This is a genomic window from Janthinobacterium sp. GW822-FHT07H11 (assembly GCF_058798615.1).
On sequence record NZ_CM179507.1, the window covers coordinates 514,651 to 572,321 of the forward strand.

Annotated in this window: 46 protein-coding genes and 1 tRNA gene (2 of these 47 only partly in view); 34 read left to right on the plus strand and 13 right to left on the minus strand. The window is 62.6% G+C overall.

Going from position 1 to position 57,671, the window contains the following annotated elements; all coding sequences use genetic code 11:
* From minD to metE, 3 genes are all read right to left on the minus strand, one after another.
* A protein-coding gene (gene minD / locus AC3RCJ_RS02280; RefSeq protein WP_010393629.1) for a septum site-determining protein MinD crosses the window boundary here: on the minus strand, window positions 1-438 show its 5' portion. It extends 378 nt beyond the left edge of the window; the window shows 438 of its 816 coding nt (coding positions 1-438); it begins with the start codon at window positions 436-438; the stop codon falls past the left edge of the window.
* A gap of 38 nt (window positions 439-476) precedes the next feature.
* The gene (minC, locus tag AC3RCJ_RS02285; protein WP_492957752.1) at window positions 477-1,226 is read right to left on the minus strand and encodes a septum site-determining protein MinC; all 750 of its coding nucleotides are present in this window, start codon (window positions 1,224-1,226) and stop codon (window positions 477-479) included.
* A gap of 228 nt (window positions 1,227-1,454) precedes the next feature.
* Window positions 1,455-3,782 (minus strand): 5-methyltetrahydropteroyltriglutamate--homocysteine S-methyltransferase, encoded by a 2,328-nt coding sequence (metE, locus tag AC3RCJ_RS02290; protein WP_492957754.1) that lies wholly within the window; start codon window positions 3,780-3,782, stop codon window positions 1,455-1,457.
* Between the two features lie 118 nt (window positions 3,783-3,900).
* On the opposite strand from metE, the gene AC3RCJ_RS02295 reads away from it, so the two are divergent.
* The 5 genes from AC3RCJ_RS02295 (at window position 3,901) to AC3RCJ_RS02315 (ending at window position 9,308) form a co-directional block, all read left to right on the plus strand.
* Window positions 3,901-4,809 (plus strand): LysR family transcriptional regulator, encoded by a 909-nt coding sequence (locus tag AC3RCJ_RS02295; RefSeq protein WP_492957756.1) that lies wholly within the window; start codon window positions 3,901-3,903, stop codon window positions 4,807-4,809.
* A gap of 128 nt (window positions 4,810-4,937) precedes the next feature.
* Window positions 4,938-5,417: a phasin family protein gene (locus AC3RCJ_RS02300; RefSeq protein ID WP_492957758.1), complete on the plus strand. Its 480-nt coding sequence runs from the start codon at window positions 4,938-4,940 to the stop codon at window positions 5,415-5,417.
* Between the two features lie 203 nt (window positions 5,418-5,620).
* On the plus strand, window positions 5,621-6,799 hold the full coding sequence (locus AC3RCJ_RS02305; protein WP_099401162.1) for an acetyl-CoA C-acetyltransferase: 1,179 nt from the start codon (window positions 5,621-5,623) through the stop codon (window positions 6,797-6,799).
* Window positions 6,800-7,010: 211 nt separating this feature from the next.
* On the plus strand, window positions 7,011-7,751 hold the full coding sequence (gene phbB / locus AC3RCJ_RS02310) for an acetoacetyl-CoA reductase (protein ID WP_086137253.1): 741 nt from the start codon (window positions 7,011-7,013) through the stop codon (window positions 7,749-7,751).
* A gap of 120 nt (window positions 7,752-7,871) precedes the next feature.
* On the plus strand, window positions 7,872-9,308 hold the full coding sequence (locus tag AC3RCJ_RS02315; protein ID WP_492957760.1) for a hypothetical protein: 1,437 nt from the start codon (window positions 7,872-7,874) through the stop codon (window positions 9,306-9,308).
* Here AC3RCJ_RS02315 and AC3RCJ_RS02320 read toward each other — a convergent pair.
* Window positions 9,245-9,865, minus strand: coding sequence for a LysE family translocator (locus tag AC3RCJ_RS02320; RefSeq protein ID WP_492957762.1), 621 nt, complete (start codon window positions 9,863-9,865; stop codon window positions 9,245-9,247). The genes AC3RCJ_RS02315 and AC3RCJ_RS02320 overlap by 64 nt on opposite strands.
* Before the next feature lie 165 nt (window positions 9,866-10,030).
* On the opposite strand from AC3RCJ_RS02320, the gene AC3RCJ_RS02325 reads away from it, so the two are divergent.
* From AC3RCJ_RS02325 to AC3RCJ_RS02340, 4 genes are all read left to right on the plus strand, one after another.
* Window positions 10,031-10,513, plus strand: coding sequence for an Lrp/AsnC family transcriptional regulator (locus tag AC3RCJ_RS02325; protein WP_492957764.1), 483 nt, complete (start codon window positions 10,031-10,033; stop codon window positions 10,511-10,513).
* 78 nt (window positions 10,514-10,591) lie between these two features.
* Window positions 10,592-11,548, plus strand: a complete 957-nt coding sequence (pip, locus tag AC3RCJ_RS02330) for a prolyl aminopeptidase (protein ID WP_492957766.1) — start codon at window positions 10,592-10,594, stop codon at window positions 11,546-11,548.
* Between the two features lie 112 nt (window positions 11,549-11,660).
* On the plus strand, window positions 11,661-12,101 hold the full coding sequence (locus AC3RCJ_RS02335; RefSeq protein ID WP_492957768.1) for a DUF2721 domain-containing protein: 441 nt from the start codon (window positions 11,661-11,663) through the stop codon (window positions 12,099-12,101).
* 43 nt (window positions 12,102-12,144) lie between these two features.
* On the plus strand, window positions 12,145-12,600 hold the full coding sequence (locus AC3RCJ_RS02340) for a hypothetical protein (RefSeq protein WP_492957770.1): 456 nt from the start codon (window positions 12,145-12,147) through the stop codon (window positions 12,598-12,600).
* Between the two features lie 16 nt (window positions 12,601-12,616).
* On the opposite strand, the gene AC3RCJ_RS02345 is transcribed toward AC3RCJ_RS02340, so the two are convergent.
* On the minus strand, window positions 12,617-13,204 hold the full coding sequence (locus AC3RCJ_RS02345) for an SRPBCC family protein (RefSeq protein ID WP_492957772.1): 588 nt from the start codon (window positions 13,202-13,204) through the stop codon (window positions 12,617-12,619).
* Window positions 13,205-13,364: 160 nt separating this feature from the next.
* Here AC3RCJ_RS02345 and AC3RCJ_RS02350 point away from each other — a divergent pair, with 160 nt between their 5' ends.
* Window positions 13,365-15,410 (plus strand): 2,4-dienoyl-CoA reductase FMN-binding domain-containing protein, encoded by a 2,046-nt coding sequence (locus AC3RCJ_RS02350; RefSeq protein WP_492957774.1) that lies wholly within the window; start codon window positions 13,365-13,367, stop codon window positions 15,408-15,410.
* 63 nt (window positions 15,411-15,473) lie between these two features.
* On the opposite strand, the gene AC3RCJ_RS02355 is transcribed toward AC3RCJ_RS02350, so the two are convergent.
* The 3 genes from AC3RCJ_RS02355 to AC3RCJ_RS02365 form a co-directional block, all read right to left on the minus strand.
* Window positions 15,474-17,186: a cation:proton antiporter domain-containing protein gene (locus AC3RCJ_RS02355; RefSeq protein WP_492957776.1), complete on the minus strand. Its 1,713-nt coding sequence runs from the start codon at window positions 17,184-17,186 to the stop codon at window positions 15,474-15,476.
* Window positions 17,187-17,521: 335 nt separating this feature from the next.
* Window positions 17,522-18,643 carry a beta-ketoacyl-ACP synthase III gene (locus AC3RCJ_RS02360; protein WP_492957778.1) on the minus strand — a complete coding sequence of 374 codons (1,122 nt, stop codon included), beginning with the start codon at window positions 18,641-18,643 and terminating at the stop codon, window positions 17,522-17,524.
* A gap of 208 nt (window positions 18,644-18,851) precedes the next feature.
* Window positions 18,852-20,303: a S41 family peptidase gene (locus AC3RCJ_RS02365; protein ID WP_492957780.1), complete on the minus strand. Its 1,452-nt coding sequence runs from the start codon at window positions 20,301-20,303 to the stop codon at window positions 18,852-18,854.
* A gap of 363 nt (window positions 20,304-20,666) precedes the next feature.
* On the opposite strand from AC3RCJ_RS02365, the gene AC3RCJ_RS02370 reads away from it, so the two are divergent.
* The 3 genes from AC3RCJ_RS02370 to AC3RCJ_RS02380 all read left to right on the plus strand — a co-directional run bounded on the left by AC3RCJ_RS02370 (window position 20,667) and on the right by AC3RCJ_RS02380 (window position 25,551).
* Window positions 20,667-20,888, plus strand: coding sequence for a hypothetical protein (locus tag AC3RCJ_RS02370; protein WP_492957782.1), 222 nt, complete (start codon window positions 20,667-20,669; stop codon window positions 20,886-20,888).
* Between the two features lie 205 nt (window positions 20,889-21,093).
* Complete coding sequence (locus tag AC3RCJ_RS02375; protein ID WP_492957784.1) at window positions 21,094-23,184, plus strand: M13 family metallopeptidase; 2,091 nt, start codon at window positions 21,094-21,096, stop codon at window positions 23,182-23,184.
* Between the two features lie 291 nt (window positions 23,185-23,475).
* On the plus strand, window positions 23,476-25,551 hold the full coding sequence (locus AC3RCJ_RS02380; protein WP_492957786.1) for a M13 family metallopeptidase: 2,076 nt from the start codon (window positions 23,476-23,478) through the stop codon (window positions 25,549-25,551).
* A gap of 135 nt (window positions 25,552-25,686) precedes the next feature.
* Here AC3RCJ_RS02380 and AC3RCJ_RS02385 read toward each other — a convergent pair whose 3' ends face one another.
* Entirely contained in the window at window positions 25,687-26,250 is a 564-nt protein-coding gene (locus AC3RCJ_RS02385) for a c-type cytochrome (protein WP_492957788.1), read from the minus strand.
* Between the two features lie 199 nt (window positions 26,251-26,449).
* On the opposite strand from AC3RCJ_RS02385, the gene AC3RCJ_RS02390 reads away from it, so the two are divergent.
* The 21 genes from AC3RCJ_RS02390 (at window position 26,450) to AC3RCJ_RS02490 (ending at window position 53,177) form a co-directional block, all read left to right on the plus strand.
* A tRNA-Arg gene (locus AC3RCJ_RS02390) sits at window positions 26,450-26,525 on the plus strand.
* 195 nt (window positions 26,526-26,720) lie between these two features.
* On the plus strand, window positions 26,721-27,185 hold the full coding sequence (locus AC3RCJ_RS02395; RefSeq protein ID WP_492957790.1) for a helix-turn-helix domain-containing protein: 465 nt from the start codon (window positions 26,721-26,723) through the stop codon (window positions 27,183-27,185).
* Complete coding sequence (locus AC3RCJ_RS02400; protein ID WP_492957792.1) at window positions 27,185-27,763, plus strand: PIN domain-containing protein; 579 nt, start codon at window positions 27,185-27,187, stop codon at window positions 27,761-27,763. The genes AC3RCJ_RS02395 and AC3RCJ_RS02400 overlap by 1 nt, the downstream gene beginning before the upstream one ends.
* 293 nt (window positions 27,764-28,056) lie before the next feature.
* Window positions 28,057-30,714 carry a TonB-dependent receptor gene (locus tag AC3RCJ_RS02405; protein WP_492957794.1) on the plus strand — a complete coding sequence of 886 codons (2,658 nt, stop codon included), beginning with the start codon at window positions 28,057-28,059 and terminating at the stop codon, window positions 30,712-30,714.
* 139 nt (window positions 30,715-30,853) lie between these two features.
* Window positions 30,854-32,206 carry an MFS transporter gene (locus AC3RCJ_RS02410; RefSeq protein ID WP_492957796.1) on the plus strand — a complete coding sequence of 451 codons (1,353 nt, stop codon included), beginning with the start codon at window positions 30,854-30,856 and terminating at the stop codon, window positions 32,204-32,206.
* Between the two features lie 24 nt (window positions 32,207-32,230).
* Window positions 32,231-33,178, plus strand: a complete 948-nt coding sequence (locus tag AC3RCJ_RS02415) for a glycoside hydrolase family 43 protein (RefSeq protein WP_492957798.1) — start codon at window positions 32,231-32,233, stop codon at window positions 33,176-33,178.
* 17 nt (window positions 33,179-33,195) lie between these two features.
* A complete protein-coding gene (locus AC3RCJ_RS02420) occupies window positions 33,196-34,278 on the plus strand; it encodes an aldose epimerase family protein (protein ID WP_492957800.1) in 1,083 nt (360 codons plus the stop codon).
* Window positions 34,279-34,474: 196 nt separating this feature from the next.
* On the plus strand, window positions 34,475-36,217 hold the full coding sequence (locus tag AC3RCJ_RS02425) for an IlvD/Edd family dehydratase (protein ID WP_492957802.1): 1,743 nt from the start codon (window positions 34,475-34,477) through the stop codon (window positions 36,215-36,217).
* A 12-nt stretch (window positions 36,218-36,229) separates the two neighbouring features.
* Window positions 36,230-37,222, plus strand: a complete 993-nt coding sequence (araD1, locus tag AC3RCJ_RS02430) for an AraD1 family protein (protein WP_492957804.1) — start codon at window positions 36,230-36,232, stop codon at window positions 37,220-37,222.
* A complete protein-coding gene (locus AC3RCJ_RS02435; protein ID WP_492957806.1) occupies window positions 37,219-38,796 on the plus strand; it encodes an aldehyde dehydrogenase (NADP(+)) in 1,578 nt (525 codons plus the stop codon). The genes araD1 and AC3RCJ_RS02435 overlap by 4 nt, the downstream gene beginning before the upstream one ends.
* An 85-nt stretch (window positions 38,797-38,881) precedes the next feature.
* On the plus strand, window positions 38,882-39,649 hold the full coding sequence (locus AC3RCJ_RS02440; RefSeq protein ID WP_492957808.1) for an SDR family NAD(P)-dependent oxidoreductase: 768 nt from the start codon (window positions 38,882-38,884) through the stop codon (window positions 39,647-39,649).
* A gap of 160 nt (window positions 39,650-39,809) precedes the next feature.
* Complete coding sequence (locus AC3RCJ_RS02445) at window positions 39,810-41,360, plus strand: alpha-N-arabinofuranosidase (protein ID WP_492957810.1); 1,551 nt, start codon at window positions 39,810-39,812, stop codon at window positions 41,358-41,360.
* A 94-nt stretch (window positions 41,361-41,454) separates the two neighbouring features.
* Window positions 41,455-42,990, plus strand: a complete 1,536-nt coding sequence (locus tag AC3RCJ_RS02450; RefSeq protein WP_492957812.1) for a glycoside hydrolase family 43 protein — start codon at window positions 41,455-41,457, stop codon at window positions 42,988-42,990.
* A 16-nt stretch (window positions 42,991-43,006) separates the two neighbouring features.
* Entirely contained in the window at window positions 43,007-44,041 is a 1,035-nt protein-coding gene (locus AC3RCJ_RS02455) for an arabinan endo-1,5-alpha-L-arabinosidase (RefSeq protein ID WP_492957814.1), read from the plus strand.
* Between the two features lie 10 nt (window positions 44,042-44,051).
* Window positions 44,052-46,418: a beta-L-arabinofuranosidase domain-containing protein gene (locus AC3RCJ_RS02460; protein WP_492957816.1), complete on the plus strand. Its 2,367-nt coding sequence runs from the start codon at window positions 44,052-44,054 to the stop codon at window positions 46,416-46,418.
* A 166-nt stretch (window positions 46,419-46,584) separates the two neighbouring features.
* Window positions 46,585-47,559 carry an ABC transporter substrate-binding protein gene (locus tag AC3RCJ_RS02465; protein ID WP_492957818.1) on the plus strand — a complete coding sequence of 325 codons (975 nt, stop codon included), beginning with the start codon at window positions 46,585-46,587 and terminating at the stop codon, window positions 47,557-47,559.
* Window positions 47,560-47,568: 9 nt separating this feature from the next.
* A complete protein-coding gene (locus AC3RCJ_RS02470) occupies window positions 47,569-49,110 on the plus strand; it encodes a sugar ABC transporter ATP-binding protein (RefSeq protein ID WP_492957820.1) in 1,542 nt (513 codons plus the stop codon).
* On the plus strand, window positions 49,107-50,192 hold the full coding sequence (locus tag AC3RCJ_RS02475) for an ABC transporter permease (RefSeq protein WP_492957822.1): 1,086 nt from the start codon (window positions 49,107-49,109) through the stop codon (window positions 50,190-50,192). The genes AC3RCJ_RS02470 and AC3RCJ_RS02475 overlap by 4 nt, the downstream gene beginning before the upstream one ends.
* Window positions 50,189-51,163, plus strand: a complete 975-nt coding sequence (gene yjfF, locus AC3RCJ_RS02480; RefSeq protein WP_492957824.1) for a galactofuranose ABC transporter, permease protein YjfF — start codon at window positions 50,189-50,191, stop codon at window positions 51,161-51,163. The genes AC3RCJ_RS02475 and yjfF overlap by 4 nt, the downstream gene beginning before the upstream one ends.
* Window positions 51,164-51,167: 4 nt before the next feature.
* Window positions 51,168-52,142 carry a glycoside hydrolase family 43 protein gene (locus AC3RCJ_RS02485; protein WP_492957826.1) on the plus strand — a complete coding sequence of 325 codons (975 nt, stop codon included), beginning with the start codon at window positions 51,168-51,170 and terminating at the stop codon, window positions 52,140-52,142.
* A gap of 93 nt (window positions 52,143-52,235) precedes the next feature.
* Window positions 52,236-53,177 (plus strand): LysR family transcriptional regulator, encoded by a 942-nt coding sequence (locus AC3RCJ_RS02490; RefSeq protein WP_035823672.1) that lies wholly within the window; start codon window positions 52,236-52,238, stop codon window positions 53,175-53,177.
* A gap of 118 nt (window positions 53,178-53,295) precedes the next feature.
* Here the strand turns inward: AC3RCJ_RS02490 and AC3RCJ_RS02495 are convergent, their stop codons facing one another.
* From AC3RCJ_RS02495 to AC3RCJ_RS02510, 4 genes are all read right to left on the minus strand, one after another.
* The gene (locus AC3RCJ_RS02495; protein ID WP_492957828.1) at window positions 53,296-54,561 is read right to left on the minus strand and encodes a DUF6445 family protein; all 1,266 of its coding nucleotides are present in this window, start codon (window positions 54,559-54,561) and stop codon (window positions 53,296-53,298) included.
* A 46-nt stretch (window positions 54,562-54,607) separates the two neighbouring features.
* Complete coding sequence (locus tag AC3RCJ_RS02500) at window positions 54,608-55,339, minus strand: hypothetical protein (protein WP_492957830.1); 732 nt, start codon at window positions 55,337-55,339, stop codon at window positions 54,608-54,610.
* 49 nt (window positions 55,340-55,388) lie between these two features.
* The gene (locus tag AC3RCJ_RS02505; protein WP_492957832.1) at window positions 55,389-56,210 is read right to left on the minus strand and encodes a hypothetical protein; all 822 of its coding nucleotides are present in this window, start codon (window positions 56,208-56,210) and stop codon (window positions 55,389-55,391) included.
* 84 nt (window positions 56,211-56,294) lie between these two features.
* Window positions 56,295-57,671 carry the 3' portion of a caspase family protein gene (locus tag AC3RCJ_RS02510; RefSeq protein ID WP_492957834.1) on the minus strand. Its footprint extends 33 nt past the window's final position, so 1,377 of the gene's 1,410 nt are visible here — the last part of the coding sequence; the start codon falls outside the window, past its right edge; the stop codon is at window positions 56,295-56,297.

Sequence of the window (57,671 nt, forward strand, 5' to 3'; positions counted from 1 at the left end):
TTCCGGATTGGTGACGATGATGGCTTCGTCGGCGAACGTCAGCGCCATCAGCGCGCCGTGCTCGATGCCGGCCGGCGAATCGCAGATGATGAATTCGAAACCCATGTTGATCAGGTCGTTCAACACGCGTTCCACGCCTTCTTCCGACAGGGCATCCTTGTCGCGCGTTTGCGACGCGGGCAGGATGAACAGGTTGTCGCAATGCTTGTCCTTGATCAAGGCCTGGTTCAGGGTGGCCTCTTTATTGATCACATTGATCAGGTCGTAGACGACGCGGCGCTCGCAGCCCATGATCAGGTCGAGGTTGCGCAAGCCCACGTCGAAGTCGAGCACGGCTGTCTTGTGGCCGCGCATGGCCAGGCCAGTGGAGAAACTGGCGCTAGAGGTCGTCTTGCCGACACCGCCCTTGCCGGACGTCACAACAATAATTCTTGCCACAAATAATCCTTTTCAGATATCTCTTTGAATTGTGCAGCTTAAGAGCGGTTCACGGGAGTGACCGGATTGACAGAGTGTATATCGATTCTGTCTCCGGCTAAACGAATTTGCGCGGGTCCGCGTGCCATTTCTGCAGGGAAACCATCCTCAAACGTGCGGTATACGCCGGCGATCGACACCAGTTCCGGCTCCATGGCCAGCGCGAAGATGCGCGCCTGGGCATTGCCCGAGGCGCCGGCCAGTGCGCGGCCATACAGCGAGGAATATACGTGGATGCTGCCGTCGGCGATGATTTCCGCGCCATTGTTGACGACGGCGGTGATGATCAGGTCGCAGCCGCGCGCATAAATGCGCTGGCCGGCCCGCACGGGCGTATCGATCACCATCACTTGCGCTTCGGCGCCCGACTGGGCGGCGGCGGTCGCGGTGTCCTTCGGTCCATCCCTGGGCGGCGCATCGTCGCGTGTCTTGCCGCTGTCGAGGCTCAGGCCCTGCGCCAGGATGGCCTCATGCATCTCGGGCGGCGCATTGCGCACGGCCACGGCATTCAAGCGGTATTTTTTCAGCAGGGCGACCAGGGCCGTCCAGTCGACGGGCGCGCTGCCGGGCGGCAAGGCGGCCACGTCCAGCACGGCCAGGTCGTCTTCGAAAAAGTCCGCCACGCCTCCCGTCATGTCGCGCAAGGCGGCATCGAGTGCCTGCGTATCGGCGCTGTGCACGATGGCGGAGACGGCGACGACAGTGGAAATCTTGATTTCGATAGGCTTCTGCGACGGACTTTTGGACATAAACATTTATCAGAGTGGAACTGCGGCAAGCCATATGTTCCGCACAGCAACAATGGGAGCAGTAAATTTCTTGCATTCTACTGCAAAAAAATCGCCCTCAGTGGCCTGGCGTGCGCTATTCCGCAGGGCAACAGGTAGTTCATGTCAAAAAACAGGGACGGCGCAGCGGAAATCCGGTACGCCGCCCCGAACGCAGCCGAGAATGCGGCCTGGGGTCGCTGTAGCGTCTCAAGCCGCGCGCATCTGCTGCGCCGCCGCCACCATATTTTTCAAGGCCGCTTCCGTTTCCGCCCAGCCACGCGTCTTCAGGCCGCAGTCCGGGTTCACCCATAAATGGGCTGGCGGAATGACGGCGCTGGCCTTTTGCAGCAATTTGACCATGTCGACGGTCGTGGGGATGCGCGGCGAGTGGATGTCGTATACGCCGGGGCCGATTTCGTTCGGATACTGGAACTGGCCAAAGCCCGCCAGCAATTCCATGTCCGAGCGGCTCGTCTCGATCGTGATCACGTCCGCGTCCATGGCGGCGATCTGCGGCAGGATGTCGTTGAATTCCGCATAGCACATGTGCGTGTGGATCTGCGTCGCGTCGCCTGCCACCGAGGCGGCGATGCGGAAGGCGCGCGTGGCCCAGTCCAGGTAGGCATCCCACTGGCCGCGGCGCAGCGGCAAGCCTTCGCGCAGGGCCGGCTCGTCGATCTGGATGATGCCGATGCCGGCCGTTTCCAGGTCTTGCACTTCATCGCGGATGGCCAGCGCGATCTGCAGCGCCGTGGTGGCGCGCGGCTGGTCGTCGCGCACGAACGACCATTGCAGTATCGTGACCGGTCCCGTCAGCATGCCTTTCATCGGCTTGTTCGTCAGGCTTTGCGCGTGCACGGTCCAGGCCACCGTCATGGCGGCGGGGCGCTGCACGTCGCCGTAGATGACGGGCGGCTTGACGCAGCGCGAGCCGTACGATTGCACCCAGCCGTGGCGCGTGAAGATAAAACCGTCCAGTTGCTCGCCGAAATATTCCACCATGTCGTTGCGTTCCGCCTCGCCATGCACGAGCACGTCCAGGCCCAGCGCTTCCTGGCGGCGCACGGCGTCGGCGATTTCGGCGCGCATCTGCTGCTCGTACCCGGCCGCCGCCAAGTCGCCGCGTTTGTAACTGGCGCGGGCGGCGCGGATGGCTGTCGTCTGCGGGAAGGAGCCGATGGTCGTCGTCGGGAAGTCGGGCAGCCGGAAACGCGCGCGCTGCACCGCCTGGCGTTGCGGGAAGCCGGAATCGCGGCGGTCGACGGTGGGCGTGAGCGCCTGCAGGCGCTGCGTGACCGATGCCCGGTGGACGCGGGGGCTGGCGCGCCGCCCTGCGATGGCCAGGCGGGAAACGGCCAGCGCGGTGTTGTCGGGCTGGCCTTCCAGCGCGCCCTTGAGCAGGGACAGTTCCGCCAGCTTTTCCGTGGCAAACGCCAGCCAGGTCTTGATGTCGCCATCGAGCTCCGTTTCGGCTTCCAGGCTGAACGGGGTGTGGAGCAGCGAGCACGACGGCGCCAGCCACAGCTGGCCGTGGCGTTTGGCCGCCAGCGGCCGCAGCACGGCCAGGGCCGCGTCGAGGTCGGTACGCCAGATATTGCGCCCGTCGACGATGCCGACGGACAAGACTTTATGCGCGGGCAGCCAGTCCGTGACGCTGATCAGTTCATGCGGCGCGCGGATGCCGTCCACGTGCAGGCCGGCCACGGGCAGGCGGCAGGTCAGGCTGAGGTTTTCTTCCAGCGGCGAGAAATACGTGGCCAGCAGGATATTGATGCCCACTTGGTTCAGCTGCCAGTAGCTGCTTTCGAAGGCGCTGCGCCAGGCATTGGGCAAGTCCAGGCCCAGGATGGGCTCATCGAGCTGCACCCAGGCCACGCCTTGCCGCTTGAGGCGGTCGAGCACGGCGCCATACACGGACAGCAATTGTTCCAGCAGGGCCAGGCGGTCGAAGCCGGCCGTCTTTTCCTTGCCCAGCCAGAGGAAGGTGAGGGGGCCGATCAGGGCCGCCTTGACCTGGTGGCCGAGCGCCTGCGCCTCGGCCACTTCGTCGAACAGGCGCTCGCACGCGAGCGAGAAGCGCGTCAGCGGCGACAATTCCGGCACCAGGTAATGGTAGTTCGTGTCGAACCATTTGGTCATTTCCAGCGCATGGACGCTGGCCGCGTGTGCATTGTGCCCCTGGTGCGCGTGGCCGTGCGCGCAGCCGGCATGGTCCGCGTGGCTGTCGGCGCCGCGCGCCATGGCGAAATAGCGCGCCAGCGGCGACTGCTCCGCAGCGTAGCGGAAGCGGGCCGGCTCGCAGCCCAGCAATTGAATATGGTTGGCCACCTGGTCGTAGAACGCGAAGTCGCCGACGGTGACGAAGTCGAGGCCCGCCGCCTTTTGCAGCGCCCAGTGGCGCGCGCGCAGTGCCTTGCCGGTTTCTTCCAGTGCCGCCTCGGACACCTCGCCGCGCCAGTGGCGTTCCAGCGCCGATTTCAGCTCGCGTGCGGCGCCGATACGGGGAAAGCCAAGGATATGGGTGTGAATGGTCATGATGTCATCGAGATTTAATGTTGATAGGCTAGAGTGTGCGGCAACTTGATCTATAATCAAAACGAAACGTTTTGCCGAATAACATGAAAATATTTCACGTACAGAGTCCATTTCCCCGATGCTAGAAATCCGCCACCTGCGCACCTTGAGTGCCTTGCGTTCCTCCGGCAGCCTGGTGCGCGCCGCGCAACTGCTGAACCTGACCCAGTCGGCGCTGTCGCACCAGATCCGTTTGCTGGAAGAGCGCTACCAGGCGCCCCTGTTCGAGCGCAAATCGATGCCGATCGCGTTTACGGCCACGGGCAGCCGGCTGCTCGAGCTGGCCGACAAGCTGTTGCCCGAGATCGAACTGGCCGAGCGCGACGTGGCGCGCCTGTCGCAGGGCGACAAGGGGCAGTTGCGCGTGGCGCTCGAGTGCCATACCTGTTTCGACTGGCTCATGCCGGTGATGGATGCGTTCCGCCAGCGCTGGCCGGACGTGGAGATCGACCTGGTGTCGGGTTTTCACAGCGAACCGGCGGACTTGCTGCGTTCGGGCGAGGCGGACCTGGTGATCGGCTCGCCGTATGGCCCCGATTTCACCGTGTTTCCCCTGTTCCGCTTCGAGATGCTGGTGGTGATGGCGCAGAAGCACCGGCTGCAGGCGCAGCGCCGCCTCGTGGCGAGCGACTTTACGGGCGAGACTTTGATCACCTATCCGGTGCCGGAAGAGCGCATCGACCTGATCCGTGAAGTGCTGCGGCCGGCCGGCATCCAGTTTGAACGCCGCACGGCGGAATTGACCGTGGCCGTGCTGCAATTGGTCGCGAGCCGGCGCGGCATCGCCGCCTTGCCGAACTGGGCCATCAAGAATTACGTCGATTACGATTATGTCGTGGCGCGCCCGGTGGGCGAGCATGGCCTGTGGAGCGACCTGTACGTGTCCGTGCCGGACGCTTTGCAGGACAAGGCCTATGTGCGCGACTTCGTCAGCGTGATACGCGAACAGTGCGCGGCCTCGCTCGATGGTATCAAGTTGTTGTCTTGACTAACGTTGAATTGGAAACAAACCAACAGAAAAGCTTGATAAATATCAAGGTTTAGCAATGAACCACCGCTTAGAGTTGAGTACTGTGCGGCGCAACATGGCGCCGCCTTCTATCTGGGGAGGAACTGATGTTTTCATTTTCCGAACAAGTGACCTTGGCTGGCAAGGCCATGTATGAAGCGCAACTGGCCAGCGCGCAAGCGTATGCCCAGGCCGTCTTCGACAGCGGCGCCAGCCTTGTCGAACTGAACCTCGATGCGGCGCGTGCTTCGCTGGCGGCCGCTACGGTAGCGGGCAATCAGCTGCTGTCCGCGAAGGACCCGCAAGAGTTGCTGCAACTGTCGCGCGCGCAATCGCAACTGGCCATCGACCGCATCGGTTCCTATGGACGGCAGGCAAAGGATGTTGCCCAAGAAACCCAGGCAAAATTCTCGACTGTGACAAACGGTGAGTTTGCTGCATCGCGGCAAAAATTTGGCGAGCTATTGCAGGTGGTAAAGCAAACACCGATTCCCCTCGTCATTCCCTTCAATAATTTTCTAAAAACCGCTTTCGGCGGCGCGGATGAAGGGTATGATAAAAATAAAAACACGCATCCTGGAAAGTAGGATGCCCGTGTTGCGGCCCGGCAGCGGCTACCCGCCGCGCCAGGTCGCCTGCCACCACCGCAGGGCATGGCCATCGTTGCCCGCCGCTACGGTGTGGCGCGGTAATTGTGGCAATGTCACACTAGAGAGTGCAACACAGCCTGCTGTGTCTTCCCGGATTCATCAACACCTTGGCCGTCATGGCCAGCATATCGGAGAAATAAATGGATGATGTCGTAATCGTGGCCGCCGGCCGTACCGCAGTCGGCAAATTCGGTGGCAGCCTGGCCAAGATTCCTGCGTCCGAACTGGGCGCGCATGTAATCAAGGGCTTGCTGGCACAAACCGGCATCGACCCCAACCTGATCGGCGAAGCGATCCTGGGCCAGGTGCTGACGGCCGCCGTCGGCCAGAACGCCGCGCGCCAGGCCGTCATCAAGGCTGGCCTGCCCAGCGCCATCCCGGCATTCACCATCAACAAGGTGTGCGGCAGCGGCCTGAAGGCCACGCACCTGGCGGCGCAGGCGATCAAGTGCGGCGACGCCAACATCATCATCGCCGGCGGCCAGGAAAACATGAGCGCTTCGCCGCACGCGATGAACGGCTCGCGCGACGGCTTCCGCATGGGCGACTTCAAGATGATCGACACCATGATCGTCGACGGCCTGTGGGACGTGTACAACCAGTACCACATGGGCATCACGGCGGAAAACGTCGCCAAGAAATACGAAGTGACGCGCGCCGAGCAGGACGAGTTCGCGCTGCAGTCGCAGCTGAAGGCGGAAGCGGCGCAAAAGGCGGGCAAGTTCAAGGATGAAATCCTGCCGCTGGAAATCGCCAACAAGAAGGGCACCGTGGTCTTCGACAGCGACGAATACATCAAGCCCGGTTCGACCCTGGAATCGCTGTCCGGCCTGCGCCCCGCGTTCGCCAAGGACGGCACCGTCACGGCCGGCAACGCCTCGGGCCTGAACGACGGCGCCGCCGCCGTCATCATGATGTCGGCCTCGCAGGCGAAGGAACTGGGCCTGAAGCCGCTGGCGCGCATCAAGGCCTACGCCTCGTCGGGCCTGGACCCGGCCGTCATGGGCATGGGGCCCGTCTCGGCCTCGCGCCTGTGCCTGAAAAAGGCCGGCTGGACGCATGAAGAACTGGACCTGATGGAAATCAACGAAGCGTTTGCCGCGCAAGCGATCGCCGTCAACAAGGAAATGGGCTGGGATACCAGCAAGATCAACGTGAACGGCGGCGCGATTGCCATCGGCCACCCGATCGGCGCGTCCGGTGCGCGCATCCTGGTCACCCTGATCCACGAAATGATACGCCGCGACGCCAAGAAAGGCCTGGCCGCCTTGTGCATCGGCGGCGGCATGGGCGTTGCTCTGGCGATCGAACGCGACTAAGTAGCTGGCACCGCCCCCAAGCTACTGCGCGGCGCGCTTTGCGGCCTGCGATGCTCACCGTGTTGAAACACGGTTGCGCTTCTTAGCCACAAATCATCGCCGCTCGCTACGCTTGGGGACGGTGCGGTTTGCCGCCGTGATGCAACGGTTGTGGACTGCCTTACCTAATTAATTAACTTTTTAGCAATAAAATGACACTGAGGGGATGAAAATGGCAAGAGTTGCATTGGTAACTGGTGGCATGGGCGGTCTGGGCGAAGCGGTGTGTTTCAAGCTGGCGGCGCTCGGCTATCGCGTGGTCACGACCTATTCTCCAGGCAATCCGAAGGTCGCGGAATGGCTGGCGACGACCAAGGACATGGGCTATGACTTCAAGGCCTATCCGTGCGACGTGGCCGACTACGATTCGGCTGCCGCCTGCGTGGCTGCCGTGGAAGCGGAAATCGGTCCCGTCGACGTGCTGGTGAACAACGCCGGCATCACGCGCGACATGACGTTCAAGAAGATGGACAAGACCAACTGGGATGCGGTGATGAGCACCAACCTCGATTCCGTCTTCAACATGACCAAGCCCGTCTGCGACGGCATGGTGGAGCGCGGCTGGGGCCGCATCATCAATATCTCGTCCGTGAATGGCCAGAAGGGCGCTTTCGGCCAGACCAACTATGCGGCGGCGAAGGCCGGCATGCACGGCTTCACCAAGTCGCTGGCGCTGGAAGTGGCGCGCAAGAACGTCACCGTCAACACCATCTCGCCCGGCTACATCGGCACCAAGATGGTCATGGCGATTCCGCAGGAAGTGCTCGACAGCAAAATCATCCCGCAAATTCCGATGGCGCGCCTGGGCAAGCCGGAAGAAGTGGCCGGCCTGGTGGCCTACCTGGCATCCGATGAGGCAGCGTTCGTCACGGGCGCGAATATCTCGATCAACGGCGGCCAGCACATGTCGTAATCGGTATTGAGGTACAACAAAAAAAGACAGCTGCGGCTGTCTTTTTTTATGTTTGCCAGCAAAACGGGACAAGCGCGTGCTTTGCCTTAAAATCAGCATTTCTTCACCGCATCATTCTCCATGCCCCTTGTTCCCGCCTTGCGCCGCGCCAGCGTGGCCGCCATCCTTTTCCTGGGCATCAACGCGGCCCAGGCCGGCGCCGCGTTCCACGTCACGGTGACTACCGAACGCGTCAACCAGCCCGGCGTGAAAACCAGCTTGCCCGCGCGCGTGACGCAGGACAGCGACGTGGTGCTGGGCCCGCATTACCTGAGCGTGCGCGATGGCAAGAGTTTGTCCGTGTTTGACTTTGCCACGCGCCGCCGCCACGCGGTCGATATGGCGGCGTCCACCTACGACACGTATTCGCTGTTCGACGTGGCGGGTTTTCGCCGTTTCGAGATAGAACACCGCAAGGGCATGGCCGGCGCGCTCCAGGCTGGCGGCTTGCAGGCTCACGTCACGCCGCTCGTGTACGAGGAGCAATCGCTGTCCGTGCCGGCGGCCAGGCGGCGCAATGCGCTGCTGCCCCAGGTGCTCGACGGTGCCGTACTGTGGTCGCTCGATGAGCAGCCCTTGCTGCGCCTGGGAATAGCCGGCAGCCCCGTCAGCGGCGACGATGCCGTGGCGTTTGCCCAGTACTTGCGCTACACCTGGGGCGGCCACCCGCTGGTGCTGACGATGCTGGCCGGCGGCAAGCGCATTCCCGCCGCATTCACCTTGCACTACCAGGAGGTGGGCGGCGCGGTGATGCGCCATTTCCGCATCAGCGCCATGACGGCTGGCGCACCGGTCACCTATACCTTGTCCGCGTACCGGCCCCGCCCGCTGGCGGCCGATGCGCCGGTGCTCGAAAGAGTGCTGGCGCAGGCGGCGCGGCTGCCGCCGCTGGGACCCCAGTCGCATCTGGCGCTGCGCGCCGAAGCGGAGCGCCTGTTTGCGGCAGAACAACAGTTTGACGCTTTTTTGACCATGCTGGAAGACCATTTTTCCACGGGCGCGCTGGTCGAAAAACTCACGCCCCGGCAGCAACTGGCCATGCAGGAATGCCAGCCCATCCACGATTTGACGCGGGGATTGCTGGCCAGGGACAAGGAGGGTATCGCGGCCGCGCTGGCCAGCGTGCAGGAATTGAGAAAGCAAACGGGGATGGATCAGCCCGTCTTGGCCTTGTTCGAGGGGAATTTGCGCGCCAAGCTGGGGCAATGGCCGCAGGCGACGGCCTTGTACCTGCAAGTGCTGCAGGCAAAACCGCAGATGGCGGCCGTGTACCAGGACCTGGGCGACGCCTTGCTGGCGCAGTTCGATGCGCCGAACGCCTGGCGCAGCTGGGATGCGGGCCGGGCCATGGCGCCGGCCCTGCGGCAATTTCGCAAGGTCAACGATTTGGAGCGTAGCCTGTTGCACGACTATCCCGCCTTCTTTGCCGGCGGGTCGCCGCTTGCGCCTGAAGTTCAGCCCAGCACCAGCCGCCCGGCCAGCAAGACGAAGACGGTGGGCAGCACGAACTTGCCGTAAGGCGAGGGTTTGCCGCGCAGGCGGCGCGCCAGGCGTGCGGCCAGTACGGCGTACAGGGCATCGAACAGCAACCCCACCAGCACTAGGACGGCGCCCAGACGCAGGTATTGCATGCCGACCTGCTCGCTGCCGACGACGAATTGCGGCAGGAACATGCTGCAAAACAGCAGTGCCTTCGGATTGAGCAGATTCGTCAGGAAGCCGCGCACCAGGCTGGCGCGGGCGCCGTGCGCCGTGGCGGGGGCGGCTTCTTCCTGCGCCGTTTTTGTCGACAGGGCCGATTGCAGCAGGCGCAGCGCCAGGTACAGCAGGTAGGCGGCGCCCGCCCATTTGACCCATTGCAAGGCTTGCGGATGCGTCACCATCAGCGCCGCCAGGCCCGCGCCCGACAGCGCCACGTGCACGGCGCGCGCGCCGGCGATGCCCAGCGCCGTCACCAGCGCCGTGGCCACGCCGCGCGCGGCGCCCGTCGCCAGCACCAGCGCCATGTCGGGGCCCGGCAATAAAAAGGCGCCGGCCAGTGCCAGCAGGTACATCAGGAAGGTAGAATCGGACATGGCGCGGCTCGGTAACGGCTAAGAATGAGGGCGGGAGCAACGGCCATTTGCCGCATGCTCGCCGCAGCCCTATTATGTTCTTGCTGTGGTGAAATGTGCTTGCTTTTCCTGCTCCCTATGCCCTAGTATTCGGGTAGATTCCACTCGTATAAAAACAAAAATTAGATGAAAATTTCAGATGTCAGCCTCGATGCCACCGATTTGCAGATACTCAGGCTGTTGCAGGATGAAGGACGGCTGTCGAATGCGCGCCTGGCCGAGCGCCTGAAGCTCAGTGAAACGCCCGTCTGGCGCCGCTTGCGCCGCCTGGAAGAGGAAGGTTTCATTACCGGCTACCAGGCTTTGCTCAACCGTAAGAAGCTGGGCATCGGCTTGGTCGCCTTCGTGCGGGTCGTGTTTGCCAACCATGGCGGCGAGCAGCCGTCGCAGTTCGAGCAGGCCATCGCGACCATTCCCGAGATCTTGTCCTGCCACAATGTGGCGGGCGAGGCCGATTATTTCCTGCAAGTGGTGGCGCGCGACCTGGAAGCGTATGGCGAATTCGTCTCGACCGTGCTGCGCCGCCTGCCGGGCGTGGCGGAAATCCAGTCCAGCCTGTCGATGCGCGAGATCAAGTCGTCGAACCGCCTGCCCCTGCTGCTGGCCTGAGCCGGCGGGGGCGCACTATAATTGGAGCAGTTGCCAGGAATCGTGCCTGGCGCCCTGACCGCCATTCCAAGGACCGCCATGCCCGATTCTTTATCCCCCCTGTTTCCTGCCCTGTCGCCGAACCGGCACGGCATGCTGGCGGTCGATGACCTCCACACCATTTATTGGGAAGAATGCGGCAACCCCGACGGCATCCCCGTGCTGTTCCTGCATGGCGGCCCCGGCGCCGGCCTGTCGCCGCAGCACCGCCGCTTTTTTGACCCGCAGCGCTACCGCGTGATCCTGTTCGACCAGCGCGGCGCCGGCAAGTCCACGCCGCTGGGCGAGTGGCGCAACAACACGACGCAGCTGCTGATCGACGACATCGAAACGCTGCGCGCCCGGTTCGGCATCGCCCAATGGCTGGTGTTTGGCGGCTCCTGGGGCTCGACCCTGGCGCTGGCGTATGGCCAGGCGCATCCGGAGGCTTGCCTCGGCTTCGTGCTGCGTGGCATCTTTTTGTGCACGCAGGCGGAAATCGACTGGTTCATCGACGGCGTGCGCTGGTTTTATCCGGACCTGCACGAGCAATTCGCCGCGCCGATTCCGGCAGACGAACGGGGCGACCTGCTGGCGGCCTACGTGAAACGCATCCTCAGCAGCGACCCGGCCGTGTACTGGCCGGCCGCGCGCGCCTGGAGCCGCTTCGAGGGCCGCCGCGTCTACCTGATGCCGCAACCGGAAGATGCGCCCAACGATGCGCTGGACCTGGGCGTGGGCCGGCTCGAATCGCATTACATGGCCAACCTGGGCTTCATGGAAGAAGACCAGCTGATCCGCAACATGGGCCGCATCGCGCATTTGCCTGCCGTCATCGTGCAGGGACGCTATGACGCCATCTGTCCGCCGCTGTCGGCCTACCGCCTGCACCAGGCCTGGCCCGGTTCCCAGCTGGAAATGATTCCCGACGCGGGCCATGGCGCGCTCGAGCACGGCATCGCTTCGGCGCTGGTGCGCGCCACCGAGCGCTTCGTACCGGGGCGCGGCTTCGCATGACGGTCAATCCGGCCGGGTGGCAAAGCGGCCAGCCTGCGGGCGCCACCTGCTACACTATCGCCTGTGCTGGCGCCAAGGTCGGGCGCCGGTGTGAACCCACGAATTTTTAACCATGAACATACAGATCGGCGACATCGGCCATATCATCCAGCTGGCCATTGCGCCGGTTTTCCTGCTGACCGGTATCGGCACCATGCTGGTGGTGCTGACCAACCGCCTGGGCCGCATCATCGACCGCACGCGCGTGCTGGAAGACCGGCTCGACATCGGCTACAACGATTTCTACATGGATGAGCTAGATACCTTGTATAAGCGTACTCATCTGATCAATTATTCGATTTCCCTCAGCACGGCATGCGGTTTCTTCGTCTGCGTCATCATCGCCATGCTGTTTTTGGGCGATATTCTGAACCTGACCCTCGATAAATACATCGCCGTGTTCTTCGTGCTGGCGGTGATTTGCCTGATCGGCTGTTTCACCTATCTGCTGCGCGAGATCTACCTGGCCGCGACGGCCCAGCGCATCCGGCGCCACATCCGCCCGCCCCGCTAGGCAGGGCACGCCGGTTTTACCTACTATTAAGAACGAGTCAAGCATGCACGATTACAAACGCCCCCCCACCCTGCACCGCTACGGCCAGCGCAGCGAACTCGAATTGGCGCTGAGCCTGGGCCAGTTCCGCCTCACGCCGGCGGGCAATTGTTTGACCCTGAGCTTTTCGCAAGTGTGGGACAAGCAGCTGTTCGAGCTGTTCGCTCCGGCCGACAGTTGCCTGATCATCCACAATACGGAAGAATTCGGCGAACGCCTGCACCGTGCCGTGCAGCGCACCTTGCCCAGCTGGGCCGGCATCGACGGCGTCGTCGAATATGGCCAGCGCGCCGCCCTGGGCGCCGCCTTCACCAAGACGCGCGCCGAAGCGCCCGAGCAGGAATGGCTGTTCGCCTGGCGCTCGATGCAGCCGCAGGCCAGCCTGAACCCCGTCACCGTGAAACTGGGCAGCCTGGAAAACTTCGCGGAACTGCGCGACCGCGACACGTATCTGGCGTAACGCCCGGCGCGGGTGCCTAGCCCGATTTTTCATGGCGCTGGCTGTCGATGCGCGCCAGCACGGCCGCCATCATGCGCTCGATATCGCCGCGTATCATGGTCGTGCCCAGCATGCCGGGCACATAGAAGCCCGGCATCAGCCGGCTGGAAAAGACGATGCGCGTGCCGCCCGTCTCGGGCACGGGATACAGATTCCAGCGCGATTCGTAATGCCGCATGTCGCCCGAGATCAGGGCGATGTCGATGGCTGTAAATGGCGTTTCCGTGGCCCGCACCACCAGCTGGATGGGGTGCTGCATGAACAGGAAGCGCGCCACGCCCTGCTGCTCGATGATGACTTCATTGCCGTTGCGCGACAGCACGCGGCAGGAACTGAGGTCGGGCACGAATTCGCTCATGCGCTCGTACGTCGTCAGGGTTTTCCACACGGACGCCAGCGGCGCCTGCACGCTGCCGCTGGCATCGACTTCATACATGCGCTGCCCGTCGACCTCGATGCGCTTGACGTCGACCTTCAGCCTGTCCAGGCGTGGCGCCTGCGCCTGCGCCAGCGCGGTAGCGGGGACGGCGCACAGCATCAGCAGGCAGAGGAAGAGTCGCGTCATGCAGGCTAGCCTACGGGAAAGTACCGCCCGGCACAAGCTGCGCGTGCCACCCTTGGCGGCGCCGACGCGGTTTTAGAACTCCCGGTCTAGAGAAAGTCGCTGCGGCGAGCGGCAATGCTTGCTACCGTACGGCCTGCAACCACCTACCGGACCGATCACCATGACTGCCTATCCCCATCTGCTGGCCCCGCTCGACCTGGGTTTTACCTCCTTGCGCAACCGCGTCATCATGGGTTCCATGCATACGGGCCTGGAAGACCGTTTTTATCATTATGGCAAGCTTGCCGCGTTTTACCGCGAACGGGCACGGGGCGGCGTGGGCCTGATCGTCACGGGCGGCATCTCGCCGAACCGGCAAGGCTGGCTGCTGCCGTTCGGCGGCACCCTCAATTTCCTCGGCGACGTGCCCAACCACCGCAAGGTGACGCGCGCCGTGCACGAGGAGGGCGGCAAGATCGTCATGCAGATCCTGCATGCGGGCCGCTATGGTTATCAACCGTTCGTCGTCTCGGCGTCGGCGAAAAAATCGCCGATTTCGCCGTTCCGCCCGCGTCCCCTGACGCAACGGGGCATAGAGCGCACCATCTGCGACTACGTGCGCTGCGCGCGCCTGGCGCAAAAGGCCGGCTACGACGGCATCGAAGTGATGGGCAGCGAAGGCTATCTGCTGAACCAGTTCCTGTGCGCGCGCACCAACCTGCGCCAGGACCGCTGGGGCGGCAGCATCGGGAACCGCATGCGCCTGCCCGTGGAGATCGTGCGCCGCATCCGCGCCGCCGTCGGCCCCAACTTCATCATCATGTACCGCCATTCGCTGCTCGACCTGGTCGAGGGCGGCAATACCTGGGACGATGTGGTGACGGTGGCCAAGGCCCTGGAACAGGCCGGCGTGACCATTCTCAATACCGGCTTCGGCTGGCATGAGGCGCGGGTGCCCACCATCGTCACCTCGGTGCCGCGCGCCGCGTTTGCCAGCGTGGCGGGCCGGCTGCGCCGCGAAGTGACGATTCCCGTGGTGGCGTCGAACCGCATCAACATGCCGCACGAGGCCAACGCCATCCTGGAACGGGGCGACTGCGACCTGGTGTCGATGGCGCGCCCTTTCCTGGCCGACCCTGACTTTGTCGCCAAGGCGGCCGCGGGCCGCGCCGACGAAATCAACACCTGCATCGGCTGCAACCAGGCTTGCCTCGACCACACGTTTGCCAACAAGCGCGCCAGCTGCCTGGTCAATCCGCGCGCCTGTCATGAAACGGAACTCGTGTATGCGAAAAAAGCCGTGCCGCGCCGGGTGGCCGTCGTCGGCGCCGGGCCTGCCGGCCTGTCGGCCGCCACCGTGGCGGCCGAATGCGGGCACGAGGTGACGCTGTTCGACAGCAGCGACAGCGTGGGCGGCCAGTTCAAGGTGGCCATGCAGATACCGGGCAAGGAAGAATTTACGGAAACCATCCGTTATTTTGCCCGCCGCATCGCCTTGTCGAATATCAAGCTGCGCCTGGGCCAGCGCGTCACGCGCGAGCAGTTGCTGGCCGGCGGCTACGACGACGTCATCATCGCCACCGGCATCAAGGTGCGCCTGCCGGCCATTCCCGGCATCGACCATCCGACAGTGCTGTCCTACCTGGACGTGCTGCAAGCCAGGAAGCCCGTGGGCGCGCGCGTGGCCATCATCGGCGCGGGCGGCATCGGCTTCGACGTGGGCGAGTATCTGCTGCACGACCCGGCGCACCCGCTGCCCCAGCCCGTGGCGACGTGGGCGGGCGAGTGGGGCGTGGACTTGAACGCGGCGACGGGCGGCGGCCTGGTGCCACCCGTGGCACCCACGCCCGTGCGGCAGATTTTCTTGTTGCAGCGCAAGACGTCGAAAGTGGGCGCGGGCCTGGGCAAGACCTCGGGCTGGGTGCACCGCGCGGCGCTGGCGAGAAATGGCGTGGCCATGCTGGCCGGCGTCAGCTACGACAAGATCGACGGGCAGGGCCTGCACATCACCGTGGGCGGCGAGCAGCGCCTGCTGGCGGTGGACAACGTGATCATCTGCGCCGGCCAGGACAGCTTGACGGAGCTCATGCCTCCGGTCGGCAACGATGGCAAGCCGCTGGTGGCAGGCGGCCCGCGTTTCCATAAAATCGGCGGCGCCGCGCTGGCGGCGGAGCTCGACGCCAAGCGGGCGATACGGGAAGGCGCGGAACTGGCCGCAAGTTTATAAAAAGAAAGCCTGCCGGCTGGGTAGCGGGCAGGCTTGCTGTGCGGGAAGGGCGCTGGCGCTGGATTAATGCCCGCCATGCCCCTTCTTCGCCGCATCAAAACTCTGCAGCACGTGCTCGGCCATGCCATTGGCCAGTTCGTGCTCGCCGATGAACACCTTGCCCGCGTTTTCCGCGCGCAGCAATTCCGCCTCTTCCTCGCTGTGCGTGCGCACCACCGTCATGATGGACGGGTTCAGCGCGCGCGCCGTTTCGATCATGGCGCGCACGTGGAAGGTATCGGGCGTGGCGATGACGAGCATGGTGGCGTGCGTGATGTGCGCCTGGATCAGCACGGCCGGTTCGCCCGCATTGCCGGCCACGGCCGGAATGCCCTGCTTGCGCAGCTGGTCGACGATCTCGCGGTTTTCCTCGGCCACGACAAAATGGATGCCCCGTTCCATCAGGGCGGCGGCGATGCGCCGGCCCACGCGGCCGTAGCCGACCAGCACGATCTGGCCCGACAGCTTTTCCTGCGGCACCGTCATCGGCAGTTCGGCCAGCGGGTCCGTCGTGCGTTCGAACTTGCGCGCGAAATCGCTGTTGCCGATCACGCGCAGCAGCGGCTTGGCCATGCTGAACACGAGCGGGTTCAAGGCGATCGACAGGATGGCGCCGGCCAGGATCAGGCTTTGCCCTTCCTGCGGCATCAGGCCCAGGGACAGGCCCAGCGCGGCCAGGATGAACGAGAATTCGCCGATCTGCGCCAGGCTGGCCGAGACGATGATGGCCGTCTTTGGCGGGTAGCGCAGGGCCATGACGAGCAAGAAGGCGGCGATGGACTTGCCGAAGATAATGATGGCGCACACGGCCAGCACCTGCAGCGGCTTGTCGATGAGGATGGTCGGCTCGAACAGCATGCCGACGGAGACGAAGAACAGCACGGCGAAGGCGTCGCGCAGGGGCAGGGATTCTTCCGCGGCGCGGTGGCTCAGTTCGGATTCGCGCAGCACCATGCCGGCGAAGAAGGCGCCCAGCGCGAACGACACGCCGAACAGCTTGGTCGAGGCGTAGGCGATGCCGACGGCGGCGGCGATCACGCACAGCGTAAACAGTTCGCGCGAACCGGTGCGCGCCACCTGCCACAAAATCCATGGGAACAATTTACGGCCCACCACCAGCATGAAGACGATGAAGCCGGCCACTTGCCCCAGAGTAATGGCCAGGGTTTGCCACAGGCTGGCCGCCTCGGCGCCCGGCGCGACCTTGCCGCCCAGCACACCGGCAAACGCCGGCAGCAGCACCAGCACCAATACGGTGACGAGGTCTTCCACCACCAGCCAGCCGACGGCGATGCGGCCATTGAGCGAGTCGAGGATGCCCCGTTCTTCCAGCGCGCGCAGCAGCACCACGGTACTGGCCACGGACAGCGCCAGGCCAAAGACCAGTCCGCCGCCGAGGCTCCAGCCCCACCAGTGGGCCAGGCCCATGCCCATGGCCGTGGCGACGCCGATCTGCAGGATGGCGCCGGGCAGCGCGATCTTGCGCACGTCCCACAAATCTTCGATGGAAAAGTGCAGACCGACACCGAACATCATCAGCATCACTCCGATCTCCGCCAATTGCCCGGCTATTTCCGCATCCGCCACAAAACCGGGCGTGGCCGGTCCGATGATGATGCCGGCGGCCAGATAGCCGACCAGGGCCGGCAGTTTCAGGCGCGCGGCGATGAAGCCGAAGATGAGGCCGAACCCGAGGGCGGCGGCGATGGTGGTGATCAGACTGATGTCATGGGGCATGCGTGGTGGGTTCCTTATGGGGACGTGCGGATGGAAAAAGAGGGTGTTCAGCGATTGAGTATAAACGCAACAAAGCTGCGGCTGGAATTTTCCTGCCGTTTTTTTTACAAAAAATTTGCGCTATATCTTCGTTCAGGTGGTCGCGAACGCATGCCATCCACCTGCATCTGTGCCTAAAAACACCGAACCAAACCTACTGCGCGTCGCGATTTGCGGCCTGCGATGCTCACCGTGCTAAAGCACGGTTGCGCTTCTTGGCCACAACTCACTGCCGCTCGCTACGGTTTTGTGCGGTGTTGGAAATGAAGGAATCAGGCGCATCCCGCCCCAAACGCTTACACCTTGCGCACGACCACGCAGCCGATGGAATAGCCGGCGCCGAACGAGCAGATGACACCAGTGCTGCCGGCGGCCATATCATCTTGATATTTATGGAAAGCAATAATCGAACCTGCCGACGAGGTGTTGGCGTAGGTGTCGAGGATCACGGGCGCTTCGTTTTCCTGCGCGTCGCGGCCCAGGATCAGGCGCGCGATCAGCAAGTTCATGTTCAGGTTGGCCTGGTGCAGCCAGTAGCGGGAGACTTGCGCCACTTCCACGCCGGCCTTGGCCAGCGTCGCCTTGATCATCTCGGCGGCCATCGGGCACACTTCCTTGAATACCTTGCGGCCTTGCTGGCGGAACAATTTGTCGGCCTTGCCCGCGCCGGACTCGTCGAAACGGTTGAGGAAGCCGAAATTGTTGCGGATGGCATTCGAGAAGCGCGTTTTGAGTTCCGTGCCGATGATCTCGAACTGGTGCTGCGAGACGGCCGTGTCCTTGGCTTCGACGATGATGGCGGTGCAGGCGTCGCCGAAAATGAAATGGCTGTCGCGGTCGCGCCAGTTCAGGTGGCCGCTGGTGATTTCGGGATTGAGGACCAGCACGGCGCGCGCCTGGCCGCTTTGCACGGCGGCCACGGCTTGCTGGATGCCGAAGGTGGCCGACGAACACGCCACGTTCATGTCAAAACCATAACCGTCGATGCCGAGCGCATCCTGCACTTCCACCGCCATGGCGGGATAGGCGCGCTGCATATTGCTGCACGCCACCAGCACCATGTCGATGTCGGCCGGCGTGCGGCCGGCGCGCGCCAGGGCGTCTTTGGCGGCGGCGACCGCCATTTCCGCCTGCAAGGACAGTTCGTCATCGCCCCGTTCCGCAATGCGCGAGACCATGCGCGCCGGGTCGAGGATGCCTTCCTTTTCCATCACATAGCGCGACTTGATGCCGGAGGCCTTTTCGATGAAGGCCACGCTCGACAGGTCCAGCGCCGTCACCGTGCCTGCGGCGATCGCGTCGGCGTTGTCGGCATTGAACTTTTCCGCGTAGGCATTGAAGCAGGTGACCAGCTCTTCGTTGGAGATCGAAAATGGCGGCGTGTACAGTCCGGTACCGCTGATGACGACTTGTTTCATGGTTAAACTTTCAAATTTGGCAATCGGCGCGATGCCGATAAGTGAAGCAAATTTTACACAAACGGGCTCGACTGTAGAGAGTTTCGTGTCGCGGGGGAGGGGATGTGTTGCGGAAGATTGATTTTTGTCGCGCGGACGGGTGCTGGGGGGATTGCGTGATGGGGGCAGACGGGGGCGCCGAGTCCCGGCGGGTCTGCCCCCAAACTGCCTACTTTTTCTGTTCTTTCTTGACGTCGGCCTGCACCACCACCGGCTCAGGCTTGGCCAGCTGGACCGGCAAGCCTTTCAGGTGGTTCAGCGCCTGGTGCAATTGAAAATCGTCCTTGCTGCCGAATTCCAGCGGCTTGCGCGTCTTTTCCAGGGCGATGATGCGCAACTGCTCTTCCATCTCGTCGTTGACGGGCGCGGCCTTGGCGCCGTTGTTGGCGCTGCCTTGGTCGCGGTCGTTGCTCAGGTGCTTGGTCAGGTCCGCTTCGCGGATGCGCAAGCCGTTCAAGCCGTCGCCGTCCGCATTTTCATCGACCAGCAGGTCGGGCACGATGCCCTTGGCCTGGATCGAGCGGCCGTTAGGCGTGTAGTAGCGGGCCGTCGTCAGCTTGACGGCCGTGTCTGCCGTGAGCTGGCGGATGGTTTGCACGGAACCCTTGCCGAAGGTTTGCGTGCCGATGATGGTGGCGCGCTTGTAGTCCTGCAGGGCGCCGGCGACAATTTCGGAGGCCGAGGCCGAGCCCGTATTGACGAGCACCACCAGCGGCACGCTTTTCACGGCGGCCGGCAATTTCGCCAGCGCATCGCCTTCCGTGCGGAAGGCATAGTATTCGGCGCGGCCATAGAACACCTGTTTCGAGTCCGGCAGCTGGCCATTCGTCGAGACGATGGCCGCATCCTTCGGCAGGAAGGCGGCCGAGACGCCGATGGCGCCCTGCAGCACGCCGCCGGGGTCGTTGCGCAGGTCCAGCACCATGCCCTTGAGGTGCGGGTCCTGCTGGTACAGGGCCGTGATCTGCGCGGCCATGTCGTCCACGGTCGGTTCCTGGAATTGCGACACGCGCAGCCAGGCGTAGCCGGGCTCGACCATCTTCGCCTTGACGCTCTTCTGGTGGATTTCCTCGCGCGTGATGGTGAACGCCAGCGGCTGCGGTTCATCCTTGCGGGCGATGGTCAGCGACACCTTGGTGCCCGGTTCGCCGCGCATGCGCTTGACGCTGTCGTCCAGGCTCACGCCCTTGACGGGCTGGCCATCGAGGCGGGTGATCAAATCGCCGGCCTTGATGCCGGCGCGGTAGGCGGGCGAATCCTCGATGGGCGAGACGATCTTGATGTAGCCGTCTTCGCTCAGGCCAATTTCGATGCCCAGGCCGACGAACTTGCCTTCCGAGCCCTCGCGCAGCTCGGCGTAGGCTTTCTTGTCGAGGTAGGCGGAATGGGGGTCGAGCGAGGCCACCATGCCGGCAATGGCGTCTTCCAGCAGTTTCTTGTCTTCCACGGGTTCCACGTAGTCGGACTTGATCAGGCCAAACACGTCGGCCAGCTGGCGCAATTCTTCCAGCGGCAGGGGCGGCTCGACGGTTTTTTGTGCCATCGCGGAAAATTGCAGCGAGACGGCGACGCCAGCCACCACGCCCAGCCCGATCAAGCCGGTATTTTTGAGTTTGCCCATGTTTCCACCTGTGAATGTCTTGCAGCAGCGCCAGTCCCCGTGGAGCGGCGCCTTCCTGAAAGTATAGACCTGAATCTCTGCCGGCGTGGGCCGGCAGCGGAAAATCCGTGCCACAGCACAGTGTAGGCATGCAAAACGGCCGGCCAGCTTGCCAAATGTTGCGGTTTTGTATGCGATGTATAGTTGGTCTTGAGGGGAGTAAGCATTTGTAAGAGTCGAAAAAAAGCGTGTATGGCGAGCCTATAGTGGACCCGCATTCTCGACCCGAAGTGGTTTTGCCTGCGTCCCCGGACGCAGGCTTTTTTTTATCCGCGGGTTCAAGCTCATTTAGACTGGCGCTTCTTCCTTGGCAGCGGATAAAAAATGTTTACTGATTTGCAGGCACGTGCCGCGCTCACAGCGCTGATTGAAAAGTATCTGCAGGGGCGGGATCCCGATGCCGACCTGCTGATCGCTATCGTCCAGGACCCGTCACGGCAAGTGCCGATTCGGGGCGTGCTCGAAAATATCGGGCAGTTCAACGACACGCAGTTCACGCAACAGGAGCGGGCGCTGATCGACGAGCTGCTGTATCTGTATGGATAAACGGTTCATGCGCTTTTCCAGCCCATGCCATGCTCGCCGGACTGGACAGTGAAAGCCCCTTGAGCCTGGCCGAACTGAGCGGCAATTGCGGGGCAGTCCGGGGGCAAGCATGGTCAAATGGCACGGCGACGTGCTACATTCCTGCAGCGCCTGGCGCGGCGGGCTACCCGCCCGATCTCTTTGACATGCCCCATAAGGACAATTCGTGAACCGATATCTCTTAAGCAGCCTGACCCTGACCCTGTTGGCTGCGTTTGCCAACGCCGCCGAGCCGGCATCCGCCGCATCCTCCGTGTCGGCACCGACCGTGGCGCCCAGTGTCGCCCCCGCGCCTGCCGCCGCCGGCGTCGTTTCCGGCATCGACGTGCAGTACATCGACCCCGCCGTGCGCGTGCAGGACGATTTCTTTACCCATTTGAACGGCAAGTGGCTGGCCACGACGGAGATTCCCGCCGACAAGTCGAGCTGGGGTTCGTTTGCCAAGCTGCGCGACGATACGACGCCGCAATTGCGCGGCATCATCGAAGCCACGCAACAGGACAAGAACAAGAAGGCCGGTTCCGAAGCGCAAAAGATCGGCGACCTGTACGCCAGCTACATGGATGAAGCCAAGCTGGAGGCGCTGGGCACGAAGCCGCTGGCCGGCGAACTGAACCGTATCCGCTCGCTGCGCGACAAGAAGGGCGTGCCCGCCCTGATCGCCCACCTGAGCCAGACGGGCGTGTCGACGCCGTACGCCGTCTACGTGGGCCAGGATGCGCGCGCCTCGACAAAATATGCGGCCTACGTGAGCCAGAGCGGCCTGGGCATGCCTGACCGCGATTACTACCTGGAAGCCAAGCAGGCGGGCGTGAAGGAAAAATACCAGGCGCACGTGGAAAAGATGCTGTCCATGGCCGGCGACAAGAACGCCGCCGCGCGCGCCAAGGCAGTTGTCGCGCTGGAAACATCGCTGGCCGAGGCGCAATGGACCAAGGTCGAGAACCGCGACCCCGTGAAACGCTACAACAAGACCGATATTAACAAGCTCAACGATCTGACTCCGGGCTACGACCTGAAGTCCGGCCTGGCTGCGCTGGGCATCGCCAACAAGGTCGATTACGTCATCGTCAACCAGCCGAGCTACCTGGCCGGCTACAACAAGGTGCTGGCGTCCGCCGACCTGGACACCCTGAAAGCGTACTTCGAATGGCAGTTGCTGCGTAGCTATGCCAGCTACCTGTCGAAAAACTTCGTCGACGAAAGCTTTGCCTTCTACGGCACGGTACTGAGCGGCGTGACGCAGAACCAGCCGCGCTGGAAGCGTGGCGTGGGCGCCGTCGACGGCGTGCTGGGCGAAGCGGTGGGCAAACTGTACGTGGCGCAATATTTCCCGGCAGAGCGCAAGGCGCACATGCAGGAACTGGTGAAAAACGTGCTGGCCGCCTACAAGGAAAGCATCGACACCCTGGACTGGATGAGCCTTGACACCAAGAAGGAAGCGCAAGCCAAGCTGGCCAAGTTCACGCCGAAGATCGCGTATCCGAACGTCTGGCGCGATTATTCGAAGCTGCAGATCGTCCAGGGCGACCTGGTGGGCAACATGATGCGCGCCGCCAATTTCGGTTCCGCGCGCCAGGTGGCCAAGCTGGGCAAGCCGATCGACCGCGAAGAGTGGGGCATGACGCCGCAGACGGTGAACGCCTATTACAGCTCGACGATGAATGAAATCGTCTTCCCGGCCTCGATCCTGCAGCCGCCATTCTTTGACGCCAATGCGGATGACGCCGTCAACTATGGCGCCATCGGCGCCGTCATCGGCCATGAAATCAGCCACGGCTTCGACGACAAGGGCAGCCAGTCCGATGGCGACGGCAACCTGCGCGACTGGTGGACGCCGGCCGACCGCAAGAACTTCGCGGCCAAGGCCGACGCGCTGACCAAGCAGTACGACGGCTACAGCCCGCTGCCCGGCTACAACGTCAACGGCGCGCTGACCCTGGGTGAAAACATCGCCGACAACTCGGGCGTGGCGATCGCGTATAAAGCGTACAAGATTTCGCTGGGCGGCAAGCCGGCGCCCGTGCTGGACGGCTTGACGGGCGACCAGCGCTTCTACATGGGCTTTGGCCAGGTGTGGCGCAGCAAGATGCGCGAAGCGCAGCAGATCGTGCAGATCAAGACCGATCCGCATTCGCCGGGCCAGTACCGCGCCAACGGCACCATGGTCAACCAGCCAGGCTTTTATGAAGCGTTTGGCGTGAAACCGGGCGACAAGATGTATGTTGCACCGGAAAACCGCGTGATCATCTGGTAAGCGTAACAAGCTTGATTCTGTCGCCAAGGTCGGATTAGCGCGCAAGCGCGTAATCCGACGATACAGCCTGTGCCAACAATGTTGTCGGCTTACGCCCTCCGGGCTAAGCCGACCTACGTCATGTAAACGTTATCTTGTCACAACAAAAAAGACCACCTCGCGTGGTCTTTTTTACATTCTGGCCAAAGTTTTTTCTGTCATTTCGGCCGGTATGCTACAGTCAAAAACCGGGCCAGAAGCCTTGGGCCTTCTGACCCTTATATTTCACACAATACAATATAGAGGACAACCGTGAATCGTTATTTGTTAAGTGCATTGACCCTGAGTCTGCTGGCTGGCGTGTCCGGCATGGCTGGCGCCGCTGATACCGCGAAGAAAGCTGCTGCCGCTCCCGCCACGGCCGCCGCATCGGCCGCGCTGACCTCCGGCATCGCCATCGAATATGTCGACCCCGCCGTGCGCGCGCAGGACGACCTGTTCCAGCACCTGAATGGCAAATGGCTGGCGGAGACCGTGATTCCCGCCGACAAGTCGAGCTGGGGCAGCTTTGCCAAGCTGGCCGACGATACGCAAACGCAGCTGCGCGGCATCGTCGAAGGCGCTAGCGCCGACAAGGCCCGCGCGGCCGGCTCGAACGCCCAGAAAATTGGTGATTTCTATAACAGCTTCATGGATGAAGCCAAGCTGGAAAGCCTGGGCCTGACGCCCTTGAACGCGGAGCTGGCGAAGATCGCCGCGCTGCAGGACAAGGCGGAATTGCCTGCCGTCATCGCCCACTTCAGCAAGCTGGGCGTGACGTCGCCCTACGACTTCGGCATCCACCAGGACGCCAAGGATTCCACCAAATACGTGGCCGACATCGTGCAAAGCGGCCTGGGCCTGCCTGACCGCGACTACTACCTGGAAGAGGCCAAGGCCGATACGCGCGCCAAATACCTGGCCCACGTGGAAAAAATGCTGAGCCTGGCCGGCGACGCGAACGCGGCCGCGAATGCGAAAGCCATTGTGGCGCTGGAAACGGAGCTGGCCAAGGCGCAATGGAGCAATGTGCAGAACCGCGATCCCGTCAAGACCTATAACAAGGTGGAGCTGACGAAACTGGCCGCCGTGGCGCCGGGCTACGACTGGGCCCGCTACCTGAAGGATACGGGCATCGCCGGCAAGATCGATTATGTGATCGTCAGCCAGCCCAGCTACCTGAAGGGTTTTGCCGAGATCGCCAACAAGACGCCGCTGGAGACGTGGAAAGCGTACTTCCAGTGGCACTTGCTGCACGCCAATGCCGGCTACCTGCCGAAAGCCTATGTCGATGAAAACTTCGCCTTCTATGGCACCACGCTGACGGGCGTGACGGAAATGCGTCCGCGCTGGAAGCGCGGCGTGGGCGCCGTCGAAGGCGCGCTGGGCGAAGCCGTTGGTCAATTGTACGTCGAGCAATATTTCCCGGCCGAGCGCAAGGTGCGCATGGAAGCGCTGGTGAAAAACCTGATGACGGCCTACAAGCAAAGCATCGACAAGCTCGACTGGATGAGCCCCGTCACCAAGAAACAGGCGCAAATCAAGCTGGCCAAGTTCACCACCAAGATCGGCTATCCGAACAAATGGCGCGACTACTCGGCCCTGACGGTGGCGCCCGATGATTTGATCGGCAACATCCAGCGTTCGCACCTGCTCAACTACAACCGCGAATTGAACAAGCTGGGCCAGCCCATCGACCGCGACGAGTGGGGCATGACGCCGCAAACCGTGAACGCCTATTACAACCCGGAACTGAACGAAATCGTCTTCCCGGCCGCCATTTTGCAGGCGCCGTTCTTTGACGCCAAGGCGGACGATGCCGTCAACTACGGTGCCATCGGCGGCGTCATCGGCCATGAGATCAGCCACGGTTTCGACGACCAGGGCGCCCAGTACGACGGCGACGGCAATCTGCGCGACTGGTGGACCAAGGCCGACCACAAGAACTTCGCCAAGAAAACCAAGCAGCTGGTGGCGCAGTACAACAGCTTCAGCCCCGTCAAAGGCCACTTCGTCAACGGCGAGCTGACCCTGGGCGAGAACATCGCCGACAATTCCGGCGTGGCGATCGCCTACAAGGCCTACAAGTTGTCGCTCAATGGCAAGAAAGCACCCGTCATCGACGGTTTTACGGGCGAGCAGCGCTTCTATGCGGGCTTCGCCCAGGTATGGCGCATGAAGATGCGCGAAGCCCAGCAGCTGGTGCTGCTGAAGACGGACCCGCATTCGCCGGGCCAGTTCCGCGCCAACGGCACCATGCGCAACCAGCCGGGCTTCTACCAGGCCTTCGACGTGAAGCCGGGCGACAAGATGTATTTGCCGCCGAAAGACCGCGTCATCATGTGGTAAGGCCAGTCCTGACGCGCTAGTACCGGGCCGCCCCGCATCAAGCCGGGCGGCTTTTTTACGCCGCATGATCTGGCGCAAACGACGGGTGAAAAAAAAACCGCCCCAATGGGCGGTTCCTTGATGCAGCGCAAGTGCTTACTTGGCAGGCTCGGCGGCTGGTGCGGCGGCGCCGTCAGCGGCTGCGGCTGGTGCAGGCACTTCCGGTTCCTTGAACTTGCCGCCCGATGCATTGGCCATGTAGACGACGGCGCGCGCCACTTCCACATCGTCGAGGTCGGGATTGCCACCCTTGGCCGGCATGGCGCGCAAGCCTTCGATCGCATGTTTCAGGACCGTATCGTAACCCTGGGCCAGGCGCGCGGACCAGCTGCCCGCATCGCCAAACTTCGGTGCACCGGCCACGCCGGCGCCGTGGCAGGCCACGCAAGTGGCCGTGTAGACGGCTTCGCCGCCTTGCAGCACCTTGGGACCGCTGGCATCCTTGAAGGTATAGCCTTCATTGGCGACCGGGCTCAAGCGGGCATCGATGGCATCGGGCGCCTGGCTGTCCGAGCCGGCGCCCGTCAGTTTTTGCGTCGTGACGAACTGCACCAGCAGGATGATGCCGATGACGGTCACCAGGAAGAAGCCGGCTACGGCGGCAAGCAATTGTTTAGGCGTTTTGATCGCTGATTGTTGTTCGTTATGTGCGTCGCTCATGATGTCCTTAGTCCAGATTTGAAACTGATGGCCGTGTAAGGTAGCATTTTTACATGCTTGGATGTAAACCTTTATGAAACCCACAATTATAGGCACAAAAATTGAGCAGTGACATGCAATTGCCAGCGATACGACAGTTTCCGTAGACGTAGGTAAAGAAAAACGGTATCCTTCGCATCACTTCAGAAATTCCCCCTACGCGGCTGTAGCTCAGTGGATAGAGTATTGGCCTCCGAAGCCAAGGGTCGTGGGTTCGATCCCCGCCAGCCGCACCAAGATTTTCCTCATCGTTTCCAGATCATTTCTCCACCATGTCGCAGTTGATCGCACTGGCTTTCTGTCGGCCTGTATCTGTTCGCCTTGCCGTTAAAACGTCGTGCCGTGCTTGTCCCCGCATAAATTGTTATACTATTTTGGTTGCGTTTATTGCGTTTGGTTCGTAAGCTTCAATGGAAGGTAGGGAGGATGCCATGTCGAATGTGCTTGATCGTCTGGACAATAAAGAAGACCTGGAACTGGCGAAGGCGGCGCAGCGCTGCCTGGTGAGTGCGCTTGATCATTCTCGTGCCGTGCAGATTGCGGTTCTGGAAGAGGGCGCGCAGGACTTGGGTGATGTTCCCTTGCTGCGTTTGCCGCCGAATGTGTTGCGCCTGTTTGCCGACGTCTTAGGTACCTTGGCCCAAGGTAAAGCCGTGACGGTCATGCCGAAGGAGCATGACGTGACGACACAGGAAGCGGCCATGTACTTGAATATGTCGCGTCCCTACCTGGTGCGCCTGCTTGACACAGGGAAGATTCCTCATCATAAGGTAGGTACGCACCGGCGGCTGCGCTTTGAGGATGTGGTGCAGTACAAGGATGAGCGCAAACGGCGTTCGCAACAGGCTTTGCAGGCCTTGGCAGATCAGGCGCAGGAGCTTGAACTGGGGTACTGATGGCTGGATACTACCGTTACACTGCCGTCCTCGATGCCTGTGTGTTGTATCCGGCCCCCTTGCGCGATCTATTGCTGAGTTTGGCGGCGGACGGTATTTTCAGCGCACGCTGGACAGCACGGATACAGGAAGAGTGGCAACGCAATTTGCTACTCAAGCGGCCTGATCTCGATCCTTCGGCATTGGCGCGCACCAGCGCGCTGATGGCCGAGGCGGTCGAAGACGGCGTGATCGAGTCGTATGAATACCTGATTGATGCCTTGGTCCTGCCCGATGCCGACGACCGGCACGTGCTGGCGGCAGCCATCGTGGGGCATGCGGACGCCATCGTCACGTTCAATCTTAAAGACTTCCCGGACGCGATCATGCGAGGGCACAACATTGAAGTCTTGCATCCCGATGATTTTCTGGTGGCGCAGTATGAACTGGCCCCGATACGCATGCTCAGTGTCGTCAAGGAAAACCGGACGCGATTGCGCAAACCGCCCAGATCCGCTGCCGAATTGATTGCCACCTATGAAGCGCAAGGCTTGCCGCAACTGGGCAAGTTGCTGCATTCCGCAATTGCCTTGCTCTAGCGCCTGCTTCAGCAACCGGGCAAGAGTCGCTCCCCCGCTTGAAAGACATGCCTCCGTTGTCCTGGAGCGTGTACTGCCATTTTCTAGGCATGATCCCGCCTGATATGTTCCTGACGCCCCTGCCGTTGTCGGTTTACAACCTTCCCAGTCCTCCCGGCGCCGATATCGAAATTGATATCGAAACTGCGGAAAATTTGATTGGAGAGATTATCGTCCAGCCCCTAAGATAAACGCCGAGCATGCGGATGACATGCAAGCGACATAAAAAATATCAATACCATATCTGGAGATGCATGATGCGCAACGCCACCGGCCCGCTCGCGGCCACATTCCCTCGTCCATTCATGTTGAAGGCCGCCGTCGCGGCATTGGCCGGTATCGGCTTGCTGAGCACGGCTTCGCTCCGGGCGCAGGACGCGGTGGCGGCCGATGCCAGCGCCGAAGCGGCCGCGGAAGTATCGGTCGTGACCGTCAGCGGCGTGCGCCGCTCGGCGCAAAATTCGCAGCAGATCAAGATGCGTGCGGACCAGGTCGTCGATTCCATCGTCGCCGACGACATCGGCAAATTCCCTGACAACAACGTGGCCGAAACCCTGGCGCGCATTTCCGGCATCCAGATCCGCCGCGATTCGGGCGAGGCCAGCGCCGTCATGATACGCGGCTTGCGCGACGTCACGACCCTGCTCAACGGCCGAGAACTGTTCACCACCACGGGCCGCTACGTCAACCTGGCCGACATTCCCGCCACCATGCTGCAGCGCGTCGACGTGTACAAGTCGCAGGGCGCCGACCAGGTCGAAGGCGGCGTGGCCGGCATCATCGACGTGCGCACGAATCGCCCGTTCGATTTCAAGGAGTTCACGGCCAGCGTCAACACGCGCGCCGTCTACAGCGACAAATCCAAGGCCACGGACCCGAACATCAGCGCCATGGTGGCGAACCGCTGGAAGACCGGCATCGGCGAAGTGGGCGCCTTGCTGGGCCTGTCGCAGCAGCAGCACCGTTACCATGAAGAACGCGCGTTCAGCACGGCGCCCGTGGACAAGAGTTATTTTTCGCCCGGCCTGACGGCGCCGGACCAGGTGGGCTTGTTGCCGATCAAGGGCGACCGCCGCCGCACGACCGCCAATGCCGTGCTGCAATGGCGCCCGAACGCCGACGTGGAACTGTACGCCGAAGGCATGGCCACGCGCTTCCTGCTCGACGCCGAGTCCGATTACTTCGTCGGCTTGCCCTGGTGGGGCACGCCCGTGTCGGCGACCAAGATTCCCGGCAGCAACCAGCTGCAGACGCTGACCTCGACCAATGTCAACACCATCATGTCGACGCAGGCGAACAAGAACCAGACGAAGACGCATCAATTTGCCGTGGGCGGCTTGTGGGATATCAACCCGGAATGGCGTTTCACGTCGGAAGTGGCCAGCACCAAAAGCACCTATGCCTGGCGCAATCCGATTCTCGACGCCATCACCGTCGTGCCGAATGCCCGCATCAATACCAACCAGAACGGTACCCTGCACGTCGATTACACGGGCATCGATCTGCAAGACGCGTCGAACTACTATCTGAAGGGCTTCTTCGACCGCTACGGCCTCGATGAGGGCAGCTCGAACGACCTGCGCGCCGACCTCGCGTACACGCCGGGCGCAGGCGGCTTTTTCAAGGAAATCAGCGTCGGCGTGCGCGGCGTCAAACGCGAAGCGGAATCGATCAAGAGTTTCGAGGGCAATGCGGAAGCACCGGACGTGTCCGGCGCCGCATTTCCGTTCGGCCGCCAGAGCGTGACGTCGATTCCCGGTCTCAATTGCCTGTCGGAAGCGATGTCCGGCGGCGGCCCCGATTATGGCTTGAAGCAGTGGTACACGCCGTGCGCCAGCTTCTTGCTCAATAACACGGGCACCGTGCGCCAGGCCGTCACGGGCAGCAGCGCGGCGCGCGCCATGGACCCGGGCTCCTTCTTCAAGGACACGGAAAAGACGTATTCCCTCTATACCAAGGCGAAGATCGGCTTCAAGCTGGGCGCCTACCCCGTCGATGGCACCGTGGGCGTGCGCCTCGTGCGCACCGAGCAAAGCCTGCAAGGCAACAGTTCGCAGGATGGCGTCTACACGCCCGTCATCAGCGACACGTCCAGCACCGACGTACTGCCGAGCATTGCCCTGAAAATCAAGCTGCGCGCCGACCTGATGGGCCGCTTCGCCGCGGGCCGCACCATCAGCCGTCCCGGCTTTTCCCAGCTGAACCCCGGCGTGGCCTTGGTCAACTCGACGGAAACGGTGAAGGCGACGGGCGCGGGCGGCAATCCGAACTTGAAACCGGTGACGGGCGACAATGTTGATGCCGCGCTGGAATGGTATTTCGCGCCGGCCGGGTCCGTGACGGCCACCGTGTTCCACCACAAGTTCGACGGTTATATCCAGCAACGCATTGCCAGCGAAACCATCGCCGGCAAGGCCTATGACGTGGACCGCCCGTACAACACGGCCGCCGGCAAGCTGCAGGGCCTGGAAATCGGCTACCAGCAATTCTATGACGGCTTGCCCGGCATCCTGAACGGCCTGGGCCTGCAGGCAAACGGTACCTACATGAGCGGCACCACCGACGACGAGACGGGCAGCCATGCCATCACGGGCGTATCGCGCTATTCGTACAACCTGGTGTTGCTGTATGAAAAAGATGCGTGGTCGGGCCGCCTGGCCTATAACTGGCGCTCGAAATTCATCGACAGCTACAACCAGGGCGGCCCGGGCCTGGACTTGAAAGTGGCGCCGACGGCCCAGCTCGACGGTTCGCTGTCATACAAGCTCAACGAGCAGTTCACCGTGACGCTCGATGGGAATAACTTGCTCGACACCAAGTTCAAGGATTACTGGAACGAGCCGGGCGTGTATGCGCGCGATACGCGCCGCTATGACCGGACAGTGGGCGTATCGCTGCGCTGGAAAATGTAAAACGTCCATGGCTGCATTGCACGTTTTACAGGAGTGAAAAGCAGTATCCAAGGGCGTTGCCATGGTTTCGGCCGGCAACGCCCCTGTCAGTTGGGCAATCAGGCACGATTCATCATCATAAAAAGAATGGATGGAAAGCATGGAGACGCAAAAATTATCCACCGTTGAAAAGGTCGGTTTCGGCGCCGGCGACATGGCGCTCAATGTCGTCATCTCGTCGATGATGCTGATCATCACCTTTTTCTACACCGATATCTATGGCTTGAAAACGAGCGACCTGGCCCTGCTGTTCGTGGTCGTGAAGGTCATCGGCGCCATCGCCGACCTGGGCATGGGCCAGATCACGGACCGCTACAGCTTTGCCTCGGGACGCTACCGTCCCTACCTGCTGTGGCTGGCCGTGCCCTTCGGCGTGAGCGTGTTTTTCGTGTTCACCACGCCGGAATGGGGCTATGACGCCAAATTGATCTGGGCGTATTCCACGTATATCCTGATGACCATCATGACGGCCGGCGTGGGCATTCCGTATATTTCCCTGATCAGCGGCCTGACCAGCGACCCGCACGAGCGGCTGTCGGCCAACGGCTACCGTTTGTTCTTCGCCAAGATCGGGGCCTTCATGGTGACCATCGTCGTGCCGGTGCTGTCGCAGCGCTGGGGCGGCGGCAACCCGGCCGTCGGCTACCAGGCGGCCATGGCCGTGATGGCCGTCATGGGCGTGGCCCTGTTCCTGTTCTGCTATTTCTCTACCACCGAGCGCGTCGTGCACGTGGTGGAAAAGCAATCGTTGCTGGAACAATTGAAGGTGCTGCTGCAGAACGACCAGTGGCTGGTGCTGTGCGGCGTGTGCGTCACGGGTACGGTCGGCTACGTGGTGCGCGGCTCCGTCGCCATCTACTATGCGAAATACTACCTGGGCGGCGACACGGAAACCGTGGCCGCCTTCCTCACCACGGGCGTGGTGGCGGCCATCCTCGCCATGGTCGCCTCGACCTGGATCACCAAGTTCTATTGCAAGGTCAAGCTGTTCCGCTATACGCAGATCGGCGTGGCGCTGATCAGCCTGGCGATCTACTTTTTTGTGAAGCCGAGCGACACCGTGCTGGCTTTCGCCCTGTATTTCCTGCTGTCCTTCGTGGTGGACTTGCACGCGCCCGTGTTCTGGTCGGCCATCGCCGAAACCATTGATTACGGTCAAGTCAAGACGGGCAAGCGCGTTTCCGGCTTTGCCTTTGGCGGCATTTCCGTCTGCCAGAAGGCCGGCATGGCCGTGGCCGGCTTTTTGGTCGGCATGCTGCTGTCGTATTTCGACTACCAGCCCAACCATGAGCAAACGCAATTCGCCCTGAACGGCATCGCCCTGATGCTGTCCGTCATCCCCGGCTTCTTCCACTTGCTGATGGGCTTGCTGATGTTCAAGTACCGCATCAGCGATGACTATTACCGAGGCGTAAAAGTGGAAATGCACAAGCGCGGTTTTGTCGCTGCGTAAGAATCATTGAATGGAGTAAGCAACATGGCAGACATCTTGAAACCGCTGATCGAACAGCGCGCCGATCCGCACATCTACCGCCACAGCGACGGCTATTATTACTTTACGGCCTCCGTGCCCCAGTACGACCGCATCGAACTGCGCCGCGCCGACAGCATCGCCGGGCTGGCCGACGCGCCCACCGTCGACGTCTGGCACAAGCCGGACACGGGCCCGTACAGCGAGCTGGTGTGGGCACCGGAGCTGCACTTCAACGACGGCGCCTGGTATGTGTATTTTGCCGCCGCGCCCAGCCGCGAAATCAAGCATCAGCTGTTCCAGCACCGCATGTATGCGATCCGCAACACGAACGCCAACCCCCTGGAAGGCGAGTGGGAATTCATGGGCCAGATCGACACGGGCATCGACACCTTCTGCCTCGACGCCACCACTTTTACGCACGACGGCGTGCTGTACTACCTGTGGGCGCAGAAGGATGTGGCCATCGAGGGCAATTCGAACCTGTATATCGCACCAATGGCCACGCCGTGGCAGCTGGCCGGTCCGCCCGTGATGCTGAGCAAGCCGGAGTTCGACTGGGAAATCCGCGGCTTCCGGGTCAACGAAGGGCCGTCCGTGCTGAAACGCCAGGGCAAGATCTTCATCAGCTATTCGGCCAGCGCCACCGATGAAAACTATGCGATGGGCCTGCTGTGGGCGGACGCATCCGCCGACCTGCTCGATCCGTCCTCGTGGACGAAGTCACCCGAGCCCGTGTTTGCCACCTGCTACGAGCACGGCATCTATGGCCCCGGCCACAACAGTTTTACCACGGCCGACGATGGGGACAATGTGTTGCTGGTGTACCATGCCCGCACCTACACGGAAATCGTCGGCGATCCGCTGTGGAACCCGGACCGCCATACCTTTGTGAAACCGCTGCGCTGGGATGCGCAGGGCATGCCCGTGTTTGGCCGTTCATCGACCCTGTAACTCCTGGAAGAGCGCCTATGACCTCTGCTGACCCTGTTTCCGCATCCGCCACCGTCACGGAGGCGCCGTTCGGCGTCCTGCCCGACGGCGCCCATGTCACCGTGTTTACCCTGACGAACAAGCAGGGCATGCAGGTCAGGGTGCTCGACTTTGGCGCCATCATCAGCGAAATCCACGTGCCGGACCGCGATGGCCGCTTTGCCGACGTGGTGCTCGGTTTCGAGCGCATCGAGCCGTATCTGCACAACAGCGCTTTCCTGGGCGCCGTCATCGGGCGCTACGGCAACCGCATCGCCGGGGGACGTTTCAGCCTCGACGGCAAGGATTACCAGCTGGCCGTCAACAACGCACCGAATCACTTGCATGGCGGAAACCAAGGCTACCACCAGGTGATGTGGCAGGCCGAACCGTTCACCAAGGAAGACGCCGTGGGCGTGACGTTCACGCGCAGCAGCCCGGACGGCGAAGATGGCTATCCGGGCCAGCTTGACGTGACGGTCGTGTATGAACTGGACAACGACAACGCGCTGAGCCTGCGCTATCACGCCGTGACGGACCAGGCCACGCCCGTCAACTTGACCAACCACAGCTATTTCAACCTGGCGGGGCAGGGCCATATCCTCGGCCACGAAGTGTCCATCAATGCGGAGCGCTACCTGCCCGTCGATGCCGGTTCGATTCCCACCGGGGAACTGGCGGACGTGGCCGGCACGCCGTTCGACTTGCGCCAGAGCACCGTCATCGGCAACAGCATCGACTTGCCGCACGAGCAGATCCGCATCGGGCGCGGCTACGACCACAACTTCGTGCTGAATCAACAACCCGGTCAGCTGCTGAATCTGGCCGCCACCGTGCGCGATCCGCAATCGGGCCGGGTGATGCAGGTGTACACGCAGGAGCCGGGCATCCAGTTTTATTCCGGCAATTTCCTCGACAGCAGCCAGTACGGCAAGCTGCGCGCCATCAGCTACCGCAGCGCGCTGTGCCTGGAAACCCAGCATTTCCCGGATGCGCCGAACCAGGCGCATTTCCCGAACACCATCTTGCGCCCTGGCGAGGAATACCGGACGGAAACGGTGTACCGCTTTTCCGCCGAGTAAGCGCCCCAGCCAAAACCGCCCACGCCCTGCCGCCACGTGCCCGCAGGGCGTTTTCATTGGTGCATGCCGATACCGTTTTCGATATCGGAACGCATTAAAAATTGATTGGAAAGGCATGGCAGGATTCTTTAGTATTCCAACATCGCTGCCCGGGCCGACGACCTTAGATCCGGCATGGCACAACCAGGAGAATGGCATGTCTGAGACAAAAAAGAAGGTAGCCCTGCGCTCGGCCGAGTGGTTCGGCTCGCAGGACAAGAACGGCTTCATGTACCGCAGCTGGATGAAAAACCAGGGCATACCTGACCACGAATTTCACGGCAAGCCCATCATCGGCATCTGCAATACCTGGTCCGAACTGACGCCCTGCAATGCGCATTTCCGCCAGCTGGCCGAACACGTCAAGCGCGGCATCCTGGAAGCGGGCGGTTTCCCCGTGGAATTTCCTGTCTTCTCGAACGGCGAATCGAATCTGCGCCCGACCGCCATGCTGACGCGCAACCTGGCCTCGATGGACGTGGAAGAATCGATCCGCGGCAACCCGATGGACGCCGTCGTGCTGCTGGTCGGCTGCGACAAGACCACGCCGGCCCTGCTGATGGGCGCGGCCAGCGTCGACATTCCCACCATCGTCGTCAGCGGCGGCCCCATGCTGAACGGCAAGCTCAATGGCAAGGACATCGGTTCCGGCACCGCCGTGTGGCAGCTGCACGAGCAGATGAAGGCGGGTTCGATCACCCTGCACCAGTTCATGTCGGCCGAATCGGGCATGTCGCGCTCGGCAGGCACCTGCAACACCATGGGCACGGCCTCGACCATGGCCAGCATGGCCGAAGCGCTGGGCACGTCCTTGCCGCACAACGCGGCCATCCCCGCCGTCGATTCGCGCCGCTACGTGCTGGCGCATATGTCGGGCATCCGTATCGTTGAAATGGTGCACGAAGACCTGCGCCTGTCGAAAGTGTTGACGCGCGAAGCGTTCCAGAACGCCATCAAGGTCAACGCCGCCATCGGCGGCTCGACCAATGCCGTGATCCACCTGAAAGCGATTGCCGGACGCATCGGCGTGCCTTTGGAACTGGAAGACTGGACCAAGACGGGCCGTGGCACGCCGACCATCGTCGACCTGCTGCCGTCGGGCCGTTTCCTGATGGAAGAGTTTTATTATGCGGGCGGCTTGCCGGCCGTGATACGCCGCCTGGGCGAAGGCGATTTGCTGCCGCACAAGAATGCGCTGACCGTCAACGGCAAGTCGATCTGGGACAACTGCGTCGACGCGCCGATCTACAACGATGAAGTGGTGCGCACCCTGGACAACCCGCTGCTGGCCGATGGCGGTATCTGCGTGCTGCGCGGCAACCTGGCGCCGCGTGGCGCCGTGCTGAAACCCTCGGCCGCCTCGCCGCATCTGATGCAGCACCGGGGCAAGGCCGTCGTGTTCGAAGACTTTGAACATTACAAGGCGCGCATCGTTGATCCGGATCTCGATGTCGATGCCAATTCCGTGCTGGTGATGAAGAACTGCGGCCCGAAAGGCTATCCGGGCATGGCCGAAGTGGGCAATATGGGCTTGCCGCCGAAACTGCTGGCGCAAGGCATCACCGACATGGTGCGCATTTCGGATGCGCGCATGAGCGGCACGGCCTACGGCACGGTCGTGCTGCACGTGGCGCCGGAAGCCATGGCGGGCGGCCCGCTGGGCATTGTGCGCGATGGCGACATGATCGCCCTCGATTGCCACGCCGGCAGCCTGAACATCGACATCAGCGACGCGGAAATCGCCGAGCGCCTGGCGGCCCGCGAACTGGGCAGCGCGCCCGGACCGAAGAGCGGCTACCAGCAGCTGTACATCGAACACGTGTTGCAGGCCGACGAAGGCTGCGATTTCGACTTCCTGGTCGGCAATCGCGGTTCCGCCGTGCCGCGCCACTCACATTAAGCGGAGAATCCCATGCTGTTGCTGCAATTTACGAATGAACATGGCGGGCGCCTCGTCGGCCTGCTGCAAGACGACGTCATCCGCGTCATCGAAGGCTACAACACGACCTATGCGCTGGCGCAAGACGCCATCCGCAAGCGTATCAATCTGGCGGAGCTGGTCAACGCCACCGTCGGCAATGCCACGCATCTGTATGCGGACGTGGCCGCCAGCGGCCGTTTGCTGCCGCCGCTCGACCATGCCGACGAAGCGCACTGCTATGTGACGGGCACGGGCCTGACCCATCTGGGCAGCGCCGGCGCGCGCGACGCCATGCACAAGAAGATCGGCGGCGACGCCGAGTCCCTGAGCGACTCCATGAAAATGTTCCGCCTGGGCGTGGAAGGCGGCAAGCCGGAAGCAGATACGGCCGGCGCCCAGCCCGAGTGGTTCTACAAGGGCGACGGCTCCATCGTGCGCGCCAGCGGCCAGCCGCTGCGCATGCCGGACTTTGCCCTCGATGGCGGCGAAGAGCCGGAAATCGCCGGCCTGTACGTGATCGGCGACGACGGCCAGCCGTATAGAGTCGGCTACGCCATCGGCAATGAATTCTCGGACCACGTGACGGAACGCCAGAACTATCTGTACCTGGCCCACTCGAAGCTGCGCATGTGCAGCGTCGGCCCGGCCCTGCTCGTGGGCGAGCTGCCCGCGCACATCGATGGCGCCTCGCGCGTGCTGGACGCGGCCGGCAATGTGCGCTGGGAAAAGGCCTTTGTCAGCGGCGAAGACAATATGTCGCACACGATCGCCAACCTGGAACACCACCACTTCAAGTATCCGCTGTTCAAGCGCCCTGGCGACGTGCACGTGCATTTTTTTGGCACGGCGACCCTGAGCTTTGCCGACGGCGTGAGCGTGGCGCCGGGCGAAACCTTTGAAATCGAAGCGCCGGCCTTTGGCCCCGCCCTGCGCAACCGCCTCGACGTCTTCCCAACCGCATTTGCGAAAGTGAGCACATTATGAGTTTCAATATCACCGGTGAGGCATTGATCGGCGGCGTCGCCGTCAAGGGCCATGGCGGCTCCTTCGAAGCGTGGGACCCGGCCGCGCGCGCGCACATCGCACCCGCCTTCCACATGGTTGACGTAGCGCAAATCGACGAGGCCTGCCGTCTGGCGCAAGCCGCGTTCGACCCGTTTCGCGCCACCAGCGATGCGCAGCGTGCTGACTTCCTCGACACCATCGCCGCGCAAATCGGCGAACTGGGCGACGACTTGATCGTGCGCGCCATGACGGAAAGCGGCTTGCCGCGCGCGCGCCTGGAAGGCGAACGCGGCCGCACCGTCGGTCAATTAAAACTGTTCGCCGGCTTGCTGCGCGAAGGATCGTGGACCGATGCGCGCATCGATTCGGCCTTGCCCGAGCGCGTGCCGCCGCGTCCTGACCTGCGCTTGCGCATGATCGGCCTGGGTCCCGTCGCCGTGTTTGCGGCCAGTAACTTCCCGCTGGCCTTCTCGGTGGCCGGCGGCGATACGGCCTCGGCCCTGGCGGCCGGCTGCCCCGTCGTGCTGAAAGCCCACTCGGCCCATTCGGGCACGTCCGAGCTGGTGGCGCGCGCCATCGTCAAGGCGATTGAACTCTGCAAGCTGCCGGCCGGCGTATTCGCCTTGCTGACAGGCACGGGCAATGGCATCGGCCAGGCGCTGGTCGCCCATCCGGCCATCCAGGCCGTCGGTTTCACGGGTTCACGTTCGGGCGGCATCGCCCTGATGAAGGTGGCGGCCGAGCGCCCGCAGCCGATCCCCGTGTATGCGGAAATGAGCAGCATCAACCCCGTGTTTGTGCTGCCGCAAGCGCTCGCTGCCCGTGGCGCGGCCATTGCCGGCGGTTTTGCCGCCTCGCTGACGATGGGCGTGGGCCAGTTCTGCACCAATCCCGGCCTCGTGTTGGGCCTGGAAGGTGCTGACTTCACGGCGTTTGCCGCCGCCGCCGCCGAAGCGCTGGCGCCGGCCCCGGCCGCCACCATGTTGACGGCTGGTATCGCCAGCAGCTATGCCAAGGGCGTTGCCGCGCTGGCGCAGCACGCCGACGTGACGCCGCTGGTGCGAAACGCGGGCGAAGAAGGCAAGGGCGCCGCCGCCCTGTTCGTCACCTCGGGCGAGGCGTTTTTGGCCAGGCACGATCTGCGCGATGAAGTCTTCGGCCCGGCCTCGCTGCTGGTGGCCTGCCGCGACATCGAGCAAATGCTGGCGATCACGGAAAGCCTGGAAGGCCAGCTGACGGCCACCCTGCAGATGGATGCGGGCGACCTGATTGATGCGCGCCGTTTGCTGCCTGTGCTGGAACGCCGCGTGGGCCGCATCCTGGCCAACGGTTTCCCGACCGGTGTGGAAGTGTCGACGGCGATGGTGCACGGCGGCCCGTTCCCTGCCACCTCGGACGGCCGCAGCACCTCGGTCGGTACGGCGGCCATCAACCGCTTCCTGCGCCCCGTGTCGTACCAGAACCTGCCGCAGGACTTGCTGCCGGAGTCGCTGCGCGATGATAATCCGCTCAGTATCTGGCGCCGCAAGGATGGCGTGCTGGGCAAGGACTAAAACCTGCCGCGCGGCGGGGCCGATGGCCTTGCCGCGCCAGTGTGGTTGTACGTTGTACCTAAAAAAATAAACAGGTGGAGACAAGATGAAGCAATTGGCGAAATATGGCAGCTTGCAGGGCAAGCGCGTGTTCATCACGGGCGGCGGCAGCGGCATCGGCGAATCTTTGGTGGCGGAGTTTGCCGCCCAGGGCGCGCTGGTGGCGTTTGTCGACATCGCCGTGGAAGCGAGCGAGGCCCTGTGCCGCCGCCTGGCCGAAGCGGGCATGACGGCGCCCCTGTTCCGCCATTGCGACATCACGGATATTGCCTCCCTGCAAGCCGTCATGGCCGAACTGGCCGATCAACTGGGCGACTTCGATATCCTCGTCAACAACGCCGCCAACGACCAGCGCCACCAGGCGCAGGACGTCACCCTGGACTACTGGAACGAGCGTATTGCGATCAATCAACGTCCCATGTTCTTCACGTGCCAGGCCGTCTTCGAAGGCATGAAGCGCAGGGGCGGCGGTTCCATCATCAACGTCAGCTCGATCTCGTGGCACATGAAGTCGGGCGGCTACCCCGTGTATGCCACCACCAAGGCGGCCGTCGTGGGCCTGACGCGGGGCCTGGCGCGCGATTACGGCGCCCACAATATCCGCGTCAATACCGTCACGCCCGGCTGGGTCATGACGCAGCGCCAGATCGACCTGTGGGTCGATGACGCGGCGGAAGCGGAAATCAAGAAAAGCCAGTGCCTGCCGAATAAACTGATGCCGCAGGACATCGCCGCCATGGTGCTGTTCCTCGCATCGGACGACGGCGCGATGTGCTCCAGTCAAGAATTCATCGTCGATGCCGGCTGGATATAAGCCTGAGCGCATCGTTTAATTCGCGCCGGCACTGACCGGCAACTCCTATCTTGAAACACCCCTCTTGCCACCCCAACCCCGCGGCAGGAGAGGCATCGCCATTCCAGATTGCCGGGAGTGATCCCGGCCCTTGCTTTTCACTACAAAAACAGGAGACAGCATGAAATTCATCCATACCAGCATCGTGGCCCTCAGCCTGGCCATGGCCGTCGGCAGCGCCTTTGCCGCGCCCGTCAACGTCACCATCGACGTGGCCAAACCCGGTCCCGTGATCAACAAGAACGTGTACGGCCAGTTCGCCGAACACCTGGGCACGGGCATCTATGAGGGCATGTGGGTGGGGCCGGAGTCCAGCATTCCGAACACCAAGGGCTGGCGCAATGACGTGCTGGGCGCCTTGAAACAGTTGCACGTGCCGCTGGTGCGCTGGCCGGGCGGCTGCTTTGCCGATGAATACCACTGGAAGGACGGCATCGGCGCGCGCGCCCAGCGGCCGACCAAGGTCAACACCAACTGGGGCGGCGTGGAAGAGTCGAACGCCGTCGGCACGCATGAATTCTTCGACCTGGCAGAGCTGCTGGGCGCACAGACCTATATCAATGGCAACCTCGGTTCCGGCACGCCGCAGGAAATGTCCGAATGGCTCGAATACATGACGTCGGACAGCAAGTCGACCCTGGCCGAGCTGCGCCGCAAGAATGGCCGTGCGCAGCCGTATAAAGTCGATTACTTCGGCATCGGCAATGAAGCCTGGGGTTGCGGCGGCAATATGCGCCCGCAGTACTATGCCGACCTGTACAAGCACTATCACACCTTCATGAAGACGCCGGAAAGCGCGCGACCGAAATTCATCGCCAGCGGCGGCAATGACGACGACACCAGCTGGTCCGGCACCCTGAGCCGCGAAATCAAGCCGAACATGATGGACGCCATCAGTTTCCACTACTACACGGTGCCGACCGGCGTATGGGAAAAGAAGGGCGCGGCCACGGGCTTTGGCGAAAACGAGTGGATTTCTACCCTGAGCCGCACCCTGCGCATCGATAGTTTGATCAAGAACAATCTCGCCGCCATCGACAAGAACGATCCGTCGAAAAAGACGGGCTTGTACGTCGATGAATGGGGCACCTGGTACGACGTCGAGCCTGGCACCAACACGGGTTTCTTGTTCCAGCAAAACAGCTTGCGCGACGCGCTCGTCGCCGCCCTGAACTTCAATATATTTCATCAACACGCGGACCGCGTGCGCATGACGAATATCGCGCAAATGGTCAACGTGCTGCAGGCCATGATCATCACGGACAAGGATAAATATTTCCTCACTCCTACGTATCACGCGTTTGAAATGTATGTGCCCTTCCAGGACGCCACTTCGCTGCCGGTCGCCATCGCCGGCAATGGCAAGTACAGCCTGGGCAAGGTCAGCATTCCGGAAGTGAGCGCCTCGGCCGCCCGCGCCAAGGATGGCAAGGTGTACTTGTCGCTGGTCAACACGAACCCGCACAAGGCCGTCGACGTCAACGTGGCGCTGGCCGGCAAGCCAGTGGCCAAGGTCACGGGCCGCGTGCTGACCGCAGGCAAGATGGATGCCGTCAACAGCTTTGCGCAACCGCAAGCCGTGCAGCCGGTGGCGTTCAATGCCAAGGCGCAAGGCGGCAAGCTGACCGTGTCGGTCCCTGCCAAGGCCGTCGTGGTCGTCGCCGTCGAATAAGCCGCCAGCTTCCTGCTGTCTACTCTGTGCCGGCGCGGGAGCTTTCCTGCGCCGGCCAGCCGCATCGTGCTGCACGTTGTAGAGAAAGTACTCCATGAACAGAAGAGAAGCTGTACTGGCGCTCGGTAGCGCCATGGCCCTGGCCGCCTGTGGCGGCGGTGCTTCGTCCGGGGGCGCGCCTGTCGTCTCCGTCACGCCGCCCGTCGTGCCTCCCGTGGTGGTGCCGCCTGTCGTCACGCCGCCCGTACAGGGCGCCATCACCTTTATGAATGCCTCCGTGCATGACCCGTCCGTCATCAAGGTGGCCGATACCTATTATGTCTTCGGCTCGCACCTGGCGGCCGCCAGGTCCACGGACCTGATGAACTGGACGAAGATCGCCGACGGCGTCAACGCCGGCAATCCCCTGTTCAACAATGTCGTCACGGCCTTGGCCGACACCTTTGCCTGGTCGCAAGTGACCGGGCTGTGGGCACCGGACGTGATCCAGCTCGACAATGGCAAGTTCGCCATGTACTACAACAGCTGCAAGGGCGATTCACCCCGTTCCGCCATGGGCCTGGCCCTGGCCGACAAGGTGGACGGCCCGTATGTGAACCAGCAGATTTTCCTCAAGTCCGGCATGTGGGGCCAGGTCAGCGAAGATGGCGTGACCATCTACGATGCGCTGACGCAGCCGAACGTGGTCGACCCGAACACCTTCCGCGACGCCACGGGCAAGCTGTGGATGATCTACGGCTCGTATTCGGGCGGCATCTTTATCCTGGCCATGGACCCGGCCACGGGCTTGCCCGTTGCCGGACAGGGCTATGGCAAGCACGTGATCGGCGGCAACCACAGCCGCATCGAGGGCGCCTACGTGCTGTACAGCCCGCAATCGCAGTATTACTACCTGTTCACCTCGTTTGGCGGCCTCGATGCGAACGGCGCCTACAATATGCGCGTGGCCCGCTCGCGCGCGCCGGACGGCCCCTACGTGGACGCCCGGGGCAACGATATGCGCCAGGTCAAGTCGAATCCCGCCTTGCCGCTGTTCGACGACGCGTCCATCGCGCCATACGGCCAGAAGCTGATGGGCAACCATCAATTCGCGCTGGCGGCCGGCGAGACGGGCACGCCGCCGGGATATGTGTCGCCAGGACACAATTCAGCGGTGTACGATGCCGCCACGCAGCAGTACTTCCTCCTCTTCCACACGCGTTTTCCGAACACGGGAGAAGTGCACGAGCTGCGCGTGCACGAGCTGTTCATGAATGCCGATGGCTGGCTGGTGGCGGCGCCGTTCCGTTACGTACCGTTGAGCAAAAGCGTCACGCCGCTGGCGGCGCAGGTGGCGGTAGCGGAGGTGGCGGGCAGCTATCAACTGATCAACCACGGCAAGGATATGTCCACGGCGCTCAAGCTGTCGCAAAGCGTCACATTGCTGGCCGACGGCACGATTGCGGGGGCGCAAACGGGGTCGTGGCAGCACCAGGGCAACAATCTGCTCGCCATCACCCTGGCGTCGGGCGGGCTGTTCAATGGCGTGCTGTCGCGCCAGTGGCATGCGAATGCGCAAGCCTTCGTCGTCACGTTCACGGCGCAGTCCATCGACGGCGTGTCGCTGTGGGGCGCCCGCACGGGCAATTAAAAGTTAAAGGGAAACCATGATGCAAACGCTCAAGCGCGGCCTGGCCGCCGTTACCGCCACCTTGCTGGCGCTGTCCTGCCATGCCGCGCAAGTGAGCGTGCACGACCCCGTGATGGCCAGGGACGGCGACACGTATTATTTGTACAGCACGGGTCCCGGCATCACCTTCTACAGTTCCAAAAACATGGTCGACTGGCAACCGGAAGGGCGCGTGTTTGCCGGCCAGCCCACCTGGGCCAAGACGGCCGCACCCTCGTTTGACGACCATATCTGGGCGCCCGACGTGCAGTTTCACGATGGCAAGTACTACCTGTACTACTCGGTCTCTGGCTTCGGCAAGAACACCTCGGGCATCGGCGTGACCGTCAACAAGACGCTCAACCCCCGCTCGCCCGATTACCGCTGGGTCGACCAGGGCATGCTGCTGCAATCGGTGCCCGAGCGCGACGAGTGGAATGCCATCGATTCGAACATCGTCACCGATGCCAAGGGCACGCCGTGGATGGCCTTCGGTTCGTTCTGGAACGGCATCAAACTGGTGAAACTCAACGCCGACTGGAAAACCATTGCGGAACCGCAAGAGTGGCACTCCTTGGCGCGCCGCGCGCCGCTGCCGCCACGCGCGGGCGAATTCAAGCCCGCGCCCGAGGAAATCGAGGCGCCGTTCATCTTCCAGCGCGGTAACGATTACTTCCTCTTCGTCTCCTGGGGTCTGTGCTGCCAGAAGGAAAAAAGCACCTACCACCTGGCCGTGGGGCGCGCCAAGAGCGTGACGGGGCCATATCTGGACAAGGATGGCCGCGACATGGCGCAGGGCGGCGGCACGGTGGTCTTGAAAGGCGACAAGGACTGGCGGGGCCTGGGCCACAACAGCGCCTATACCTTTGACGGCAAGGATTACCTGGTGCTGCACGCCTATGAAACGGCGGATAACTATTTGCAGAAGCTCAAGATCATGCCCATGACGTGGGACAAGGACGGCTGGCCGCAGGTGGACCCGCGCGACTTGAATCGCTACCAGAGCCGCGAATTGCCGGCCGCCAAGCCCTAGGGGGCGCGCCATGAAAAAAACCGTATGGATGCTGGCGCTGGCCGCCGGCGGGCTGCTTGCGCCTGCGGTGCAGGCGGCCCAGCTGTTTCCCCTTGCGTCCGTGCGCCTGGGAGCGGGGCCGTTCCTCGACGCCCAGACGACGGACTTGCAGTATCTGCTGGCCTTCGACCCGGATAAGCTGCTGGCGCCGTTCCGCCGCGAGGCGGGCTTGCCGCAGATCCAGCCCAGCTATGACAACTGGGAAGCGACGGGGCTCGACGGCCACATGGGCGGGCATTACCTGTCCGCGCTGGCCCTGATGGTGGCGTCCACGGGCGACGCGCAGGCGCGCGAACGTCTCGATTACATGCTGGCGCAGCTGAAGCAATGCCAGGACGCGAATGGCAACGGCTACCTCGGAGGGATTCCCGACGGCAATGCGGCCTGGCAAGCCATCGCCAAGGGAGACATGCAAGCCGACACCTTCTCCGTCAACGGTAAATGGGTGCCGTGGTACAACCTGCACAAGGTATTCGCCGGCTTGCGCGACGCCTACCAGTACGCCGGCAATGTCGAGGCGAAAGCCATGCTGATCGAGCTGTCGGACTGGGCCGTGAAACTCTCGGCCTCGCTCACCGACGCGCAGATGCAAGCCATGCTGCGCGCCGAGCACGGCGGCATGAACGAGGTGCTGGCCGACGTCTACGCACTGACGGGCGAGCAAAAGTATCTGGACCTGGCCATGCGCTTTTCGCACCAGGCGGTCTTGCAGCCCCTGGCGGCGCAACAGGACAAGCTGACGGGCCTGCATGCGAATACGCAAATCCCGAAAGTGATCGGCTTCGAGCGCATCGGCGCCTTGACGGGCCGGCGCGACTGGCAGCAGGCCGCGCAATTCTTTTGGCAAACCGTGCACGACAAGCGCACGGTGGCCATCGGCGGCAACAGCGTCAAGGAGCATTTCCACGATGAACACGATTTCTCTTCGATGGTGGAAGAGGTGGAAGGGCCGGAAACCTGCAATACCTACAATATGCTCAAGCTCACGCAGCAGCTGTTCCGCCGCGACGAGCAGGTGAAGTATGCGGATTACTACGAGCGCGCCCTGTACAACCATATCTTGTCGTCGCAGCGCCCCGGCACGGGCGGCTTTGTCTACTTTACGCCCATGCGGCCGAACCACTACCGCGTGTATTCGCAGGTGGACAAGGGCATGTGGTGCTGCGTGGGGTCCGGCATCGAAAGCCAGGCCAAGTATGGCGAGTTCATCTACGCGCATGCGGGCGATGCATTGTACGTGAACCTGTTCATGGCCTCCACCCTGGATTGGGCGGAGCAGGGCGTCACGATTACCCAGAGCACGCAGTTCCCTGACCGCGACACGACGCGCATCACGCTGGGCCAATTCACGGGCAATAAAACCTTCAGCCTGAAAATCCGCTATCCGCAGTGGGTGGCCAGGGGCAAGCTGCGCATCAAACTCAACGGCAAGGCCATGCGGGTGGCCGGCGCGCCGGGCGACTATGTGACGATCACGCGCGCGTGGAAGGGCGGCGACAAGGTCGACGTGGTGCTGCCGATGAGCATGCGCCTGGAACAGATGCCGGACCAGTCGAACTATTATGCCGTGCTGCACGGCCCCATCGTGCTGGCCGCCAGGACGCAGCCGTTCGCCAATGAACAGCTGAACTATTTTGCCGACGACTCGCGCATGGGCCATATCGCCCAGGGGCAAGTGTGTCCGCTGGAATCGTCACCGCTGTTCGTCAGCGACACAAAAGAATTCATGCACAAGATCAAACCCGTGAAGGGCCAGCCGCTGACGTTTACGGCGCCCGGCTTGATCCAGGGCAAGGATGCGGCGACGATCAAACTGATCCCGTTCTTCCGCCTGCATGACTCTCGCTACATGCTGTACTGGCCCGTGTCCACGCCGGCCAGGCTGGCGCAGCTGCAGGATGCCACGCGCCAGGCGCAAGCCGAGCGCCTGGCGCTCGATGCGCAGACCATCGACCAGGTGGCGCCCGGTCAGCAGCAGCCGGAATCTGACCATTTTTTCAAGGCCGAAGGGGGAGAAAACGGCGTCAACAAGGGCCGGCACTGGCGCCATGCGACGGGCTGGTTCAGTTATGACTTGAATGACCCGCAAGGCGAAGCGAGGACCTTGCGCCTGACCCTGTCCACCCTCGATGCGGGCAGGACCTTCGACGTGCTGCTCAATGGCGTCAAGCTGCAGGCGGTGGCCGTGGCGGCCGATGCGCCGCAGGAGCTGCATACGGTCGATATCGCCGTGCCTGCGGACCTGGTCGCGGCCGCCAAGGGAAAATTGACTGTGAAATTTGTCGCCGGCAAGGACTCCGTGGCCGGTGGCTTGTACGGGCTGCGCCTGCTGCGCTGAGGGGGAGGGGAGGATGGCCTCGCTCTACCGATACGCAAATCGGTATCGCAAGCGAAAAAGAATTGATTGGATGGCTATGTGGCTTTCTCCTACCATGGGTCCATAAAAAACCGCCCATCCGGCATCCGGCTGTGATGGTATTCCAATAAAAAAACTGGAGACAAGAATGACATTGACACGCCGCACACTCCTCGCCAGCGCCATGCTGCTGGCCGCTTCTGCCACCACCTTGGCTACCTCGTCCGCGTTTGCCGCCAAGCCCCTCGTCATGGGCTTTTCGCAGGTAGGCGCCGAGAGCGAATGGCGCACCGCCAATACCGTCTCCATCAAGGAGGCGGCCAAGAAAGACGGCGTCACCCTGAAATTTGCCGATGCGCAGCAAAAGCAGGAAAACCAGGTCAAGGCCCTGCGCTCCTTCATCGCGCAAAAGGTCGATGTGATCGCCTTTTCGCCCGTCGTCGAATCGGGCTGGGATACGGTGCTGCGCGAAGCCAAGGCGGCCAAGATTCCCGTCATCCTGACGGACCGCGCCGTCAACGTGGCCGATAAATCGCTGTACGTGACCTTCATCGGTTCCGACTTCGTGGAAGAGGGCCGCCGCGCCGGCCAATGGCTGCTGGACTATGCCAAGAAAACCCCGGATGCGACCCTGAACATCGTCGAGCTGCAGGGCACGGTCGGTTCCGCACCGGCCATCGACCGCAAGGAAGGCTTCCAGGAAGTCATCGGCAAGAATCCGAAGATGAAGATCATCCGTTCGCAAACGGGCGACTTTACGCGCGCCAAGGGCAAGGAAGTGATGGAAGCGTTCCTGAAGGCCGAAGGCAAGAAGATCAACGTCTTGTATGCGCACAATGACGACATGGCCATCGGCGCCATCCAGGCCATCGAAGAAGCGGGCATGAAGCCGGGCAAGGACATCATCATCATCTCGATCGATGGCGTCAAAGGCGCGTTCGAAGCCATGATCGCCGGCAAGCTGAACGTCACCGTCGAGTGCAGCCCGCTGCTGGGCCCGCAACTGATGTCCATCGCCCGCGATGTGGTGGCCGGTAAACCCGTGCCGGCGCGCATCACGACGGTGGAGAACGTGTTCCCTGCCGAGGTGGCCGCCAAGGAATTTCCGAACCGTAAGTACTAAGCTTGCCGCATGATGAATACGCAAGCGCATCACTCTGCCGCGCCAGCTCCCTTGCTGGAGTTGCGCGGCATCAGCAAAGCCTTTCCCGGCGTCAAAGCCCTCAGCGATGTGGCCCTGCGCCTGTATCCGGGCGAAGTGCACACCCTGATGGGGCAAAACGGCGCGGGAAAGTCGACCCTGATCAAGGTGCTGACGGGCGTCTACACGCCCGACAGCGGCCAGATCCTGTTTGACGGCAAGCCCATCGCCCCCGCTTCCACCTCGGACGCGCAGGCGCTCGGCATCAGCACCGTGTACCAGGAAGTCAATCTGTGTCCGAACCTGTCGGTGGCGGAAAACATCTTTATCGGCCGCTACCCGCGCCGTTTCGGGGCTATCGACTGGCGTGCCATGCAGCAACAGGCGCGTGCCTTGCTGCAGCAATTGCAGATCGATATCGATGTCACGGCGCAATTGTCCAGCTTTCCGCTGGCCATCCAGCAAATGGTGGCCATTTCGCGCGCGCTGAACATTTCGGCCCGCGTGCTGATCCTCGACGAACCCACGTCCAGCCTGGACGAGGCGGAAGTCCATCTGCTGTTCTCCGTGCTGCGCCGCCTGCGCGCACAGGGCATGGCGATCCTGTTCGTGACCCACTTCCTGGACCAGACCTACGCCATTTCAGACCGCATCACGGTGATGCGCAATGGCGAGCGCGAAGGAGAATACGCATGCAGCGAACTGTCGCGCCTGGCGCTGGTCAATAAAATGATCGGCGTGGCGGCGGATACCGTGGCGCAAGAGCTTGACCTGGCGCAAGAAGCGGGCGCGGCCAGCTTCGGACCGACCGTGCTGGAAGCGCAGGGCCTCGGCCGCAAGGGCGCCTTGCTGCCCATGGATTTCCACATCCGCCAGGGTGAATTGCTGGGCCTGGCCGGTTTGCTCGGTTCCGGCCGCACGGAACTGGCACGCCTGCTGTTTGGCGCCGACAAGGCCGACTCGGGCACGATCACCATGCAGGGCCAGCCGCGCCACTTCGCCGTGCCGCGCGACGCGATTGCCCGTGACATCGGTTTCTGCTCGGAAGACCGCAAGCACGAGGGTGCGATCCTGTCGCTCTCCGTGCGCGAAAACATCATATTGGCCTTGCAAGCCCGCACGGGCTTGCTGCGCGCCATCCCCTTTAAACGCCAGCAGGCGCTGGCCGATGAATACGTGAAGGCGCTCGGCATCAAGACGGCCAGCATCGAAACCCCGATCGGCAGCCTGTCCGGCGGCAATCAACAAAAAGCCTTGCTGGCGCGCTGGCTGGTGACGTCGCCGGCCATGCTGATCCTCGATGAACCGACGCGCGGCATCGACGTGCGTGCCAAGCAGGAAATCATGAGCTATGTCAGCAAGCTGTGCCGCAAGGGCATGGCCATCCTGTTCATTTCGTCCGAACTGCCCGAAGTGCTGCGCTGCAGCGACCGTATTCTGGTCATGCGCGACCGCAAGGCCTGCGGCGACTATGCGCGCGGCGAGCTCGATGACAGTTCCGTGCTGCAAGTGATTGCCGGAGAGACAGCATGAGCGTATTCACATCGTCGCCCGCCGCCCCTGCGGCGCGGGCGGCTGCCACCACGGATTCTTCCATTGTGCATACCGTTTTACACCATCCCCTGAGCCGGCCCCTGGCCGCGTTGTGCTTGCTGCTGCTGGTCGATCTTTTTGCCATCCCCGGCTTTTTCCATCTGGAAGTGCGCGACGGCCATTTGTACGGCAGCGTGATCGATATCGTCAATCGCGCGGCGCCCTTGATGCTGGCGGCCCTGGGCATGACCCTGGTGATTGCCACGCGCGGGATCGACATTTCCGTGGGCGCCGTCGTGGCCCTGTCCGGCACGGTGGCCGCCATGCTGATCGGCGGCACCATGGTGATGGACAATGGCGTGCCTACCTATGTGAGCAACATCCCCATGGGCTGGGCCCTGGCGGCGGCTTTGGGCGCGGCCTTGCTGTGCGGCGCCTGGAATGGCGTGCTGGTGGCCGGCCTGGGCTTGCAGCCCATCGTCGCCACCTTGATCCTGATGGTGGCGGGACGCGGCCTGGCGCAATTGCTGACGGATGGCCAGATCGTCACCGTCTACTATCAGCCGTTCTTTTTCATCGGCAGCGGCTACCTGTTCGGCTTGCCGTTCTCGCTGTTCCTCGTCGCGGCCGTGTTTATCATCACGGCCGTGCTGATGCGCAAGACCGCTTTGGGCCTGTTCATCCAGGCCGTCGGCATCAATCCCGTCGCCGCGCGCCTGGCCGGCATCCGGACGGCGACCCTGATCTTTTTCGTCTATGTGTTTTGCGCGGCCTGCGCGGGCTTGTCGGGCTTGATGATCAGCTCGAACATCAAGAGCGCGGACGCCAACAATGCGGGCCTGATGCTGGAACTGGACGCCATTCTGGCCGTCACCCTGGGCGGCACCTCGCTGGCGGGCGGCAAGTTCAGCCTCGTCGGCAGCATGATAGGCGCGCTCATCATCCAGACCCTGACCTACACGATCTATTCGCTCGGCGTGCCGCCCGAAGTCAACATGGTCGTCAAGTCCGTCGTCGTCTTCCTCGTTTGCCTGTCGCAATCGTCGGAATTCAAGCAATTGCTGCATCGGAGAAAAGCATGAAGGGTTTGCTGCATACCCCGTATTTCACCTCGCTCGTCACGGTCCTGCTGCTGGTGGTGATGCTGGGCCTGGGCGGCGCCGCCTATCCGGGCCTGCTGTCGACGCAGGTCATCTTTAACCTGTTGATCGATAACGCCTTTTTGCTGGTGATCGCCATCGGCATGACCTTTGTCATCGTTTCCGGCGGCATCGACCTGTCCGTCGGCTCCGTGCTGGCCCTGTCGACCATGATCGCCGCCTGGCTGCTGAACGTGGCGCACTGGCCGCCGCTGCTGGTGATCGCCAGCGTGCTGGCGCTGGGCGCCGTGTTTGGCGCCGGCATGGGCGCGCTGATCCATTATTTCAAGTTGCAACCGTTCATAGTCACCCTGGCCGGCATGTTTTTGGCGCGCGGCCTGTGCTACTTGATCAGCATCAATTCCATCACCATCGATGACCCGCTGTTCGTCGCCATGTCGCAGACGCAACTGCAATTCCTCGGCGGCTTTGTGTCGCCCGGCGTGGTCATCGCCGTGCTGACGTTACTGCTGGCCATCTGGCTGGCGCACGCCACGCCCTTCGGCCGCGCCGTGTATGCGATCGGCGGCAATGAACAGTCGGCCCTGATGATGGGCTTGCCCGTGGGCCGCACCAAGGTCTTCATTTACGCCTTCAGCGGCTTCTGTGCGTCCCTGGGCGGCGTGCTGTTTTCGTTCTACATGCTGTCCGGTTATGGCTTGCATGCGCAAGGCACGGAGCTGGACGCGATCGCCGCCGTCGTCATCGGCGGCACCCTGCTCAGCGGCGGCTACGGCTACGTGGCGGGCGCCCTGTCCGGCGTGCTGGTGCTGGGCACCATCCAGACCCTGATCGCCTTCGACGGCACGCTCAGCTCGTGGTGGACCAAGATCGTCATCGGCGGCCTGCTGTTTGTCTTTTGCGTCGTGCAAAGACTGATGGCCATGGGCCAGAAAACCACCAACGGGAGTTAACCTTATGTTGAAGCAACACACACGTGCCGCAGCCATCGGCATGGCGGCAGCGCTCGCCTGCGCCACGTTCGGCGCGCAGGCGGCCAACCCCATCGTGAAAAACATCTACACGGGCGATCCGGCCGCGCTGGTCGACAATGGCAGGGTGTACCTGTACGTCGGCCACGATGAAGCGAGCGCCACGGACACGGACTATCGGATGAACGAGTGGCGCGTGTATTCCTCGTGCGACATGGCCAACTGGACGGACCACGGCTCGCCCGTGCGCTTTTCCACGTTTGCCTGGGCCGGCAAGGATGCGTGGGCCGGCGACATCGTCAAGCGCGGCAATAAATACTATTTTTATTCGACCGTCGACCACAAGACCATTCCCGGCAAAGCCATCGGCGTGGCCGTGTCCGACAGCCCCACGGGGCCGTTCGTCGATGCGCGCGGCAGCGCCCTGGTCACGAATGACATGACGAAGCAGACGGCGATCCCGTGGGACGATATCGACCCGGCCGTCTTCATCGACACGGATGGCCAGGCCTATCTTTACTGGGGCAACACGGTCTTGAAGTACGCCAAGCTCAAGGCGAACATGACGGAGCTCGACGGCCCGATATTGACCTTCGGCATGGATGCGTTTACGGAAGCGGCCTACATGCACAAGCATGCGGGCACGTATTATTTGTCGTACTCGCGCAACTTCCCGGAAGAGACGGCGTATTCGACGGGTCCCACGCCGACAGGTCCGTGGCATTTCCGCGGCACCATCATGGACAAGAATGCCGTCGTGAAAACCATTCACCAGGCCATCATCGAATTCAACGGCAAGTCGTACATCTTCTATCACAACGACAAGTTGCCGGGCGGCGGAGAATACCGGCGCTCCGTGGCCGTGGAAGAGCTGAAATACAAGCCGGACGGCACGATCGAATTCATCCAGCAAACGGCTGGCCCGGCCGCCAATCCCAGCGCGGCCTGCAAGGCATCGTGATCGCTGCTTGACGACGCTCAAAAAGGAGACACACCGATATCAATAAGATCGATCTCAGTGAGAAACTGATATCGATCATGATATGATTTATTCATGGATACCCTCAACCCCAACTGGTTCTTGCGAGCCCGCCTGAAGACGCGGCAATTGCTGCTGTTGATCGCCCTGGACGAGCAGCGCAACATCCACCGCGCGGCGGAAGAATTGCACATGACGCAGCCGGCCGCGTCCAAGCAAATCAAGGACCTGGAAGAGATGCTCGACGTGCGCCTGTTCGACCGCTTGCCGCGCGGCATGGAGCCGACCATCTACGGCGAAACGATGATACGCCACGCGCGCATGGCGCTGACGAGCCTGTCGCTGGCGCATGACGATATCGTCGCGCTCAAATCAGGCCTGACGGGCCAGGTGGAAGTGGGCGTCATCATGACGCCGGCCATGGCCTTGCTGCCGCGCGCGATTGCCCGCATCAAGCAGCAGGCGCCGCTGATGCGCATCGGCGTGCACCTGGAGCACAGCAACACCCTGATGGACATGCTGCAGCATGGCACGCTCGATTTCATGATCGGGCGCATCCTGGAAAAGGAAAGCAGCGCCGGACTCATCTACGAGGAATTGACGGAAGAGCCGGCCAGCGCCGTGGCGCGCAATGGCCACCCGCTGCTGTCGCGCAAGAATCTGCAATTGAAGGATCTGGCGGGCCAGCCGTGGATCTTGCCGCCGCAAGGCAGCATCCTGCGCCACCGCTTCGACATGATGTTCCGCCGCGCCAGCCTGGAGCCGCCCGTGGACGTGGTCGACACCACCGCCTTGCTCTTGATCACATCCCTGCTGCAGCAGACGGATTCCCTGCACGTGATGCCGACGGAAGTGGCCCATTACTATGAATCGCTGAACGTGCTGAGCATCTTGCCGATCGAACTGCCGTGCAAGATGGATGCCTTCGGCATCATCCGCCAGCAGGATCATCTGTTGTCGCCGGGGGCGGATATGCTGTTGAAAGCTGTGCGGGCGACGGCCGCCGACATGTATTGACCCGAGGCGGTGGTTGTGTCGGATTACGCGTTCCGCTAATCCGACCTACGCATGGTCCGGTGACAGGTAGGTCGAATTAGCCCGCAGGGCGTAATCCGACAATACTCGTGCAGCATACTTAATCCGGCACCTCAAAGAAAAACAGCTGCACCAATCGTCCATTTTCCGGCGTGTCGCCAAACACATTGCTGATCGAGTGAAAGTAATGGCCCTTGTACACGATCAATCGGTTGTGGCGCATGGGCACTTCCAGCAGCGCTTGCCAACTGTCGCGCTGTTCCTGTAACTCGTTGAATTTCTGCACTTTACTGTTCGGCAGCCAGCGTTTCTGGAAGTCCTTGAAGCTGGCGTAGCCGCCCGCCTTCACGTCCGCTTCGGGCAATCGCCGGTACCAGCCGCTGGGCGTGTGGCGCCAGAACGTGGTGCCGCCCTGGCACTGCTCGGGCGGGTTCAGATACAGCACGCCCGCATAAAAATTGAAATTGTTGCCCGTCTCGTTGTCCACGTGGATATCGGTGCGCGCCATCGCGTCCGCATAGCTGAGGCGATACGAGCCGTTGTCGGGTGAAATGAAGCGGATGGGACGGCCCAGCGCCGTGGCGATGCGTTCCATGATGGCCTGGCTGGGCTGGCCCGCCGTCTGGCTGCCCGGATAATTCTGTCCTGCATAGCGCTGCTGCTCGAACGGCAGCGCCAGCGCCTGGGCGCGCCATGCGATGGGGTCGGGCAGGAAATCGTCGAGGATGTGCAAATCCGTTTCGCGCAGGAATTCCTGCAGCGAGGGCGCGACGTTGATCGGTGTCAAAGTTTCTGCCTGGTCCGCTTGCGGGCTGGCAAAGCCGATACGGCAGGTTTGCGCCAGCGCCGGATGCAGGGCCAGGGCTTGCGCATAGCGGGCCAGCGCCGGTTCCTGCTGTCCCGTGCGGTAATACAGCTCGGCCAGGCCCTGCAGGGTTTGCCAGCGCTGGGGACGCAGGGCATGGGCACGTTCCAGTTCCGCGATGGTCTCCATCAGCCGCTGTTTTCCCATCAGCAATTCCGCATGTAGAATCGCGAAATCGTGTTCGTGCGGCGCCAGCCGCGCCGCCGTGGCGTAGCTGGCCAGTGCCGCCTCGCTGTCCGTGCCGCGCAGCACGTTGCCCAGGTTGTAGTGGAACAGGGCATTGTCGGGCTGCTGCCTGAGCGACAGTTTCAACAGGCCCAGGCCGAGGGCGCCCTGGCCCAGTTCCAGCATGGCCAGGCCCTGGAAATGCTGCGCTTCGGCCAGGGCCGGATCTTGCTTGTAAGCAGCCTGGTAAGCGTTGATCGCTTCGATCAGCTTGCCTTGCTGCTGCAGTTGCCGGCCCTTGGCCAGCTGTTGTTCCGCCAGTGTCTGTTCGCCCATGTCGCTATCCCGATGCAATGTGGCGAACAGTGTAACCGAGCTCGTTCTACAGCGCCTGGCTGACAGGAATTTCCTGTCCGTTCAGCTTGATCGCCACCTTGACGATCTGCGCCTTGACCTGGTTGCTGGCCATGTCCGCTTCCTGGGCGTAGGCATACACGATGATGGCGAAGTCCTTGTAGCCGCTGCGGGCCGCCTCGATCTTGCGCGCCGCCTCCTGGTCCACCTTCAGCAGCGAGTAGCCGTCGCCGTTGCTGAACGCCAGCTTGTAGTCGCCGTTGTCGTACATGTAGTAATACGTGCCCGCTTCGGCGAACTTGGCGGGGAAGGCGGCCTTGTCCATCGCGTACGGCGACAGCGCGCCCTGGCCGTTGATCTGGTAGCGCAGGTAGCGCTTCGTCTTGGCTTCATTGACCTTGGCGTCGATCTGCGGTTTCAGCGCGTCGAGCACTTCCTGCTTGCGGAAGGCGTCGTTGCTGCCCGCATATTCGCGCGAGATGCGCTGCGCCACGGCCGCATAGTCGGGCGGCACGCCGGACAGGGCGATGTAGCTGTACATCAGCTGATTGCCGCTGGTGATGTCGACATAGCTGGCGCTTGGGGTGGCAGCGTCCGCTTGCGGCAGGCTGGCGGCGGCCGCCTTGACTTGCGCTTTCGCGGCCAGGTCGGCCGTGCTGGTGGCGACGGGGGCTGGCGCCGTCGACGCGGCGGTGTCGGTTTTGCCGCAGGCGGACAGGATCAGGGCGATGGCGAACAGGGCGGGCAGGGTGCGTTGCATGATAGTTCCTTCAGAGTAAGTTACGGGGAGACAGTGAAAAGGTCGCGGCTTAGCCGATGGTCTTGCGCTTGTATTCGCCATAGCCGTAGGCGGCCAGCACGGTGGCAGACGCCAGCAACAGGTAGCTGCCGACGCCGAACGACATGCTGTGCCAGACCTGGGACAGCATTTCATCGGCCATGCGGCTGGCGATTTCATTGTTGCGTCCGCCCAGCAGGCTTTGCACGCCGGCGGTCGAGGCGCTGACCGAGTCGCGCACGGTCATGGTCAGCCTGGCGCTGTAGATCAGCAGGAAGAGCAGCGGGGCGGCCTTGCCGAGCGCGGCCTTGGCGTTGTGGATGAACAGGCTGGCAAAACAGGCGCCGATTGCCAGCAGGAAGAAGAAGCGGCCCGAGGTAAAGCTGCTCCGGGTCCCTTGCGACAGGCGCTCCAGATTGTCGATGGGCATGCCGAGCATTTCCCAGAAGCTAAAACTGCTGTTGCCATACAGGCGCATGTCCAGCACATTGAACAGGAAGGCGCCTGCCAGCAGGGCAGCGATACTGGCGAGTACCGGCAGGCCCAGCATGGCGACGGCCTTGCTCCACAGTTGATGGCCCTTGGCGCGCGCCAGTTTTGCCGCGACGGCCATGTCTTCCTGTGCCAATTGCTGGGTAGAAACGACACGCAGGGTCTCGATGGCGCCGGCGGCGTCGAGGCAGACGTCAACGACGGCATTCAGGGCTGGCGCGGTGTCCGAGCGCCAGTGCTTGCTGACGTCAAATGGATATTGCACGCCCTCGATGCTGACGGTGCCGAGGCCGCTCGACTGGTAGGTCATGATGCGGCCGCGTTGGCCGGTGGTGATTGTTGCTGGGCTCGATGTTTGCATGGTTTTCCCTGGTCACTGTCATGCTGTATTGCATGTACCCACGGATAACGGGGGCAGTTCAGGGAAATCTAAAATTATTTTGAATTATTTTTTCGGCGGCTGCAAAACGTCCTTGGCGGCGCCCTGGTAATCCTTCATCAAGCCCATGAAGGCATCCTGCAGATGGCGGGCCGCGTCCTGCGGTGCCGCGCCCGTGCGCCGCGCCAGGTCGAATTTATACGCATGGGCGGGGCTGTAGCCGGCTTGCGAGGCGGCGTCCAGCAGCACGCCGGCGCGTTTCAATGAGGCCGGGTCGCCCTTGACCATCAGCAACTCAGCCAGATAGGTCTGGGCAATCGGGAAATCCTTGGCGGCCGCCTTTTCCAGCCATTGCATGCCCGCCTTCGGCTGCTTGATGCCGGCGTCGCCGCCGCCGATGCCATAGCCGAGGGCCGTCAGCGCCACCAGATCGCCGCCGCGCGCGCGCTTTTCCAGCTGCTGGCGCGGAAATGGCCGGGCCGCGATCTGCATGCGGATTTCGTAGTTGATGTCTTGCAATACATTACCGGGCCATACCTTGGCGCCGGGGGCGGCTGGCTTCTCCACCGCTGGCGCAGGCGCCGGGACCGGTGCGCGCATGCCGCCCTGGCCTTGCGCGCCGGCCAGCACGCCCGGTGTTGACTGGCTGACGCCCTTGCCGCTGCCCATGTTCAGCACCAGGCGCGCCGACGTTTCGCCGAACGAGACGCGCGGCTTTTGCACATCATGCGTCATGGCGGCCACTCTTGCCGCCACTTGCGAGAAGACGTCGCTCATGGGCAAGCCCGGCGCATCGAGCGCGTCGAGCAGGGCGCTGGTATACGGGCTGTTGCGCGAGTCGGGCGACCAGAAATCGCGCGCCAGCGCGCCCGGTCCCGCCGAATAGGCGATCACCACGCCCCGTGGTGTTTGCGTATCGGCAAAGCCGTGGCTGGCCGCATTGCCGCCGCCGGGCACCATCACGGCGCCGCCACGCGTGTATTCCTGGCGGCAAGCATCGAGGATCAGCACGGCGCCGCGCGCACCCGTGCGCTGCAAGTCGCCGGCCAGGCTGGACACCGATACGCCCTGTGCGGCGATGGCGGCCGCGCTGAGCGCGTTCATGTTCGCGCCGATGGGCAGTACGTAATTGGCCTCGCCCGCCTGCGCGCCATGGCCCGCGTAAAACACGAGGGCGATATCGGCGCCGCGCGCCAGCGTGGAAAAGTCGGCGGAAGCCTTTTGCAATTGCGCGCCATTGATGTCCGTGCGCAGCAGCACTTCAAAGCCCAGGCGGCGCAGGCGCTCGGCCATGGCGCGCGCATCGTTCACGGGATTTAACAGCGGCTGCGGATAGGCGGCATTGCCGATCACCAGGGCGATGCGCTTGCCCGCGCTATTGCCGTTGCCGCCTGCGGCGGCCTGGATGGCGGCGTGCGCGATGCCGGTACAGAGCAAGAGGAC

Excerpts from the sequence above, each read along its gene's own strand:
- AC3RCJ_RS02455 (WP_492957814.1), top strand. The coding sequence starts at position 43,007 with ATGATGCAAACGCTCAAGCGCGGCCTGGCCGCCGTTACCGCCACCTTG.
- AC3RCJ_RS02360 (WP_492957778.1), bottom strand. The coding sequence starts at position 18,643 with ATGAAACAAGTCGTCATCAGCGGTACCGGACTGTACACGCCGCCATTT.
- AC3RCJ_RS02405 (WP_492957794.1), top strand. The coding sequence starts at position 28,057 with ATGATGCGCAACGCCACCGGCCCGCTCGCGGCCACATTCCCTCGTCCA.
- AC3RCJ_RS02470 (WP_492957820.1), top strand. The coding sequence starts at position 47,569 with ATGATGAATACGCAAGCGCATCACTCTGCCGCGCCAGCTCCCTTGCTG.
- AC3RCJ_RS02320 (WP_492957762.1), bottom strand. The coding sequence starts at position 9,865 with ATGTCCGATTCTACCTTCCTGATGTACCTGCTGGCACTGGCCGGCGCC.
- yjfF (WP_492957824.1), top strand. The coding sequence starts at position 50,189 with ATGAAGGGTTTGCTGCATACCCCGTATTTCACCTCGCTCGTCACGGTC.
- AC3RCJ_RS02305 (WP_099401162.1), top strand. The coding sequence starts at position 5,621 with ATGGATGATGTCGTAATCGTGGCCGCCGGCCGTACCGCAGTCGGCAAA.
- AC3RCJ_RS02340 (WP_492957770.1), top strand. The coding sequence starts at position 12,145 with ATGCACGATTACAAACGCCCCCCCACCCTGCACCGCTACGGCCAGCGC.
- AC3RCJ_RS02485 (WP_492957826.1), top strand. The coding sequence starts at position 51,168 with ATGTTGAAGCAACACACACGTGCCGCAGCCATCGGCATGGCGGCAGCG.
- pip (WP_492957766.1), top strand. The coding sequence starts at position 10,592 with ATGCCCGATTCTTTATCCCCCCTGTTTCCTGCCCTGTCGCCGAACCGG.
- AC3RCJ_RS02435 (WP_492957806.1), top strand. The coding sequence starts at position 37,219 with ATGAGTTTCAATATCACCGGTGAGGCATTGATCGGCGGCGTCGCCGTC.
- AC3RCJ_RS02475 (WP_492957822.1), top strand. The coding sequence starts at position 49,107 with ATGAGCGTATTCACATCGTCGCCCGCCGCCCCTGCGGCGCGGGCGGCT.
- AC3RCJ_RS02295 (WP_492957756.1), top strand. The coding sequence starts at position 3,901 with ATGCTAGAAATCCGCCACCTGCGCACCTTGAGTGCCTTGCGTTCCTCC.
- AC3RCJ_RS02385 (WP_492957788.1), bottom strand. The coding sequence starts at position 26,250 with ATGAGCGACGCACATAACGAACAACAATCAGCGATCAAAACGCCTAAA.
- AC3RCJ_RS02325 (WP_492957764.1), top strand. The coding sequence starts at position 10,031 with ATGAAAATTTCAGATGTCAGCCTCGATGCCACCGATTTGCAGATACTC.
- AC3RCJ_RS02410 (WP_492957796.1), top strand. The coding sequence starts at position 30,854 with ATGGAGACGCAAAAATTATCCACCGTTGAAAAGGTCGGTTTCGGCGCC.
- AC3RCJ_RS02465 (WP_492957818.1), top strand. The coding sequence starts at position 46,585 with ATGACATTGACACGCCGCACACTCCTCGCCAGCGCCATGCTGCTGGCC.
- AC3RCJ_RS02495 (WP_492957828.1), bottom strand. The coding sequence starts at position 54,561 with ATGGGCGAACAGACACTGGCGGAACAACAGCTGGCCAAGGGCCGGCAA.
- AC3RCJ_RS02365 (WP_492957780.1), bottom strand. The coding sequence starts at position 20,303 with ATGGGCAAACTCAAAAATACCGGCTTGATCGGGCTGGGCGTGGTGGCT.
- AC3RCJ_RS02400 (WP_492957792.1), top strand. The coding sequence starts at position 27,185 with ATGGCTGGATACTACCGTTACACTGCCGTCCTCGATGCCTGTGTGTTG.
- phbB (WP_086137253.1), top strand. The coding sequence starts at position 7,011 with ATGGCAAGAGTTGCATTGGTAACTGGTGGCATGGGCGGTCTGGGCGAA.
- minC (WP_492957752.1), bottom strand. The coding sequence starts at position 1,226 with ATGTCCAAAAGTCCGTCGCAGAAGCCTATCGAAATCAAGATTTCCACT.
- AC3RCJ_RS02420 (WP_492957800.1), top strand. The coding sequence starts at position 33,196 with ATGACCTCTGCTGACCCTGTTTCCGCATCCGCCACCGTCACGGAGGCG.
- AC3RCJ_RS02370 (WP_492957782.1), top strand. The coding sequence starts at position 20,667 with ATGTTTACTGATTTGCAGGCACGTGCCGCGCTCACAGCGCTGATTGAA.
- AC3RCJ_RS02355 (WP_492957776.1), bottom strand. The coding sequence starts at position 17,186 with ATGCCCCATGACATCAGTCTGATCACCACCATCGCCGCCGCCCTCGGG.
- AC3RCJ_RS02300 (WP_492957758.1), top strand. The coding sequence starts at position 4,938 with ATGTTTTCATTTTCCGAACAAGTGACCTTGGCTGGCAAGGCCATGTAT.
- AC3RCJ_RS02345 (WP_492957772.1), bottom strand. The coding sequence starts at position 13,204 with ATGACGCGACTCTTCCTCTGCCTGCTGATGCTGTGCGCCGTCCCCGCT.
- AC3RCJ_RS02350 (WP_492957774.1), top strand. The coding sequence starts at position 13,365 with ATGACTGCCTATCCCCATCTGCTGGCCCCGCTCGACCTGGGTTTTACC.
- AC3RCJ_RS02500 (WP_492957830.1), bottom strand. The coding sequence starts at position 55,339 with ATGCAACGCACCCTGCCCGCCCTGTTCGCCATCGCCCTGATCCTGTCC.
- metE (WP_492957754.1), bottom strand. The coding sequence starts at position 3,782 with ATGACCATTCACACCCATATCCTTGGCTTTCCCCGTATCGGCGCCGCA.
- AC3RCJ_RS02445 (WP_492957810.1), top strand. The coding sequence starts at position 39,810 with ATGAAATTCATCCATACCAGCATCGTGGCCCTCAGCCTGGCCATGGCC.
- AC3RCJ_RS02505 (WP_492957832.1), bottom strand. The coding sequence starts at position 56,210 with ATGCAAACATCGAGCCCAGCAACAATCACCACCGGCCAACGCGGCCGC.
- AC3RCJ_RS02425 (WP_492957802.1), top strand. The coding sequence starts at position 34,475 with ATGTCTGAGACAAAAAAGAAGGTAGCCCTGCGCTCGGCCGAGTGGTTC.
- AC3RCJ_RS02450 (WP_492957812.1), top strand. The coding sequence starts at position 41,455 with ATGAACAGAAGAGAAGCTGTACTGGCGCTCGGTAGCGCCATGGCCCTG.
- AC3RCJ_RS02460 (WP_492957816.1), top strand. The coding sequence starts at position 44,052 with ATGAAAAAAACCGTATGGATGCTGGCGCTGGCCGCCGGCGGGCTGCTT.
- AC3RCJ_RS02490 (WP_035823672.1), top strand. The coding sequence starts at position 52,236 with ATGGATACCCTCAACCCCAACTGGTTCTTGCGAGCCCGCCTGAAGACG.
- AC3RCJ_RS02335 (WP_492957768.1), top strand. The coding sequence starts at position 11,661 with ATGAACATACAGATCGGCGACATCGGCCATATCATCCAGCTGGCCATT.
- AC3RCJ_RS02440 (WP_492957808.1), top strand. The coding sequence starts at position 38,882 with ATGAAGCAATTGGCGAAATATGGCAGCTTGCAGGGCAAGCGCGTGTTC.
- araD1 (WP_492957804.1), top strand. The coding sequence starts at position 36,230 with ATGCTGTTGCTGCAATTTACGAATGAACATGGCGGGCGCCTCGTCGGC.
- AC3RCJ_RS02415 (WP_492957798.1), top strand. The coding sequence starts at position 32,231 with ATGGCAGACATCTTGAAACCGCTGATCGAACAGCGCGCCGATCCGCAC.
- AC3RCJ_RS02315 (WP_492957760.1), top strand. The coding sequence starts at position 7,872 with ATGCCCCTTGTTCCCGCCTTGCGCCGCGCCAGCGTGGCCGCCATCCTT.
- AC3RCJ_RS02395 (WP_492957790.1), top strand. The coding sequence starts at position 26,721 with ATGTCGAATGTGCTTGATCGTCTGGACAATAAAGAAGACCTGGAACTG.